The organism is Hyphomicrobium sp. (assembly GCF_019753045.1).
Lineage (GTDB): Bacteria > Pseudomonadota > Alphaproteobacteria > Rhizobiales > Hyphomicrobiaceae > Hyphomicrobium_B.
Window position 1 is genome coordinate 1 of sequence record NZ_JAIELN010000010.1, and the last position, 56,893, is coordinate 56,893.

Consider the following 56,893-nt stretch of genomic DNA (forward strand, 5'->3'; position numbering starts at 1 on the left):
CCCCGACCCACCTCATCGCTTTGCAGGACGCGGGCTAGCGGAGGTCAAGGCCGTCAGCCGCTGCAAGCGGTGGCCGAGCCGCAGGGACCCGTGCGCGTGCAACGCGCAAGGGTGGGCGCAGGTCAGCCTTGACCGAAGCGACCGCGACGGCACGCTCGATGAAAGTCGGGATTAGAAACTATGAGCGGCAGCAAATTTATTTTTGCGACAAATGTTTCTCGATGTGCGCCCGCGCTGCCTGATGTGCTTCCACGTTCTGTAAATGCTGGATTTGCGGGATATTATGAAAGCGGTTTATGAAAGTTGGGAATAACTAAACGCAGCCTATGTGGAGCGAGCGAGTGAAGCACTTAGCCTGAAGCGCGGAGGAGCGAGATGTGGATTTGATATCGATATTAGGGCTTACGCCGATATCGATATCAAATCCCACTCGCCGGGGAGCGTGCTCCGCACTCCCCTGGACCCCTCCGGTCAGGGCGCCTCCGCGCCCCGAACCCAACCTGATGAGGCAGCACGTGCCCAAGCGACGGACTCACCCGCAAGGTGCCCGCAACAAGATGGTCTGCATCCGCATGACCGATGACGACTACGCGTTGAAGGTAGCGCAGTCGCGCGAAATGGGCCTGACGCCGTCCGGCTTGTGCGAGCGGCTGGTTCTTGAGGGCAAGGTCGAGCTAGGCGCTCGCACCGCGTACAAGCTCATGGACCCCGCCCTGTTTCTGGAATTGCGCCGCATTGGCAACAACGTGAATCAGATCGCCCACGCCGTGAACGGCAACCTGCCCCCTGACCTTCATATGGCCTGGCGGAGCGTCGAAGACCTGCTGAAGAACCTGCTGGCTGCTGAGCTTGTGAAACAGAAAACCGAAGCCCTCAGAACGAGGACCGACGACGATGGTACCCCGCCTCCACAAGCGCGGGATGTCTTTCAAAGGAGCGTGCGGGTACATCCTGCACGACGCCCAGAAGACTTCCCGTGATCGCGTCCTATGGAGCGAAACGCAAAATCTTATCTCGAAGGCGGACGACGCCTGGTTCGAGATGTACGCGACCGCGCGCGATCAGGCGCAGCTTAAGCAGCATTCCGGCCAGTCAGCGAGCGGCCGCAAAAACACGAAGCCCGTCCTTCACCTCACCCTTTCATGGGCGATCGGCGAAGAACCCACGCCAGAACACATGCGCGAAACTGCGCGGTCCTGCCTGAACGTGCTGGGACTTGGCGAACACCAGGCCTTGCTCGCAGCTCACTGCGACAAAGAACATATGCACGTGCACATGGTGGTCAACACGGTTCACCCCGAGACCGGGCTTACGGCCCAGCTCAAATATTCCAAGGAGCGGTTATCGCGATGGGCAGAGGCCTACGAACGTGAGCATGGGATTCACTGCGAAGAGCGCATAAAGAACAACGAACGCCGGAAGGAGGTCGCCGCTGCCCGCGAGCAGGACGCCTCCATCCCATACGTTCCAGTCAAAAACGAACAGACGCCTCGCAAACAATGGTTCGAACGACGGGAGATTGATCAACGCGTCCAGGATCTGCGCGATGCCATCGCGAAGGAATACCAGACGAGAGGGGACGGCTTGTGGTGGCAGCAGCAGCAGGCCTGGAAGGCCGCCATGCAACAATCGAAGGAGAAGGACCGCACCATTCGCGCGGACATCAAAGCCAAGTACAAGCACAAGTGGCGCAACCTTCATCACCAGCAACGGAAAGAAGCCCGCTACGTCGAGCGCATATCCGGGAGCATTTTCGAGCGAGCGGTCTACGTCTTTTCCAACAGGCGCAACCTCGGTAGCTTCGACAAGCCGCTCACGCGACGCCAGATGCTCTCGTTGATCACCTCGGGCGACCGCCTCAAAAAGCGGATAGCAGCGATTCACCTGCGCGACCGCCAAGGTCTTGCCCGTCAATCCAAGCTTGAAGCGAAGTCCCTGACTGAGCCGCTATGGTCGGTCCACAAGCAGAACCTCGACACCATGAAGGCGCGGCAGACGGCCGAACGCCGATCCCTGCGTCGCGAAGGTTGGGCAGCCGCCAAAGAAGTGAGGTACGAAGCTGCCAAGCAATCCTTGACGGCGGAACAGAACAACGGCCCACGTGAATTTCAGATGCCCGGCAACGAGGCGCGGCCGGCGCATCAATTTCATCGATCGAGCGGAGCGCAGGAGATCCAACAATCCGACGAGGCGGAGGTCTCGCGTGCCGAGCAGATCAAGCGGGACATGCAAGCATGGCGACGCCAGCAGCGCGGGCATGATCAGGGCCGGGAACTTTAGCCTTGCGGCCTCAGCGTGCGTTGGGGCCGGACGCAGCGCGAACCCGATCAGCAGCGAACATGCGGCGATACCGCCGTTCATACTTCCTGCGTGAACCCTGCGTGAACAGCAAAAAGACTACTTTTAACTCGTGGCGTAACTATCTGAAGGAACTGGTGGAGCCGATCGGGATCGAACCGACGACCTCTGCAGTGCGATTGCAGCGCTCTCCCATCTGAGCTACGGCCCCAATGGTCGCGCATTTAAATTTTGGCCTCCTTCATTGTCAAGAAAGCGCGTCGGGCAGAGCCGTGCCCCACGCCGCAATTGCCCCTGTCCGCCGGGGAAGTCCCAAGCAAGCGGGATCAACTACTTGCGGCGCACTGGGCGTCAGGGCTACATGGCGCTACGGTCGACAACTGCGGGACGGCGAATGCTCGAGCTTTTGCAATTTATCAGTTATCTCATCACTCTTTACACTTACGTCGTCATCGCGGTGGTGATCGTCAGCTGGCTCATGGCCTTTGGGGTCATCAACGCCTACAACCCCATGGTGCGCTCGATCTGGCAGGGGTTGAATGCGGTGACGGAGCCGCTGCTGCGACCCATCCGGAACGCGCTCCCCAACATGGGCGGCCTCGATATTTCGCCCGTCATTCTGCTGCTACTCTGCTATTTCATCCAGACGGTCATTCTTCCGAATATCGCCAAGGCGGTCGTGTGATCAGCCGGCCAGCGTCCCAGCCGCCGGCTCGCAAGGCCTGGCGGCATGGGAGCGCGTGCGTCATTGCGCACTTTCGGCTGACGCCGAAATCTTCCAAAGAGGCGATTGACGGGATCGTCGAAACCCCCGACGGTCCGGCCTTTCAGGCGCGTGTCCGCGCACTTCCCGAGGATGGAGCCGCCAATAGGGCGCTCGAAGAGCTGGCCGCCCGGTGGCTCGGAGTGACCAAGAGCTCGGTTTCGCTCGCAAGGGGCGGGAAGTCGCGGCTCAAATCCTTGAAGATTTCCGGTGATCCGGAGACGCTTGAACGGCTACTGCAAGAACGAACAAACGAATTGCGAAAATAGACGAACCAGGAGGAAAGACGGGAATGTCCGTGGCGCAAATCATCGATGGTAAAGAGATTGCGGCGAAGGTCCGCGCTGAAGTGGCTGCGGAGGTCGCGCGTCTTCAGAAAGAACATGGCCTGAAGCCCGGACTTGCCGTCGTGCTTGTCGGCGAAGATCCGGCCAGCAAGGTCTACGTGGCGAACAAGGCCAAGCAGACCGTCGAAGTCGGCATGAACTCGTGGGAGCATCGCCTTCCGGCCGAAACGCCCGAGGCCGATGTGCTCGCCCTCGTCGAGAAGCTCAACAACGATCCCACCTGCCACGGCATTCTCGTGCAGCTGCCGCTGCCGAAGCACATCAACGCCGAGAAGGTTTTGAACCTCATCAGCCCCGACAAGGATGTCGACGGGTTCCATCCCGTGAACGTCGGCCGGCTTTGGGTCGGCGAACGCGCACTCGTCCCGTGCACGCCGACCGGCTCGGTCATCCTCGCGAAGAGCGTGCTGAAGAACCTCTCGGGCCTCAACGCCGTCGTCATTGGCCGTTCGAACATCGTCGGCAAGCCGGTCGCGGCGCTGCTGCTCAGGGAAAACTGCACGGTGACGATCGCGCACTCGCGCACGAAGAACATCGAAGACGTCGTTCGCGCCGCCGATCTCGTTATCGCCGCCGTCGGCATTCCGGAGATGGTCAAGGGAAGCTGGATCAAGCCCGGCGCGACTATCATCGATGTCGGCATCAATCGCGTTCCGTCGGACAACGGAAAGACGAAGATCGTCGGCGACGTTGCTTACGAAGAGTGTGCGAAAGTCGCAGGCGCGATCACGCCGGTTCCAGGCGGCGTTGGCCCCATGACGATCGCGTGCCTTTTGCGGAATTCCGCTCAGGCGGCCGCGATGCAGGCGGGCGTCAAGTCAGCATTCGGCTGAGCACGACAAACCCAGGTCAATGAATTGTGCGCCGGGACCTTCGTGTCTCGGCGTTTTTTGTCAGCCGCCAGCGGCGCGTTTCAACGCACTCTTCGCATTCGTAGTGACCGCGAATGCGGGTCTTGAAATATTCCGCGACGGAGGCTGCGTTGACGAGGCCCTCGTATTCCGGGCGCGGGACCCCGAAGTAGGTGATGCAGCTGCCGTTGGAAAAAAAGATATCCAGCGTCCGGCTTGCTGCATCGTATTCAGCGGCATGAATGACCGACGTTTTCTGAAACTCCATTTCCTTCACCATTCGCGACTTCACGATACTCTGACTTGCCGTAATGTCTCCCCTCGATAGCTCAGGGCTTCCGCGACATGAGCGCGAGCCACAGTCTCGCAGCTCTCCAGGTCCGCTATGGTTCGAGCGACCTTCAGCGTGCGGTGAAAGCCTCGCGCCGATAGTCCAAGAGTTCCCGCCGCGTGGCGGAGCAGCGCCACACCTGCTTCATCGGGCGTCGCCGTCTGTTCGAGGAGCGTTGCCGAGCAATCGGCGTTCGTGCGGACGCCGCGTGCACCCAGCGCCGCGAACCGCGCGCGCTGACGATCGCGAGCCGCGGCGACACGAGAGCGGACTTCGGCGCTGCCTTCGGACGGCGCCGGCAAGACGAGATCAGCCGCTGAAATGGCCGGAACCTCGATCTGCAGATCGATGCGATCGAGCAGCGGCCCCGATACGCGCGCCTGATAATCGTCAGCGCAGCGCGGACCGCGGCGGCACGGCTCGCCGGGATTGCTGCCTCCGCATTTGCACGGGTTCATCGCTGCGATCAGCTGAATGCGCGAGGGGTAGGCAATGCGGTGGTTCGCCCGGGCAATGACCGTCTCGCCCGACTCCAACGGCTGGCGCAAAGCGTCGAGCACGTTCGGCTGGAACTCGGGCAGCTCATCGAGGAAGAGGACGCCATGATGAGCAAGCGAGACTTCGCCGGGCCTTGGCCTAGAGCCGCCGCCGACGAGCGAGGCCATGCTCGCGGAGTGATGCGGCGCGCGGAACGGGCGCTCGACCGTGAGCTTGCCGCCGACGAGTTCGCCCGCGAGCGAATGCACCATCGAGACTTCCAGAATCTCTTCGGGTTGCAGATGCGGAAGGATCGAGGGCAGGCGCGACGCCAGCATCGATTTGCCGGACCCGGGCGGGCCGATCATCAGCAGGTTGTGGTTGCCCGCGGCGGCGATTTCCAGAACGCGCTTGGCTGTCTCCTGACCCTTTATATCGCGCAGATCTGCAGCGTAGCTCCGCGTCGGCAGAACGTTGGGCTCGGGCCGCGATAGCGTCTGCGTGCCTTTGAAGTGATTGACGAGCGATAGGAGATGCGGCGCGGCCAGGATCGCGAGGTCTTCGCTCGCCCACGCCGCTTCTGGGCCGGAGGCTGCAGGGCAGATGAGGCCCTTGCCGATGGCGTTGGCGCCCATCGCAGCAGGCAGCGTGCCCGGCACGGGCCGGATGGAGCCGTCCAGCGCCAATTCGCCGATGGCGGCGTAGCCTGCGATGGCGTCGGGCGCGATCGCCTCCATCGCGCACATCATCGCGAGCACGATGGGCAAATCGAAATGGCTGCCTTCTTTCGGCAGGTCGGCGGGCGCGAGGTTGACGGTGATGTGCTTGAAGGGGAGCCCGAGCCCGACGGCGTGGAGGGCATTGCGGACGCGCTCTCGGCTTTCTGCGACCGCCTTGTCGGGTAGGCCGACGATGGCAAAGGCGGCGGCGCCGGGCGTCACCCGGACCTGCACTTCGACGTGCCGTGCCTCGATGCCGATGAACGCGAGCGTTGAGATCTGACCGTACATTTTGCCCCCTGGCGGGAGCTAATCAGCACGGTGAGGCAAAGTCAAGAACGAATGGGGAACATAGATGCGGATTCTCCCCTGCACTCTTCGGTCCGGCACTAGACTTCAAAGAGCGGTTTCGCGTTTGCACTACCCCCTCGTCATCACCAGCGTCATGCCGATCAGGGATGATGAGTTCGTGAACTGAATTTCGACCGCCTGCTTATCGTTGTTCACGACGATGTCCATGTTGGCGGCGACGTCGCCGCCCTGGATGACGACGTGAAAGCCTTTCGGCGTGACGTCGCCGGTCAGGTCGCCTTCGAAGTTATGGATCGTTTCTTTCCAGTGGCCCGTCAGCTTGCCGGCGGTTTCCTTCACATTGCTGATGATCTCGACGGAGCCGCCCGCCGTGGCGCAGCGGATCGTCTGCTTCAGCTCGTCCTCGGTGTCCGTCAGAAGGTAGGTCGCGCGGCATTTGATTTTTTCGGCCGGGCTCTCCTTGTAGCCAATCATTCCGATCCCCGACCACCGCCCGAGAAGCGGCGCGAACGGTGAGGCGGTAACGGCCTGCGCTTCATTCCATGGCAACGCGGGGGCAACGAACAAAAGCGCCGCGAGCAGGCTTGCGATCGTGATCGATCTCATCGTGAATTGGCCTTTCATCGTCCTGATATCGACACGCGCGTTCATGCTTGCGATTTTCTCTTGTCTTCGATGACGTCCCAGATCATCGCGGCGATGTCGTTGCCGCCGAACGCCTTCACCTGGCGGATGCCGGTCGGCGACGTGACGTTGATCTCGGTGATGAAGGGGCCGATGACATCGATGCCCGTAAAGATCAGGCCCCGGCGCTTCAGCTCGGGCTTCAGGCGCGCGCAGATCTCGCGATCGCGATCGGTCAATTCGACGGGCTTCGCGGTGCCGCCGACGTGCAGGTTCGAACGGGTTTCTCCGGCTTGCGGAACGCGGTTGATCGCGCCTGCGATCTCGCCATCGACGAGGATAATGCGCTTGTCGCCTTCCTTCACCTCGGGACGGAACTCCTGCACCATGAAGGGTTCGCGGAAGACCGTTTGAAAGAGTTCGACGAGGGAGCCCAGATTGCCGTCCTCGGGTCTGATGCGGAACACGGCGGCGCCGCCGTTGCCGTAGAGCGGCTTGACGATGATGTCTTTGTATTCGGCGCGGAAGGCCTGCACGTCCGCGAGCGAACGCGTGACGAGCGTCGGCGGCATCAGATCGAGGAAGTCCAGCACGAACAACTTTTCCGGTGCGCTGCGCACGCTCGCGGGATCATTGACGACGAGCGTCTTCGGATGGATGCGTTCGAGCAGATGCGTGGTCGTGATGTAGGCCATGTCGAACGGCGGATCCTGCCGCAGCAGTACGACGTCGAGATCGCCCAGATTTTCGGTGCGCGGATTTGAGAGCGCATAGTGCGCGCCACGCTTATCTTCGACCTTGAGCGTTTGGCCGCGCGCCAGAAGCTTGTCTCCGCGCAAGGCGAGATCGAACGGCGTATAGTAGAAAATGTCATGTCCGCGCTTCTGCGCTTCGAGAAGAATAGCGAACGTCGAATCGCCGCTAATGTCGATGCGATCGATCGGGTCCATCTGGACGGCAATGCGAAGTGGCATGAATGACTTTCGAGGCGTGGTGCTGTGACCGGTGAAACGGCACGGGTTATTGATTGCTCATCGTCGTTTAGACGATTTGCGCACCGGGCGGAATGACAGGAAGCACGCTCATCAGTAAGCGCCGCGGCTTATGGCAAACTTGCCGCACACGCCTCGAAACGCCGCGCCAATTCATAGGAAATTATAGGGGTCGATATCGAGGGTGATCCGGACGTCGGACTTGAGTTTTGGAATCATTCCAGCCCAAGCACGCAGATAGCTTTGCAAATCGACATCGCGCGGGGCTTTCACGAGAAGCCGCCAGCGGTGACGGCCGCGGACGACGGCGATCGGGGCTTCGGAGGGGCCGAGCACCGAAATCATTTCACTCGGAGGCGCCCGGCGCGCAATTTCGCGGGCGACCGTTTCCGTCAGCACTTTGTCGCGTGCCGAGACAATGATTGCCGCCAAGCGGCCATAGGGGGGCAGAAGGCCCGCCTGGCGCGTCTTGACCTCGTAACTCAGGAAGGCGTTGCGGTCGCCGGCGACGATTGCGGTCATCACCGGGTGGTCGGGCGAATAGGTTTGCACGAAGCCGCGGCCGACGAAGCTCGTTCGCCCAGCGCGTCCCGTGACCTGATGCAGAAGCTGGAATGTGCGCTCGGCGGAACGCGGATCGGCGCCATGAGCCAGCCCCAAATCGCCGTCGACAACGCCGACGAGGGCGAGGCCCGGAAAGTTATGGCCCTTCGCGACGATCTGCGTGCCGATGATGATGTCGAACTCGCGGGCTTCGATGCCACGGATCACCTCGCGCATCTCGGGCAAGCCCGGGATGAGATCGGACGATAGCAGCGCAACGCGCGCATCTGGAAAGCGCTCGGCGACTTCTTCCTGGACGCGTTCGACACCCGGGCCGCAGGCGACGAGCGAACCCGGCGCGGCGCACTTGGGGCATTTCTCCGGCAGCGACAGCTGGAAGCCGCAGTGGTGGCATGACAGCTTCTTCTTGAAGCGGTGCTCAACCAGCCAAGCTGTGCATTGCGGACATTCGAGGCGGTGGCCGCAGGATCGGCATAGCGTCAGTGGCGCGTATCCGCGCCTGTTCAGAAACAACAGTGTCTGCTGGCCCTTTTCCATCGTCTCGGTCATCGACGCGACGAGACGCTCGGCCAGCCATTTGCCGGGCACCAGCTTTTCGGAGCGGAGATCGATCGCCGATACGTCCGGCATTTCGACGCCTGAGAAGCGGCCCGGAAGCACGGCGTGGCGATACCGGCCGATAAGAGCGTTGACGTGGCTCTCGATCGACGGCGTTGCGGAGGCGAGGATTACGGGAAACTTTCCGAGGTTGCCGCGCACGACGGCCATATCGCGCCCTTGATAATGGACGCGGTCATCCTGCTTGAAACCTTGATCGTGCTCTTCGTCGACGACGATAAGTCCGAGTTCGCAGAACGGCAGAAACAATGCCGAGCGCGCGCCGACGACACAGCGTACGTCTCCGCGCGCGACGCCTTTCCAGATGCGGCCGCGTTCGGCTGGGCTGAGTGCCGAATGCCACTCGACGGGGGGCGCGCCAAAGCGGCGGGCGAAGCGGTCGAGGAACTGGCTCGTCAGCGCAATTTCAGGGAGCAGAATGAGTGTTTGGGCGCCAGCCTCAAGCGCGCGCGCTACTGCTTCGAAGTAGACCTCGGTTTTGCCCGAACCCGTGACGCCATCGAGCAAGGTCACCGAAAAATTCTTGGCATCGACCGCGCTGCGCAGGCTTTCGACAGCACGCGTCTGATCGGCGGTGAAGCCTGTTTCTCCGTGCTGAGGCACAGGGCGCGGAAAGCTCCGCTCGGGGATCGCCACTTCGACGAGCATGCCCGCGGCGGCGAGGCCATCCACCACGCCCGTCGAGCAGCCTGCGAGATTTGCAAGATCCGATTTCGCACGGACAAGTCCATCGGCTGCGATTTCCATGACGCGGGTGCGCGCCTGGGTCATTTTCGGCGGCGGGGTCGCGCCTTCGACGATGCACACACCGAAACGATGTTTAGGGGGCTCGAACGCGGCGTCGGCGCTCATCATCATCCGCGCGACCATGCCGAGCGGCGCCAAGGTGTAACGTGCGACCCATTCGGCGAAGCGCATCGAAATCTCGGGCAGGCACGGTGCGTCAATGCCGCTCGTCAGGGCCTTGAGCTTCTTCGGATCGACGGGCTTACCCTCGCCGCGCGGCGCATCCCAAACGATCCCTATGCGTGTTTGCGGCCCAAACGGCACCAGCACGAAGGAGCCGGGTGCGGCATCCATGCCCTCCGGCACGAGATAGTCGTAGGTCTGGTCGAGCGCCACGGGCATGAGCACAGGCACGCTGCGGCCGGCTTCGACGGCGTTGTTATCCAGGATTTGAAGCAGGCTATCCAAAGGGGCGTTCAACGGACTAGAAGCTTCCTCCAAGAATCGGTCGTGCTAGGTTTGCCGGGAAGTTGCGGCGCACCAAAGGCAGGGCCAAGACTTAAGGACGAGGTGAGGAGAAAGAAATGAAATTCTTCGTCGATACCGCCGACGTGGCCGAGATCAAGGAGTTGGCGGCGACGGGCTTGCTGGACGGCGTTACGACGAACCCGTCACTTGTTGCGAAAGCCGGCCGCGACTTCAAGGAAATCGTCAAAGAGATCTGCGCGGTGGTGCCGGGTCCTGTATCTGCCGAGGTCGCAGCGACCGACTACGCCGGCATGATGCTCGAAGCCGAAGTGCTGCGGAAGATCGCGAAAAACGTGACCATCAAGGTCCCGCTGACGCTCGACGGTCTCAAAGCCTGCAAGGCTCTGACGGGCGATGGCACGATGGTGAACGTCACTCTGTGCTTTTCGGCAAATCAGGCGTTGCTCGCGGCGAAGGCCGGAGCAACGTTCGTTTCGCCGTTCATCGGGCGTCTCGACGACATCGGCCTCAACGGCATGGACGTCATTCGTGAAATCCGCACGATCTACGACAACTATCCGGATCTCTCGACCGACATTCTCGCAGCGTCGATCCGCACGGTGAACCACGTGAAGGAAGCGGCACTCATCGGCGCCGACGTCGCGACCATTCCTCCGGGCATTCTGAAGGCGCTGGTGAAACATCCGCTTACGGATGCCGGTCTCGTCACCTTCGTCAACGACTGGAAGAAGACCGGACAAACGATCGTGTGAGGCAGGCACGACAAAGTGCGAGCACGGACCTTATCCCACGATCTGATCGGACGCTTCGCACACATCGTCGGCGACGCGAATGCTTTGACACGTGCCGACGATCAAGCCGCCTATCTCACCGAATGGCGGGACCGCTACACCGGTAAGACGCCCGTCGTTTTGCGTCCGGGCTCAACGGATGAGGTTTCGCGCATTCTCGCGCTTGCCGACGCCGAGAACGTTGCGATCGTTCCGCAGGGCGGCAATACCGGGTTGGTCGGCGGACAAATCCCGTCTGCCGAGGGAAATGAGATTGTGCTGTCGCTCAGCCGTCTCAAGGCCGTTCGCGACGTCGATGCGGCCGGCGGGACGATGGTCGTCGAAGCCGGGGTCACACTGCACGCGGCGCAAATCGCGGCCAATGAAGCTGGGCGCATCTTCCCGTTGAGCCTGGCTTCAGAAGGCAGCGCGCAGATCGGCGGCGTGCTGGCGACGAATGCGGGCGGCACAGCCGTTCTCGCATATGGAAACGCACGCAGCCTGACGCTCGGCCTCGAAGCCGTTCTTGCAGACGGCCGCGTTTGGCATGGCTTGCGGCGGCTCAAGAAGGACAACACCGGTTACGATCTGCGCGATCTGCTGATCGGCTCGGAGGGGACGCTTGGCGTCATCACGGCGGCTTGCGTGAAGCTCTTCCCGACGCCCGCAGAACGCGAGACGGCAATCGTCGCGCTGCAATCGCCAAAGCACGCGCTCCGGCTCTTTCGGATGGCCGAAGCGGAGGCTGGAGGATCGCTGACCGCGTTCGAGTTCTGGGCACATCGCGCGCAAGAGTTCGCGCTGAGCTACGTTCCGGGTCTCCGCGACCCGTTCACGGATGCTTACCCTTGGTACGCGCTGATCGAGCTCTCGCATGGCGGGACCGGGGCGCGCGTTGCGAATACGATCGAGCGAATGCTGACGAATGCGCATTCGAAGGGTCTCATCCTCGACGCCGCCATTACGCGATCACTTCGGCAGGCTGAGGATTTCTGGCGCCTACGCGATGGCTTTTCCGAAGCGCAAAAGGGCGCGGGCGGCAGCATCAAACACGATATCTCGGTGCCGGTTGCGCGAATTCCGGAGTTTCTCGAACGCGCCGCCGCCGTCGTCGAGGACATTTGCCCCGGCGCGCGGCCGGTTCCGTTTGGACACTTTGGAGACGGCAACCTGCACTACAACGTCAGCCAACCTGTGGGGATGGACCGCGCCCAATACCTCGCCCTTTGGGATAGGATGTCGGACGCGATCTTTGAGCTCATTGCGGAACTCGACGGATCGATTTCGGCCGAACACGGGATCGGGCAAATGAAGCGTGAGGCTCTCGTCCGCCACAAGTCCGCGGTCGAGATGGATATGATGCGCGCCATCAAGCGCGCGCTCGATCCGAAGGGGATCCTCAATCCGGGTAAGTTGCTTTAGCGAAGTGTCGCGTTAACGTTTGATTAACCAACGCGGGTAACGTTCGGAAGCTTGTGCCGAACACCGGCATGGGGAACAGCCATTGGCGCAATCGCTCGACGACGTATTTTCCGGGGATGCCGAGCTGCCGCTCAGCGATGATCTCAAGAGCGTTATCGTGGCGTGGCTGGATCATCTCGTCGTGGAGCGCGGGCAAAGCGCGGCGACGCGCGAAGCCTATGAACGCGATGCGCGCCAGTTCCTCGCATTCCTCAAGACGCAGCTCGGCCATCCGCCGTGCCTCGCCGATCTCGAACGGCTGGACGCCAAGACCATACGGGCCTTCCTCGCCGGCCGTCGTAAGGCGGGCGTGACGTCCCGGTCGCTCGCACGGTCGCTGTCGGCGCTGCGCACGTTGTTCCGCTGGCTGGAACGCGAGGACACCTTAAAAAACCGCGCGATCTTGCAAGTCGCAGCGCCGAAGATCCCGCATTCGATTCCGAAGCCTTTGACTGTTCAGGGCGCGGCCTCGCTTATCGAGCGCGACGGGGGCGGGGCTGAGGATTGGATCACGGCCCGCGACGTCGCGGTCATGCTGTTGCTCTATGGATCGGGGCTGCGCATCAGCGAAGCTTTGAGCCTCATGCCACGCACGGCGCCGATCGATGGGCGCGATATCATGCACGTGACCGGCAAGGGCGGTAAGGAGCGGCTCGTCCCAGCGCTCGCTGTCGTCTCCGCGGCGATCTCCAAATATATGGGGCTTTGTCCTTATCCTCTCGAACCGGACAAGCCGCTCTTTCGCGGGACTCGGGGCGGACCGTTGTCGCCGCGCCTGATTCAGCTCGCTATGGAGAAGTTGCGTTACGAACTTCAGTTGCCAGATACGGCGACGCCGCATGCGCTGCGGCATTCCTTTGCGACGCACCTGCTTTCGGCAGGCGCTGATTTACGCCAAATTCAGGAGCTTTTGGGTCACGCATCGCTCTCGACGACGCAAGTCTATACGGAAGTGGACCGGGCGCGCTTGCTAACGGTGTATGATCAGGCCCATCCGAGAGCGTCGCGCACTTGAAGGCCGCTCCGACTTGTCCATGAGTATCGCCATGACGTTCTTCCGTCGGCTGAGGTTTAGCCGCCGTTCTTTTTATGCTCTGACGGTTTTCGCTCTCGCATTCGCTGCAGGTCCCGTTGCTGCGGACGACTTGCCGGCGCGATGTCAGGGCACCGACATGCTCGCCGAGATGCAGGTCAAGCAGCCCACGCTCTTCGATAAGATCATGGCGGAAAGCAAGGCGACGTCCAACACCGAGGCCATGCTTTGGAAAGTCGAAAAGGCCGGCATTCCGGCATCCTATTTGTTCGGGACGATGCACCTCAGCGATACGCGCATAACCGAACTGCCGGCAGCTGCAGTCGACGCCATTGCGCATTCGAAATCAGTGGCGCTTGAAGTTGCAGATCTCTCTCCGGAAGCCGTGGCGGCGGCAATGGCGAAAGCCGCCGGGCTCATCGTCTATACGGACGGGTCCTCGCTCAAAAGCGCGCTTTCGTCCGACGACTACAACAAGGTCGAACGGATCGTCGTCAAATCCGGCATGCCGGGAGAATTGGCGGCTATGATGAAGCCCTGGCTCGTCAGCATGCTGCTCGCGACGTCCGATTGCGAACGCAAGCAGATCGCTTCCGGCAAGGTCGTGCTGGATCTCCGCGTTGCGGCCGAGGCCAAGAAAGCCGGAATTACCGTTACGGGATTGGAGACGATCGAGGGCCAGCTTCGTGCGCTCGCATCCATCCCCGACGATCAGCAAGTGGCGATTCTGAAAGTCGAACTCGACTACCTCAGCCGCGCCGACGACATGATGGAAACGATGGTGCAGATGTACGTGAAGCGGCAGATCGGTGCGGCGATGCCATTCCAGCTGGCGCTTGCGGCCAAGAGCGGAACGTCTCCGGACGCTTTCGATGGGTTCAAGAAAGCACTGCTGATCGACCGTAATGCAGGGATGCGCGACGCGGCGTTGCCGCTGCTCGAGAAGGGCAATGCCTTCGTTGCGATCGGCGCGCTGCATCTTCCCGGCCCGACCGGCCTCGTCGCGTTGCTGCGGGAGTCGGGCTACACCGTTACGCCGATCGAGTAGCGCGTCAGAAGTGGATGGCGCGCTTGGCGACGGCGAGCGCCGCTTCCTTGACGGCTTCCGAGAACGTCGGGTGCGCGTGGCAGGTGCGGGCCAGATCTTCCGCCGAACCGCTGAATTCCATCAGGACGCAAGCTTCAGCAATCAGTTCGCCCGCATTGGCGCCGATGATGTGAACGCCGAGAACACGATCGGTCTTGGCGTCGGCAAGGATTTTCACGAAGCCGTCGGTCATGTGAATCGCTTTGGCGCGGCCGTTCGCGGTGAAGGGGAATTTGCCGACATTGTAGGCGATGCCCGCGGCCTTCAATTCCTCTTCGGTCTTGCCGACACTCGCGACCTCTGGGCTCGTATAGATGACGTTCGGGATCACATCGTAATTCACGTGCCCTGCCTGGCCGGCGATGATTTCCGCAACGGCCACGCCTTCATCTTCTGCTTTATGCGCCAGCATGGGACCGGCGATGACGTCGCCGATGGCGAAGACGCCCGTGACGTTCGTTTGATAATGGCCATCAACCAGAACGCGCTTTTTCGGATCGAGGGCGATTCCCGCTTCAGCCAAACCCAGCCCCTCGGTGAAGGGCACCCGGCCGACGGCGACGAGCACGGCATCGGCCTCGACGGATTCGGCAACGCCGCCTTCGGCAGGTTCGACTTTCGCGATCACACCAGTGTCCGTCGTTTCGACGGCGGAGACTTTGCTCGACAGGCGGAAGGCAATCCCTTGCTTTTCGAGGATGCGTTGGAACGACCGGCCGATCTCGGCATCCATGCCGGGCAGAATGCGGTTCAAATATTCGATGACGAGGACTTCCGAGCCGAGCCGCCGCCAAACGGAGCCCAGCTCAAGCCCGATGACGCCGGCGCCGACGACGAGCAGCTTTTTCGGGACCGTCGTGAAGTCGAGAGCGCCCGTCGATGAGACTACACGCTTTTCGTCGATCTCGATGCCGGGAAGCCGCGTCACGTCGGAGCCCGTCGCGATCACGATCCATTTCGTCGCGAGCGTCTGCGTCTCGCCGCTTGGCGACGTTACGGCGACCTGGCCCGATTTGACGATGCGGCCGGTGCCGAAGACGCTGTCGATCTTGTTCTTCTTCAGGAGGTAGGCGACGCCGTCGACGTTGCCTTTGACGCCTTCGCGTTTGAACGCCTGCATCTTCGCGAGGTCGAGCTGGGCGTCGGTGTTGATGCCCATCGACGCGAAGCCGTTCTTCGTCTCGTCATAGGAATGCGATGCGTGAAGGAGGGCCTTCGAGGGGATACAGCCGACGTTCAAGCATGTGCCGCCAAACGTCGACCGCTTTTCGACGACGGCGACCTTCATGCCGAGCTGCGCGGCGCGGATCGCGCAGACGTAGCCTCCGGGGCCTGTGCCGATGACGATGAGGTCGTAATTCATTCCCTGAGATTTCCGTTATCGAGATGTCTCTAATTCTTCGGCTTGATTACATTCCAGGTACAGAGAACGTCGGGATTGACGACCACTTCGCCCGTCGACCTTAGAGTATATTCGCCCGGGAACGCATCGCTAAATCCGCGAAGATCGGGTGGCAAAAATCTTTCTGCTCCCGTCAATATTCCCGAACAGTCAATCCGAAAACCACCCGTCGGGTGCGCGGAGGTGATGACGCCGTAATACTGTACGTGATCAACGAGCGTTTCTCCGTCGGCCTCCAAAGTCGTGATGCCGACCAAGACTCGCTTTCCAACGAGAATTTCCGCTCTCTCGTCATCCCATCGCGGCAGCTGATCGGCGTTTGCCATGGTATGAGGAAGCTAAAGTTCCAGAATGAAGCGCTGCGGGTCTTCGAGGCATTCCTTGACGCGAACGAGGAAGGTCACGGCCTCTTTGCCGTCGACGATGCGGTGATCGTAGGAGAGCGCAAGGTACATCATCGGCCGGACGACGACTTGGCCGGCGCGGACGACGGGCCGCTCTTCAATGCGATGCATGCCGAGAATGCCGGACTGCGGGGCGTTCAAAATCGGCGTCGACATCAGCGATCCGTAAACGCCGCCGTTCGAGATCGTGAACGTGCCGCCCTGCATGTCCTCGATAGACAGCTTGCCGTCTCTTGCGCGCTTGCCGAACTCGTTGATGCGCTGCTCGATCTCGGCGAGGCTCAGGCGATCGGCATCGCGCACGACGGGCACAACGAGGCCTTTCTCCGTCCCGACAGCGACACCGATATGATAGTAATTCTTGTAGATGAGATCGTCGCCATCAATCTCGGCGTTGACGGCCGGGACGTCGCGCAGCGCCTGGATGCAGGCTTTGACGAACAGGCCCATGAAGCCGAGCTTCACGCCGTGGCGCTTCTCGAAAATGTCCTTGTACTGAGAGCGCAGCGCCATCACGGCGCTCATGTCGACGTCGTTGAACGTCGTCAGCATTGCGGCCGTGTTCTGCGCGTCCTTGAGGCGGCGGGCGATGGTCTGGCGCAGCCTCGTCATCTTGACGCGTTCTTCGCGTGTCGCGTCGTTGCCCGGCGAGGGAAGCCGCGTATCCTGCGGCACGGCTTTCAGCGACGGCGCGGTTTGAATGGCGACGACGTTCGTTGCGGGCGCGGAGCTTAGAACCTCATGCACCGGCGGCGCAGCGGCCGGTCTCGGCGCCGATGCCGTGGCGTTGGCGACGTCTTCCTTCAGGATTTGTCCGCGCCGTCCCGAGCCACGTATTTCCGAGGCTTCGAGGCCCGCCTCGGTCAGCGCCTTCTGAGCTGCCGGGGGCGGCGGTGGAGGAGCACCCGCGGCTGCGGGCGCTGGCTTTTCCGCCTCGCGCTCGGGAGCAGGCTGCGCGGGCTGAGATTTTGCCTCGGGCTTTTGCGATTGAGGCTTGCCGGCGCCTTCGCTCAATGCGGCGAGCAGCGATCCAACGGCGACTGTCGATCCGGATCGAACGAGAATTTCGCCGAGCACTCCAGAGGAGGGTGCGGGGACTTCAACCGTCACCTTGTCGGTTTCAAGCTCGACCAGCGGCTCGTCCGCATTGACGGAATCGCCTTCCTTCTTGAACCATTTGCCCACAGTCGCTTCCGTTACGCTTTCTCCGAGCGCGGGGACGCGAATCTCGATCGACATCTGAGCCTCTCAAACCTTCCTAAGTTCCGAGCGCGTCGGCGACGAGCGCGGTCTGCTCCTTGATATGCTGCGAAAGTAAACCTGTTGCGGTCGACGCGGATGCGGGCCGTCCTGCATACCGCGGTCGGCGATGAATGTATCCGAGGTGGTTCAGAACCCACTCGATATTCGCATCCATGAAGTACCAGGCACCCATATTTTTGGGCTCTTCCTGGCACCAGACGATCTCGGCGAACTTGAAGCGGCCAAGTTCCTGGATAAACGCGCGTGCCGCAAACGGATAAAGCTGTTCGACGCGAAGGATATAGACGTCGTCACGGCCTTGCGCGTCGCGCGCGTCGAGAAGGTCATAGTAGACCTTACCGGTGCAGATGACGACGCGCTTGATCTCGTTGTCGGGCTTGAGCTTGATGGAGGAGGTGCCACGTTCGGCATCGTCCCACAGCAGGCGATGGAAACTCGCGCTCGGACCGAAATCCTCGATCTTGGAAACGACGCGCTTGTGGCGCAGCAGCGACTTCGGCGTCATCAGGATCAGGGGCTTGCGGAAATTGCGATGCAATTGCCGGCGCAAGATATGGAAGTAGTTTGCAGGCGTCGTGCAGTTGGCGACCTGCCAATTGTCTTCAGCCGAAAGCTGTAGATAGCGTTCGAGACGCGCAGAAGAATGCTCCGGTCCCTGCCCCTCATAGCCGTGAGGCAACAGGCATACCAATCCGGACATGCGCAGCCACTTGCGCTCACCCGACGACAGGAACTGGTCGAAGATAACCTGCGCACCGTTCGCGAAGTCGCCGAATTGCGCTTCCCAAAGCGTCAACGCGTTGGGTTCGGCGAGCGAATAGCCGTATTCGAAGCCGAGAACAGCTTCTTCCGACAACATCGAGTTGACGATTTCGAAGCTCGCCTGGTTGGTCGAGAGGTGCTTCAACGGAGAAAACCGGCGTTCGTTTTCCTGGTCGATGAAAACGGCGTGACGCTGCGAGAAGGTGCCGCGTTCGCAATCCTGGCCGGACAGGCGGACGCGGAAGCCCTCCATCAAAAGCGACGCGAACGCCATGTGCTCGGCCATCGCCCAGTCGATGCCCACGCCCGTATCGATCATTTCGCGACGGCGCTCGAGAAGCTTGGCGGCCGTCTTGTGCATGTGGAAATCGTTCGGGATCGTGGTGATGCGATGCCCGATATCTTTCAGCGTATCGATCGGAATGCCCGTGTTGCCGCGCCAATCATCGCTATCGGGGCGGGTGATGCCGGACCAGCGTCCGTCGAGCCAGTCGGCCTTGTTGGGCTTGTAGCCGTCGGAGAAACTGAACTCCTTGTCGAGGTTGGCGCGGACCGTCGCCTTCATCTCGGTGAACTCGGCCGGGGTCATCACACCCTCATCCATGAGCTCTTTCGAATAGATGTCGACGACCGTCGGGTGCGATTTGATCCGCTTGTACATCGCCGGCTGCGTGAACATCGGCTCGTCCGTCTCGTTGTGACCGTGACGGCGATAGCAGAACATGTCGATGACGACGGGCTTCTGGAAGCGCTGGCGGAACTCGGTCGCAATTTTCGCGACGTGGACGACGGCTTCAGGACTGTCGCCGTTCACGTGGAAGATCGGCGCTTCGATCATCAGCGCCACGTCGGAGCAATAGGGCGATGACCGCGAGTGATGCGGCGCGGTCGTAAAGCCGATCTGATTGTTGATGATGAAATGAATGGATCCGCCGGTCCGATGCCCCCGGAGACCCGAGAGACCGAAGCATTCGGCGACCACGCCTTGGCCTGCGAACGCCGCATCGCCGTGAATGAGAAGGGGCATCACCCGCGTGCGATCGCCGCTCGGGCAGCCTGCCTGGTCCTGCTTTGCGCGGACTTTGCCGAGCACGACCGGATCGACGATTTCGAGATGCGAGGGATTTGCGGTCAGCGACAAGTGAACGGTGTTGCCATCGAACATGCGGTCCGACGATGCGCCGAGATGGTATTTCACATCGCCGGAGCCTTCCACGTCGTCGGGCTTGAACGAACCGCCCTTGAACTCCTTGAAGATGGCGCGGAGCGGCTTCGACATTACGTTGGCGAGCACGTTGAGACGGCCGCGGTGGGCCATGCCCATGGCGATTTCCCGAACGCCCAAATGGCCGCCGCGCTTGATGATCTGCTCGAGCGCGGGAATGATCGATTCCGCGCCGTCGAGGCCGAAGCGCTTCGTGCCGGTATATTTGAGATCGCAGAATTTCTCGAAGGTTTCGGTCTCGATCAGTTTTCTGAGAATGGCCTTCCGGCCCTCGGGCGTGAACCGGATGTCTTTTTCCGCGCCTTCGATGCGCTCCTGGATCCAGCCTTTTTGCGTCGGGTCGGTGATGTGGGTGAACTGGACGCCGATTTTCCGGCAATAGGTTCGCCGCAGAATCGTAACGATCTGGCGCATCGTTGCCGTTTCGAGGCCCATCACGCGGTCGATGAAAATCGGGCGATCGAGATCGGCTTCGGTAAATCCATAGGTTTCCGGCATCAGCTCGCGATGCGCGCGGCGGTCTGCGAGACCAAGCGGATCGAGGTCTGCCGCCAAGTGGCCGATAACGCGATAGGCGCGGATCAGCATCAGAGCGCGAATGGAATCCTGCGTCGCGCGGAGGGAAGCCGCGGGCGTCAGCTCAAAACCGGCGATCTGCGCGCGGCGTTCGATCTTATCGCGAATGGTGCGTTCGCCTTCGCCGTAATCGCCGGTCAAAGCGCCGACGAGATCGCGGTCCGCGCCGTTCTCATTCAAAAGTGCCGACAGCGGCGGAGCCCACGCCGGGCCTCCGGAATTTGCGGGGACGGAAGAGGGCGCTTCTTTTATGCTTTCAAAGAACCTTCGCCATTCATCGCTGACGGCGCCGGGATTGCGCTCGTATTCAGCCTGCATGTCTTCGATGTAGGGCGCGTTGGCAGCGCTCAAAAAGGAAGTGCGTAGAAAAGCTTCGTTCTGGCCATTTCGTGCCATGAAATTCGTCCTTATTCATACTCCAAAAGCATCGCCTTCATGCTCTGGATGACGCGGACAAGACCGGATAATGCGTGCCGCCGGTCGTTCGGCCTATTCGTTCTGGCGGAGGCTACTCTCGCAAGACTTCAACAAGAGTACGACCCAGAGCGGCGGGGCTCGGCGCGATGGCGATGCCTGCGGCTTTCATCGCCTCAAGCTTGTCCTCTGCTTTACCCTTGCCGCCCGAGATGATTGCACCGGCATGACCCATGCGCCGCCCAGGGGGCGCAGTCACGCCAGCGATGAAACCTGCCATCGGCTTTTTGCGTCCCTTCTTCGCTTCGCGAATCAGGAACTCAGCGGCGTCTTCCTCAGCGGAACCGCCGATCTCGCCGATCATGATGATCGACTGCGTGTCGTTGTCGGAAAGGAACAGGTCGAGGACGTCGATAAATTCCGTGCCCTTGACGGGGTCGCCGCCGATGCCGACGGCGGTGGTCTGCCCGAGCCCAACATCAGTTGTTTGTTTCACGGCCTCATATGTGAGCGTTCCGGAGCGCGATACAATGCCGACGGAGCCCTTCTGGAAAATGTTGCCGGGCATAATGCCGATCTTGCATTGGCCGGGCGTCAGCAGGCCCGGGCAGTTCGGGCCGACGAGCCGTGACTTCGAGCCATCGAGGGCCCTTTTGACGCGGACCATATCCATCACCGGGATACCTTCGGTGATGCACACGATGAGCGGCAATTCCGCGTCGATGGCTTCGAGGATGGCGTCAGCCGCGAAGGGCGGGGGAACGTAAATCGAGGTTGCTGTTGCGCCTGTCTTGGCGACGGCCTCGCCGACGCTATCGAAAAGCGGAACGTCCGCGAGTTCGGCGTCGGGGTGCTTGGAGCCGCCTTTACCGGGCGTGACGCCGCCGACGATCTTGGTGCCGTAGGCGCGGGCCTGCTTCGTGTGAAAGGTGCCTTGGCTTCCCGTTATTCCTTGGCAAATGACCTTGGTGTTCTGGTCGATAAGAATGGACATTCCAACCCCGCGTGAAGGCGCGTCACAGCGCCTACATTTTGCGCATTTTTTGCACCGCAGCAAGTAGAACTGGGTGTTTAACTCATAAGCTTACGAAGTTTCAACCGCGAACACTGCTAAGCTGCGTTCTTCAACTGATCAGTGATTTTCTTGGCGGCGTCGGCGAGATCGTCGGCGGGAATGATTTTCAGACCCGATTCCTTCAGGATTTTCTTGCCAAGATCCACGTTCGTCCCTTCCAGCCGGACGACGAGCGGAACTTTGATATCCATCTCGCGCGCAGCGGCGACGACGCCCTCCGCGATGATGTCACAACGCATGATGCCCCCGAAAATATTGACCAAGATCCCTTTGACGGACTCGTCTGCCAGAATGATCTTGAACGCCGCCTGAACCTTTTCCTTCGAGGCACCACCGCCGACATCGAGGAAGTTTGCGGGCTCGGCACCGTAAAGCTTGATGATGTCCATCGTCGCCATGGCCAGGCCGGCGCCGTTCACGAGGCAGCCGATGTTACCGTCCAGCTTGACGAAGGCGAGATCGTATTTCGAAGCTTCGATTTCGGTCGGATCTTCCTCGCCGAGGTCGCGCAGGGCGACGATCTCCGGATGGCGGTAGAGGGCATTTGAATCAAAGTTCATCTTGCCGTCGAGGCAGATGAGCTTGCCGTCCTTCGTGACGACGAGCGGATTGATCTCGAGGAGGCTCATGTCCTTCTCGACGACCATGCGATAGAGGTTTTCAACAAGGTTTCCACAAGCTTTCAACTGGTCGCCCTTGAGGCCCAGCGCGAAGCCGACCTTGCGGCCATGGAACGGTTGATAGCCAGTTGCCGGGTCGATGGTGAGGGTGTGGATTTTTTCGGGCGTGTCGTGGGCCACGTCCTCGATGTTCATGCCGCCGGCTTCGCTGACGATGAATGCAACGCGCGACGTTGCGCGGTCGACGAGCGCCGAGAGATAAAGCTCGCGCGCAATCGCGGAACCGTCTTCGATATAAAGCCTGTTGACGACGCGGCCTGCAGGGCCGGTCTGGACGGTCACCAGCGTCTTGCCAAGCATTTCGCTCGCGAACTGCTCGACCTCTTCCAGAGACTTGGCGAGGCGGACGCCGCCCTTGTCCCCGGCCGATGGCTGCTTGAACTTGCCTTTGCCGCGGCCGCCGGCGTGGATCTGGGCCTTGACGACCCAGACGGGGCCGGGAAGTTTTTTCGCAGCTTCGACGGCCTCTTCCACGGAAAATGCGGCAAACCCGTTCGGGGTCGGCACGCCGTATTCGCGGTAGAGTTCTTTGGCTTGATATTCGTGGATGTTCATAACCGAGCCCTCACAGAACAAATCTCCGTCATCATGCGCATCGCGGCAGCGCGTGCCGCTTTTTGTCCAAATTGCCAACGCTAAGGTCACGATGCACCGGCATTTTCGCGGTGCGCCCGGGCCGCCCATTGAGTCGGCCTTGCAAGAACCGTAAATCCGGTTTCGATACTCGCTTAGTCAATAACGGGGAACGTCTATGACATTTGCCTGCATCAACATCGATGGCTTGAAGGCGGCGCGGACTGGCCGCGATCCCTTCAATTTCCTGGTCGGCGAGAATTTCATCCAGCCGTCGACCGTGGAGCCGCTGAAGAAAGATTTTCCTGATCTGAAGGAGCCCGGGTTTCTGACAGAGACCGACATTGGAGAGGGCATCCATGGCGCCTTCCAGAAGCTGCTCGCAGATCTGAAGAGCCCCGAAGTTTCGAAGATCGTCTCCGAGAAGCTCGATATCGATCTCGTCGGCAAGCCGAAGATGATCACCATTCGCAAGCTGTCGGCTGCGAAGGACGGCCGCATCCACACGGACGGCGAAGCCAAGATCGCGACGATGCTCACTTATCTCAACGACAAGTGGGACGGCACCGGAGCCGGCTGCCTCCGCGTTCTGCGCAACGATCACGACTTCGAGGATTACGTCGAGCAGATCAGCCCGCTCACCGGCACGGTTTTCGCCTTCCGGCGCTCCGATTTTTCGTGGCACGGGCACACGCCGTTCGTCGGCGAGCGCCGAGTCGTGCAAATGACGTGGCTTAGAAGCGAAGCCGACGTCGCCCGCAAGGAGAAGCGCGGCGCGCTCTCGCACAACCTGAAGAAAATGTTCAAGTTCGGCTGAGGCCGAAACCCTTATCTCATCTTCCTGAGGGTGGCGTGCCGGCAAGGTTGCGCCACCCTTTTAGTTTGCGAGGACCGGATTGATTTTCTTGCAGGCGTCGATGAGGCCCTGCACGGAGGCGACAGACTTCTCGAACATCGCCTTTTCGCCTTCATCCAGCGAAACCTCGACGATCTTTTCGATGCCGCCCGCACCGATGATGGCGGGAACGCCGACATAGGTGTCTTTCTGGCCGTATTCGCCGCTCAAATAGGCGGCGCAGGGCAGCATGCGCTTCTTGTCCTTCAGATAGCTCTCGGCCATGGCGATGGCGGAAGCCGCCGGGGCGTAGAAGGCCGAGCCCGTTCCCAGAAGGGCGACGATTTCGCCGCCGCCGCCGCGCGTGCGCTTGATCATAGCGTCGAGGCTTTCCTGGCTGAAGAAGCCGAGCTTCACGCAGTCGGGAAGCGGAACGCCGCCAATCGTCGAGTAGCGGACCATCGGCACCATGTCGTCGCCGTGGCCGCCCAGCGTCAGGGCGCGAACATCCTCGATCGAGACGCCGGCTGCTTCGGCGAGGAAGTGGGAGAAGCGAGCGCTGTCCAGCACACCGGCCATGCCGACGACCTTGTTCGTGGGGAGTCCGGTGAATTTCTGGAGAGCCCAAACCATGGCATCGAGCGGGTTTGTGATGCAGATGACGAAAGCATTGGGGGCGTGGGTTTTGATCGCGGTGCCGACCTGCTCCATCACTTTCAGATTGATGCCGAGGAGATCGTCGCGGCTCATGCCGGGTTTGCGAGGAACGCCGGCGGTGACGATGCAAACGTCCGCTCCAGCGATTGCCGCGTAGCCATCGGGGCCCGTTCCCGAAATTCGGGCATTATATCCTTCGACGGCTGCAGTCTGCGAGAGATCCAGGGCTTTGCCCTTCGCGACACCTTCAATGATGTCGGTCATGACGATATCGCCGAGTTCCTTGAGGCCTGCCAAAAGGGCGAGCGTGCCACCAATCTGTCCCGATCCGATCAGTGCAATTTTGGTGCGCGCCATGGCTGCTCCCCCGGAGATCACTAAAATGACGGCCGCGATTGCGAACCGCGATGTTGCAGCTGCGTAATCAAATTCAGCGGCCCGTCAAGCACAAGACGCAAATTTCTTCTCAAAGTCTGGCTGCGCGCCGTGATTTGGTACGATCGGAACGACAGAACATGGGCCCGCCATTTTCGGCTTCAGTGGCGCGTACGGCCCCCAGAATGGCCCGCCAAATAGGCTTCCGAGCGCATTTCGGTCAGCCGAGACGCGGTTCGCTGGAAGAGATCGGCGCCATCGCCCTTCGGGTACAGCGCGGCCGGCTCGGCGGCGGCCGAGGCGATGAGGCAGATGCGGCCGTCGTAGAGAGCGTCGACAAGATTGATGAAGCGACGCGCGACGTCCCGCCGGTCGGGCGTGAGCAGAGGGATCCCATCAATAATGACGGTGTGGAAGGCGTGGGCGATATGAATGTAATCGTTCGCACCCAATGGCTGATCGCAAAGATCGGCGAACTGAAAGCGGGCGACGCCCATGGATGCGACCGGCACCTGGACCTTGCGGCCTTTGACATCCAGCGTTTGCGGTTTTCCGGGATGGTTGCCGGTCAGCCGTTTCCAATGCGCATCGAGAGCGGCTTTGGCGGCTGTATCGATCGGATGAAAGTAAAGCGTCTCGCCTGAAAGCTTATCGAGCCGGAAATCCTTCTTCGCGCCGAGCTCGACCACGTCGAGCTGCTTTTCGAGCGACGATATAAAGGGAAGGAAAAGCTGGCGGTTGAGGCCGTTCTTATAGAGCTCCGACGGGCGCGCATTGGACGTCGCAACGACGACGGTACCTGCCGCGAAGAGCGCTTCGAACAACCGGCCAAGGATCATGGCATCGGCAATATCGGTGACGTGCAGCTCGTCAAAGCATAGAAGCCGCGCTTCTTTTGCGATCGTCTCCGCGACGTGTGGAATTGGATCGCCGTCGACCGTCTTTCGGGCTTCGCCGATGCGGTCATGCACGTCGGCCATGAATTCGTGAAAATGCGCACGCCGTTTCGGCTCGAAGGATGTCTCCTCAAAAAAGAGGTCCATCAGCATTGTCTTGCCGCGGCCGACCGAGCCCCAAATGTAAAGACCCTTCGGCGGTACCGGCGGTTTGCCGAACACTTTCGCGAGCATCCCGTTTTTCGGCCGATACGCCGCGAGTTCACGTTCCAGCTCGTCGAGACGTATCGCGAGTGCGGCCTGCGCGGCGTCGGGCTCGATCTCTTGCTCGGCGAGCCGCCGATTATATCCTTCGATGATCGTCGCCATCCGGCCCCCAATCGTGATCCGCTTTCGGTAATCGGCGGAAGCCGAGAGATGCAACAGCGGATCGCCGCGACGAATTGGGGTGCGCCGAATGTCGCTCTCCAATTGCGTCGCATCGCTCAGCGCCCAGCAATCAAAGGTTCGGCACCGTCCGTCGCCTAAAAATGCATTGCTGCTTTGCAGCATTTTCTATCGCTCCGCACAGAATAAGTCCCATTTTAGGGGAAGTTACAAGCGCTTAGCGCGCGGCGGCGCGGCGTGAAGCGAGGAGATTGAATAATGTTGAAAGAGGCTCCGGAGGCAAGCGCGGACCGGCTTGGTTCAATCAGGCGGCTGCTGACAAGCGAGAGCTACTTGCTCGCCGAACATTTGCAACGGCTCGACCCCGAGGCGCGTCATCGCCGTTTCGGTCACGATGTTTCTGATGAATTCATCACTCGCTACGCGTCGCACGCGGGCGATTTCGGCAACGTGACTTTCGGCTATTTTGTTGACGGCGAATTGCGGGCGGTCGCGGAATTGCGTCCGGATGATCTCATGCATCGCCCCGGAGCCGAGGTTGCATTCTCAGTGGAGAAGCCGTTCGTAAATCGCGGGATTGCTACACAGTTGATGGGCCGCGTGATACGCACGGCACGCAATCGTGGACTGCGCCACCTCATTCTCGTGTGCTTGCCCGATAATGCGAAGATGCAAGCGATCGCGCGTCACTACGGAGCGGAGATCAAGGTCGAGGACGGTTCCGTCATCGCGGACATCATTCCCAAAGATCCGGATTATCAATCGTGGGTCGGCGAATTGTTGGACGAGCGAATGACGTACCTTCACTCTGCGCTTGATTTCCAAAAGCGTCTCAGAGGCGCGGCCGAATTGTAATTGCGATTGGCTGTCCGAACGCGAATTGAGTAATTCGATATCGCTCAATTCAGATACAACGAGATGTTTGCAGCGCGGTAATTCGAGCCCGCGAGTCGTTCTAAAGGCCAATAGACGTCGAAAAATAAGAAAAATTGAGTCATTATCGCAACAGTTTGCGTTAATAAACGCCTTTTTGCCCGCGATTTCAAACTTCTCCGTCTACAAAGCTCTCGAATTTGCTCATGTTTGTGAAGTTCGAGCTGATTCGAACATCCTAGAGGGAGATTAATACTATGGCTAAGGCAGCTAAGGCAGTTAAGACGGTCGCGAAGCGCAAGAAACCCGTTGCCAAGAAGGCAGCACCTGCGAAGAAGACCGTCAAGAAGGCAGTCAAGAAAGTCGCCAAGCGGAAAGCCGCTTAATTCCATTTCGCGTCCCGGAGCTCTGGACTGGGCACTCAGGCTTCGGACGCAAATGCAAATGGCGAATGGGCGCTCTCGAAGCGCCCCTTTCTCTCCAAACGGTACTATCCAATGGCCGGGCGATTGCGATAAGCATCACCGGCCATATCTTTTTTCCGATATAAGCCGCCGATTCCTCCGGATCGGCCGCGGAATTCGCCGACGATATCGAACGGCAATCCTCATGCTTTCATTCAAAACGGCGAAATATGAGCAGGCCGATTGCTCGACCTGCCCATATTGCATTTAGCCTACGCGGAACACGGCGCCGGCGACCGATCTCGCCCGCTCGCGCACTGCGTTTCCGTCGTTGCCGGATTTTACGATCCACTGGCCGTTGGCCGCGCGGCCGGTGATCATGCCGACGTGATGCGGCCAGACGACCACGGCACCGATCTGTGGTCCGCTCGCGCGTCCGTAACGCTTCCAGTTGGCAGCGAGGTTGAATTCTGGACCTCCGCCCAACTGCGTGCGCATCCACCAACCGCACCATGCCCGGGGGCGGCCGCCAACGTTGCCAGCCGACGCATATTTGCGGCCGCTATAGGAGCGGCGCTGTGCGTAGTGACGTCCACCACTGCCGCTGTTGGCATAGTGACGGCGTGTTCCGGAACGAGACGCATAACCGGAACCAGATTTGCGGTTTGAATATTGACGGTGGGCAGAGCTACGCGATGCGTAGCGGGCCGAGTACTGCCGCTTGCCAGCGGAATGCTTATAGGAGCGCTCGTAACGGTCACCCTTGTGACCCTGATAGTTGCGCGCCTCGGCCGATGTCATACCGGCCAACCAAGCCAAGCACATCGCCACTGCGATTAAACTCAATCGCATCTTAACTCTCCTTACACTTGTCTTCACAAACGCGGCGCACTCACCGTCGTAATGGGGCGAAAACAAGAGAGGATTCGACGCGCGACATATCGTCTTGCCGATCCACAACTGGCGCGGGTTTGGGAATTTCGGCCTATTTATTAAAAAGTTAACTCAAATAAACCGGTGCATTCAAAGGTTCGTTCACTACCTTTGGGCGAGTAAATTGTGAAGTTTGCGTAATGAACGACGCGATATGTGATCGATTTTAACCGTCACATCGGGCATTTTTTGCGAACCGGGGTGCGGCGACAATCCGCACACAAACGCCTAAATCACCGCAAAAAGAGGCTGTGCCGATGGAATACCGAAGACTTGGCGCATCTGGACTATCGGTTCCACTCTTGAGTTTCGGCGCAGCCACGTTCGGCGGTTCGGGCGAATTCTTTAGCGCGTGGGGCTCTACCGATGTCGCCGAAGCGCGCCGCATGGTGGATCTCTGCCTCGATGCCGGCGTCACGCTTTTCGATACGGCTGATATCTACTCGAATGGAAATTCCGAGACTGTGCTCGGCGAAGCTCTGAAGGGCCGCCGAGACAAAGTTCTCATTTCGACGAAAGCGACATTCCGTTTCGGTGATGATCCCAACGCCGTCGGATCATCGCGTTTTCACCTTTTGAAAACCTGCGAACAGGCACTGAAACGTCTGCAGACGGATCACATCGATATTTTCCAGCTTCACGGCTTTGATGCGTTGACGCCTCCGGAAGAAGTGCTTTCGACACTTGATCAACTCGTTCGCGACGGCAAAATTCGCTACGTGGGAATATCGAATTTCTCCGGCTGGCATTTGATGAAGTCGCTCGCTGTCGCCGATCGCTACGGCTATCCGCGCTACGTCGCGAACCAGACTTATTATTCCCTTGTCGGTCGCGATTACGAATGGGAGCTCATGCCGCTCGGACTCGATCAGGGTCTCGGCGCGCTCGTCTGGAGTCCCCTCGGGTGGGGACGACTTACCGGCAAGATCAGACGTGGACAGCCATTGCCGGAGACGAGCCGTCTTCACAAGACGGCGGAGCAGGGACCGCCTGTCTCGGACGAGCATGTATATAATGTCGTCGATGCTCTCGATGAGATCGCGAAAGAAACCGGCAAGAGCATTCCGCAAATCGCGCTCAACTGGCTATTCCATCGCCCGACGGTTTCGAGCGTCATCGTCGGCGCGCGCAACGAGCAGCAGCTACGGGACAACCTCGGTGCAACCGGCTGGAGCCTGACGCCTGAGCAAATGAAGAAGCTCGATGCCGCGAGCGAGACGGCGAAAGCCTACCCATATTGGCATCAGAGGAACTTTACGGAACGCAATCCGCCGCCGGTTTGAGGGGCTGGGGTCGCGTTGTCACAGGGTTGTCATCTGGCTCGCGAAAGGATCGCAAGCAATTGGGCGAACATAGACGGGCGATCATGGACGAGCAGGAAAAAGCCGAGCGGACACTATCAGCATCAGCGCGCATCGAGGCCGAAATCGCCGACAGCTTCGACGAGGAGCTGGAAATGGAAATGGATGATGGCCGGCTCGAACGGCTTCTTGACGGGCGCGATCGCGACGGCGACGCGGGCCTTCTCGATCGCCAAGTCTACTTCCAAGAGCTGTTCCGGTTACAGCGCGAGCTGATCAAGCTGCAGGACTGGGTCGTCAACACCAAGGCCAAGGTCGTCGTCATTTTCGAAGGGCGCGATGCGGCCGGCAAAGGCGGCGTCATCAAAAGGATCACACAGCGTCTCAATCCGCGTGTCGTACGCGTCGTCGCGTTGCCGGCGCCGAGCGAGAGAGAGCGTTCGCAATGGTATTTCCAGCGTTACGTTCCGCATCTCCCGGCTGGCGGCGAAATCGTTCTCTTCGATCGCTCTTGGTACAATCGCGCGGGCGTCGAGCGCGTCATGGGCTTTTGCACGGAGTCCGACCTCGAAGAATTCTTCCGCACCGTTCCCGAATTCGAAAAAATGCTGGTCCGTTCGGGGATCACGCTCATCAAATATTGGTTCTCGATTTCCGACGATGAGCAGCATTTACGGTTCGAGATGCGCATCCACGATCCGATCAAGCAGTGGAAGCTATCTCCGATGGATCTCGAGTCGCGACGGCGGTGGGAAGACTACACAAAAGCCAAGGAATCGATGCTCGAGCATACGCATATTCCGGAGGCGCGCTGGTGGGTGGTTCACGCCGACGACAAGAAGCGTGCACGGCTCAATTGCATTCATCATCTGCTGAGCCAAATGCCGTACGAGGAGATTCCGCGGGCACCGGTGGCGCTGCCGGAGCGTGTGTATCATCCGGATTATAGCCGGATGCCGGTTCCGGATGATCTCTACGTGCCGGAGATCTACTGACCGGCGCCGACGCGTATTGCCGTTGGAGCGGACAGCTCGGCTGACCGCCCAACGTGTCCACTAAAGGCTTCCGCTAGCGCATGCGGCGCGGGTTCAAGTAAAGGTCAGCTTCCTGGCGCTGGATGTCCGGCTTAATGCGTCCGTCATGAATATCGCGCGCTAGTTTCTTGACGTGCCGACGGGCACCGCCATTGAAGACGATCATGCCGGTGAAAAGCTTCATCACCATCAGCAGTCGCGGATCGGCATGATCGCCGCGTACCTTGCAACGCCATTTGCCGCCGATCGTGAACACGGCACCATCAATATGGCCGACGTGCTCGCCGTGCTGATCGATCAACGTGTAGTCGCCGCCGAGGTTGATGAAATCGCGACGGAACCTGTAGAATTTCGGCTCTCCACCTTCCATCAGGAAGAACGAGAAATTCTCTGGCATCAGCGGCCATTTGTGGGCTGAGCGTTCGAGATAGACGATATAGTCGTCGGGACTCGTATTGATGGAGTAGCAGGGAACGGGAAGCCCGTGCGCCGCGAGCGTCTGCTGCACAGACCGGCCCAGCATCATGTCCATGCTGGCCTTCCAATTCAAAGTCTCGGAAAACAGCTTGAAGACGAGCCGCTTGTTCATGCCGGTCGCGTCTTTCCAAAGCTCTCTGCGATAACCGAGGACTCCGGTGCGCGTGCCGTTCTCGATGACTTCGGCGAAGATATCCATATCGGTCGTAAACTGACGCGACTTGCCGCGATTGCGGTCTTTCTTCCAGAAGCCGAATTCGTACGAATTGAAATTCGTGATCCAGACATCGACCTGGAAGTCGTGCCAGGTTTTTCGCGCCGCGCTGGTCGCGTCATTCTTGCTCTTCTCGAGCTTTGAAGCGGTTGTCGCGGCTTTGGCCGTTTCTTCTTTTTTCGCCTGCTCCAGCACTTCCGCGCGCGCGACGGTCGCAGCTTCGGCAGCAGCGGCATTGGCTTCAACTTCGGCGATATCTTTTTTCTGAGCAGATGCAGTCATCGGGGAAAGTTACCTCGCGTGCGCCAACGCCCACACTCAAGCGAATCACTTGGGCAAGGTAGCACCGCGAGTGCTTGTCACTGTGTTCGTGAGCAAAATTGCCGTGGGAAAAACCGGATCAGCGGACGCCGAAAATAGCTGAACCCACACGGACATGCGTCGCGCCAAAGGCGATCGCGGTTTCGAAATCGCCGCTCATGCCCATACTCAGGCCGGCGAGGCCCATTTCGCGCGCAAGTTTCGCGAGAAATGCGAAATGCACAGCGGGCTCTTCCTCTACCGGCGGGATGCACATGAGGCCTTTGATCGCGAGCTTCAGGTCGTCGCGACAAAACGCGACGAAGGCTCGCGCATCGCCCGGCATGATTCCCGCCTTTTGCGGCTCTTCGCCGGTATTCACTTGAACGAAGAGTTCGAGGCTTCGGCCCTGCGCCGCCAATTCACCGGCGATGGCGCGAGCAATTTTTTCGCGATCGATCGTGTGGATCGCGTCGAAGAAGGCGACGGCTTCCTTCGCCTTGTTGGATTGCAGCGGGCCGATGAGATGCAATTTTACGTCCGGGAACTCGACGCGGAGCGGGGGCCATTTGCGCTCGGCCTCCTGGACGCGGTTTTCACCGAATATGCGCTGGCCAGCCTCAATGACGGGGCGGATCGCGCCAGCATCGAAAGTTTTGGAAACCACAACCAGTTCAACGCTTTCGGCGTTGCGGCCTGCGGCTTTCGCGGCGGCGGCTATTTCGTCGTTTACGCGCTTTAACCTATCGACTGCGCTTTCCTGATAGTCGTTCTGTTGCACGCGTGTTCCTCGTTGGTCTCAAGCCTTTCCATAGACATTCCGACCCATGTGGAACAAGTGTCGCAATTTCGCGCGGGCAACCTATGTAGAAGGCCGTGGCGCGACCGAAACGTCCGGCTTCGCTAACCGTCATCCCCCGAACCTTTAGACCGAACCTGAGGAGCATTCCCTATGCTGAAACTTGCCGACGCTCGCCGCATCATCGACGCCGCAGAAAAGAAGGCGAAGGAGATCGGTCAGCCCATGAACATCGCTGTCGTGGATGAGGGCGCGAACTTGATCTCGCACATCCGCATGGACGGGGCGTGGCTCGGGTCGATCAACATTGCGATCAACAAGGCCTTCACGTCGCGCGCCTTCAACATTTCGACGAAGGAATTGGCCGAGAACAGCCAACCTGGCGACCAGTTCTTCGGCATCCATGTTTCCAACCACGACCGCGTGATGATCTTCGCCGGCGGCATTCCGCTGAAGGATTCGAAGGGAGACGTCATCGGCGCCATCGGCGTTTCAGGCGGCAGCGGCGTGCAGGATCAGACCGTGGCAGAAGCGGGCGCTGGTGCGCATACCTGCTAATAGTGACGTTCTCGCCGGATCATGTGCTCGACATTCGGGTACAAGATCCGGCGGGTGCACTCTCCGGCGCTTAGCTGCTCGCATCCCGCACGATCTGACCGCTTTTATGTTTTTTAAGATGAATTGCTTTCCGTCGAGCTCCACCGGCACCCAGGCGCTCGTCACCACCCCCAACTGTTTCCTCGCTGATTTGACGCCCCCCTGGTTCACCTCATTGTTGTTCCTGCAACCTTGACGTAACAGCAGCCTCGTGTAGGCGATTACGCGGGCCCACTCTAATCCTGCTGGCCGATCCCGCTGACCCCGGCCGGCCGATTGTTGTCCCAACGACTTGACCGGCTTTACCATTCGGGCTCTTTACGGCCTTCCGACGAATTCTTGAACGAGATCCAAGGCCCCCATGGCCAATGAACGTTACAACGCGGCTGAGCGCGAAAAATACTGGCAGTCCGTCTGGGACAAGGGCGAGATCTTTCGCGCCTCCGAAGATCCCTCGCGTCCGAAATCCTACGTGCTCGAGATGTTCCCGTATCCTTCGGGACGCATCCACATGGGCCATGTCCGCAACTACGCGATGGGCGACGTCGTCGCGCGTTACAAACGGGCTCGCGGTTTCAACGTGCTGCACCCCATGGGCTGGGATGCTTTCGGCATGCCGGCGGAAAACGCTGCGATGGAGCGCAAAGTCCATCCCGGCGCTTGGACTTATGCCAATATCGACACGATGCGCGGACAGCTCAAATCGATGGGCTTGTCGCTCGACTGGTCGCGCGAGATCGCGACGTGCTCGCCGAGCTATTATAAGCATCAGCAAAAGCTGTTTCTCGATTTCCTGAAGAAGGGGATCGCGTACCGAAAGTCTTCGAAGGTCAATTGGGACCCGGTCGATCAGACGGTGCTCGCGAACGAGCAAGTTATCGACGGCCGCGGCTGGCGGTCCGGTGCGCTCGTCGAACAGCGCGAGCTGACGCAATGGTTCTTCAAGATCACCGACTATGCCGATGAGCTGCTGAGCGATCTCGATACGCTCGTGAACTGGCCCGAGAAAGTGCGCCTGATGCAGGCGAATTGGATCGGCCGCTCGGAAGGCATGCTGGTCCGGTGGTCACTCAATAAGAAGACTGCGCCGAAAGATTTCAGCGAGCTCGAAGTTTATACGACGCGGCCCGACACGCTGTTCGGCGCGTCGTTTCTTGCCGTCGCGGCCGATCATCCGCTGGCAAAAGCCGCCGCCGAACGCGATCCGAAGCTTGCCGCGTTTTGCGACGAATGCCGCCGCATGGGCACGTCGGTCGCCGATATCGAAGCCGCTGAAAAGCGCGGCTACGACACGGGAATTCGTGCCGTTCATCCGTTCGACGACGGATGGGAGCTGCCGGTCTACGTCGCGAATTTCGTTTTGATGGACTACGGCACGGGCGCGATCTTCGGCTGCCCATCGGGCGATCAGCGCGACATGGATTTCGCGCGCCGCTATCAACTTCCCGTCGTGCCCGTCATCTTGCCGCCCGGCGAAAACGCCGAGACGTTTCAGCTGACCGACAAGGCCTACGTCGACGACGGCACGATGATCCATTCGAGGTTTCTCGACGGCCTTTCGACGTCGGCCGCCTTCGAGGAGGCGGCGAAGCGCCTCGAGAAGCAGTCGCTCGGTTCGCGGCCGCAGGGCGCGAGAAAAGTCAATTACCGGCTGAGAGATTGGGGCATTTCCCGGCAGCGCTATTGGGGCTGTCCGATCCCGATCATTCACTGCAAAACGCACGGGCCTGTTCCAGTCCCCGAGAAGGATCTGCCGATCGAGCTGCCCGAGGATGCGACGTTCGATAAGCCCGGCAATCCGCTGGACCGGCATCCGACGTGGAAGCACGTCAACTGCCCGATTTGCGGCGAGCCTGCGGTTCGCGAAACCGACACCATGGATACGTTCGTCGACTCGTCCTGGTATTTCGTGCGCTTCACCGCGCCTGAAGCTCAGACGCCGGTCGATCTCAATGCGGCCCACTATTGGCTGCCGGTCGATCAATATATCGGCGGCATCGAGCACGCGATTTTGCACCTTCTCTATTCGCGCTTCTTCGTGCGGGCGATGTGCGACACAGGTCATTTGTCGTTCGCGACGAACACGCGGGAGCCGTTTGCTGCGCTCTTCACGCAAGGCATGGTGACCCACGAAACCTACAAGTCCGAGGACGGTCTTTGGCTCCTGCCGAACGAAGTCCGGATCGAAGGCGAGGGCGCAAATCGCAAGGCCGTCGAGGTTTCGTCCGGGCGTCCAGCCGCGATCGGCAGCATCGAAAAGATGTCGAAGTCCAAGAAGAACCTCGTGGACCCCGACGACATCATCTCCCATTACGGCGCCGATTGCGCCCGCTGGTTCATGCTTTCGGACAGCCCGCCGGAGCGCGACGTCATTTGGACGGAAGCCGGTGTTGCCGGTGCAGGCCGGTTCATTCAGCGCGTCTGGCGAATTGTCGAGGAGATTGCCGAAGCGTATCCCGGCGAAAAAGGCCCGAAACCCGATTCATTCGGCCCGGAGGCCCTTGAGGTCCGAAAGGCTGCTCACCGGGCTCTCGACGCCGTTGGCCGGGCCATCGAAGCGCTGCGATTCAACGTGGCGGTGGCCAATATCCACGAGTTTTCCAATGTGCTCCAATCGGCTTTATCCAAGCGCGGACCGGACGTTGCCTGGGCCGTTCGGGAGGCCGGAGAACTGCTGATTGTCATGATCGGCCCGATGATGCCGCATTTGGCTGAAGAATGCTGGGCGCGGCTCGGATACAACACGCTGGTCGCGAATGAACCGTGGCCAGCCCCAGAACCCGAGCTGCTCGTTGACGATCAAGTCACCATTGCCGTACAGGTTAATGGTAAGCGACGGGACGAACTTGTGATTTCGCGCAGTGCGAAGTCCGAGGAAGTTGAAGCGGCGGCGTTGCAGCTTGGATCGGTGGTGCGTGCGTTGGACGGGCGGCCGCCGAAAAAAGTTATCGTCGTTCCGCAGAGGATCGTGAATGTCGTTGGTTGAGGGGCGGGTTGGGAGACGTGGCATGTGCGGCAGCCGATGGGTTGCGCGCGGCCTTTTCGCGTCTTCGGTCTTTATTGCCGTTTCAGCTTTGGGCGGTTGCGGCGACGGCGGTTTCCGTCCCCTTTACGGCTCGGCGTTGATCAACGGTTCTGCCGTCACCGAAAGAATGGCTTCAGTCGACATTGCGCCCATTCCGGGCCGCGTCGGCCAGCGGATTCGCAACGAACTGATTTTCCAGGCGACCGGCGGGGGCGCTCCGAAACCGCCGCAGTACCGTCTCGACATCGCCATCCGCGAGTCCGTCACGTCGATGCTCGTTGCCGTCGATGGCAACGCGGGCAGCCAGATTTACAGCATCGACGCTTCGTTCAACCTCATCAGGCTTTCCGACAAGAAGGTCGTGGCGAGCGGCACAAGCTACGGCCGCGCTTCGTTCGATCGCGTGTCGTCGATTTTTGCCAACGTCGAGGCGCGTCAGAACGCAGAAAACCGGGCGGCCGAGACTGTCGGCCAAGAAATCCAGACCCGGCTGCTCGCAGCTCTATCGACCGGCAATGTCTAGCTCTGATATCTAGGGCACCGCCCTAGAAGAGCATCACGATGACCGCCGTCAAACCACAACAAGCTCCAGCGTTCATGAAGGCGCCGCCTGCCGATTTGGCGGCTGTGCTCTTCCACGGGTCGGACCCAGGACTCGTCAGCGAACGTGCGGCGGCGCTGGCCAAAAGCCTGGCGGCTCGAGAAAACCCGCCGGGCGAAGTTCTAAAGCTCGACGAAACGGAACTCGACGAAGACCCCGCGCGGCTCGAGACCGAGTTGCAGACACGCCCAATGTTTTCGGGACGAAGAATCGTCCGCGCCATCGCCAGCCGGCGCGTTTCAACGGCGCTTCTGAAACCGCTTCTCACTTCAGGGCCGCTCGAAGGCTTGCTGGTCGTCGAAGCGGGCAATCTCAAAGCGGACGACAGCCTGCGGGCGTTGTTCGAGACCCAGTCCCATTGTTATGCCGTCGCCTGCTATCCCGATAGCGCCGCGGACATCGACACTCTCATTTCGGAAGTCCTCTCTTCCTTCTCATTGACGATCGAAGGCGACGCCCGCGCGTTACTGCAAAGCCGGCTCGGCGCCGATCGCGCTTTGTCGCGAGCGGAGATCGAGAAACTCGCGCTTTTTTGCCTCGGCCGTCCATCGATCACGCACGATGACGTCGATGGGTTGGTTGGCGATGCGGCGGGGCTGGCGCTCGAACGGATTGCAGAAGCCGTCGCCGAGGGCCGAACGAAAAGTGCAATCAGCGATTTCGGCCGCGCGCTGGCGTCGGGCGAGAACGCGCAAGTGATCATCTCGATCGTGCAGAGATACTTCCTCAAACTGCATCGCGTCAGAAGCGACGTCGATGCCGGCCTGCGTCTCGACGATGCGCTAAAGTCCATTCGGCCGCCGCTGTTCTTCAAGCAAAAGGACAGTTTTTCGCGGCAAGTGCGAAGCTGGTCACGCGGACAGCTCGATCAGGCGCTCAAGCGGATTTCGGAAGCTGCGAAAGCGGCACGTCTTACGTCGAGCCTTGAAGACGTTATCGCCGAGCGCTTGATCCTGGCTCTCGCATCGATGGCCGCAGTGTCGGCGGCTGCGGCGGGCGGCCGCTAGCGGGCGTCTTGCGACCGTCTCTCGCGTCCCTATAGTGCCTGCGCAAATGGCAAGGGGGACGACATGACTGACGCGCGTTACGACGTGATCGGGATCGGTAACGCGATCGTCGATATCATTGGGCGCTGTAACGACGCCTTTCTCTCGGAGATCGGCGTTACAAAAGGCAGCATGCGCCTCGTCGACGCGAACGAGATCAAAAAGATCTATTCATCGATGGGGCCGGCCGTAGAGATCTCCGGCGGGTCGGCCGCCAACACGATCGCGGGTGTTGCCTCGTTCGGCGGACGCGCGGCATTCGTCGGTACTATTGCTGACGACGATTTCGGCAAAGTCTTCGCACACGACATTCGCTCGGTCGGCGTGGCGTTTACCTCGCCCGCGGTTTCCAATGGCGCGCCGACATCGCGTTCTCTCATTCTCGTTACGCCCGATGGCGAACGCACGATGAATACGTTCCTCGGCATTTCGACGAGCCTTGGAGAAACGCAGCTCGATTTGGAAATGATCCGCGCGGCGTCAATTCTTTATCTCGAAGGATATCTCTTCGACGAACCGCAAGCGAAACAGGCATTCCGAAAAGCGCATGAAGCAGCGAAAAGAGCGGGCCGAAAAACGGCGCTGACACTTTCCGATGGTTTTTGCGTCGATCGCCATCGCGGGGAATTTCTCGATCTCATTCGTTCCGGCGTCGATATTCTTTTCGCCAATGAAAATGAGATCAAATCTCTTTATCAAACGGACTCGTTCGAGGTTGCGGCAGAAAACGCGAGAAATGACACGAAACTCGCCGTTCTCACGCGCAGCGGCAAAGGCTCGGAGATTCACAGCGAAGGCCAATCGATACGGATATCGCCATTCCCGGTTGATAAAGTCGTCGATACGACTGGCGCGGGCGATTTATATGCGGCCGGATTCCTATTCGGATATGCGAAGGGATTAAATCTCGAAATTTGCGGCCGCCTCGCCAGTCTCGCCGCTTCGGAAATAATCAGCCACATCGGCGCACGGCCATCCATTTCGCTGGCCGAATTCGCGAAGCAACACGGCATTATTTCGTAACTCGGGGACGGGCGGCCGCCTTATCGTCGAATGGTTTTGAAATGCCTATTTCCTGTGAACGGCGTTCATATGGAGAATGTTTAGGGGGTGAAACGTGTCCAATTCGGACTCAAATTTATTCTCCCTGGAATTGGGGAATGTATTCGCGCAGTCTCGGAATTAACGAATCGCTTCGTTTCGAGGTTCGCTCAAAATGCTTCACACTCCCATTCGCCGTGGACGTCCGATAGGTACCGGTATCGATGATAGCGACCGTATTGCACGGCTGGACGAGTTGCTGAGGATACACCCCGAATTGAGACCGACGACCGCAATACGGTTGATGGGATATTCAAACCCATCGGCGATCCGCCGCCTTCGCGACAAATACAAAGTCTTTGCCTTGAAGACCCGTATCGAGTTTTCAAAAGACCTTCGGGAAGCCGCGCCGGTCTCTTCCGGACACGCCTCCGAGCAGGCGGCTCAGGCGATGCAGCCAAGTCGCTGAGCCTTTGCCGCAACCGACCTAATCGACAATTCGATTTCTGAACTCATCCTGTGAATCACTCACGGGCCGCTTCCCCAAGCGGCCCCTTTTTTTCGCCGTTTAAAGCTTGCGAAGCGACGCCGCTTCTACGCGATGGCTCTCGCCTTTTTGCAAAATGAGCTGGGCGCGGCGGCGCGTCGGAAGAATGTTTTCTTCTAAGTTCTTCAGGTTGATTTCGCGCCATAGCTTCAGCGCGATGCGGCGCACCTCATCAGGCGCGAGGGCCGCGTATTTATGGAAGTAGGCGCCGGGGTCGCGAAACGCGGTGCTTCTGAGCCGCATGAAGCGCGTCAGATACCATTTCTCGATCACTGCCGGATGAGCGTCGATATAGATCGAGAAATCGATGAAATCGGAGACGAATGGAATTGTGCTGCCGTCTTTCGGCATTTCGCCCGGCTGGAGGATATTCAGCCCTTCGATAATGAGGATATCGGGCTGATGAACCTCCACTTCTGCGCCGGGAAGAATATCGTATTGGAAGTGCGAATAGACTGGCGCCGCGACGCTCGATACTCCGGATTTCACGTCACCTAGAAAGCGCAAAAGGCGCTCGGTATCGAAGCTCTCAGGAAAGCCCTTGCGATCCATCAGGCCACGGCGCTGAAGCTCAACGTTCGGATATAGAAAGCCGTCGGTCGTCATCAGGTCGACGCGCGGATGGTCGGGCCAACGCGCAAGCAAGGCTCGCAACACACGTGCGGTGGTGCTCTTGCCGACCGCGACTGAGCCGGCAACACCGATGATGAAAGGGACTTTCGTATCTTTGCGCCCGAGGAATTCCGAGCTGACGGAATGTAGTTTTTGCGCGGCCGCGACGTAGAGATTGAGAAGACGCGACAGGGGCAAATAGATCTGCTCGACCTCGTCGACCGAAAGCTCCTCGATGATGCCCGAGAGCTGCTCGAGCTCATTCGGCTTCAGCGTCATCGGCGTATCGGCACGAAGTCTCGCCCACTCCTCACGCGTAAAGACGCGGTAAGGGGAAAAGGGGACACCCTCCGGACGGCGCGCCTCGCCGGGCGCCTCCGCCAGTGGTTGCGCTTTCGCCTTCTTGCGGGCCGCGGCGCGCGTTTTCACGATGCGCCTCGGGTCCGGGAGGCTTTCTCTTCAAGTCCCGAAGTGCCCATGCGCCCCTCCAGAACCTTCAGGACCTCCTGAAGAGTGACGTTGCGGGATTCAAGCAGGACGAGGAGGTGATAAAGCACGTCTGCGGCTTCGGCCTTGAGGGCCGCCGTATCAGTTCCCAAGGCGGCAATGACGGCTTCCACCGCCTCTTCGCCGAACTTCTTGGCGCAGCGCTCGGTGCCAGCAGTCAATAGCTGAGATGTATAGGACTTTCCACTCGTGTCGGACCGCCGCGAGTGGACGAGCGCGGCAAGGCGATCCAACGTATTTACATCACTCATGTTTGTGTCTCGTGCGATTGGGCTCGAGCGCACGAGCCCCTTGGCGCGCACAGCATCAAGCCGCCGCGAGAGCGTCAAGCGGCGGCTCTAAAATTGCGACAGAAAGCTTAAAAACTCAACCTCCGCCAAGGCGTTGGCGGATGTAGTCGAGCTGGTCGAAGTTGCCGTACCTGATCGTGAGGGTGCCGGTTTCGCCGGATCCGCGGCGGACTTCGACCTTCAGGCCGAGGAGATCGGTCAGTTCCTTCTCGAAGGCCTTCGTATCGGCATCCTTGTCGCGCGCGCGACGGTTACCGGTCGGGCCTTGTTCTCCGAAGGTTTGGACAAGCGCCTCGACGTCCCGGACGTTCAAGCTATCGTCGATGATCTTCTTGGCCAGCGTCTCGGCATCGGTGCGGCCGATCAAGGCGCGGGCGTGACCTGCCGTGAGCTGTCCCTGCTGGACGAGCGATTGCACGCCCGTCGGCAGCTTCAGCAGCCGGAGCGTGTTCGCGACGTGGCTGCGGCTCTTGCCGATGATTTCGGAGAGCTGCTCCTGGCTGTAATCGAAGCGCTCGACCAGTTCGCGATAACCAGACGCCTCTTCGATCGCGTTGAGGTCCTGGCGCTGGACGTTCTCGATGATCGCCAGCTCAAGGACTTCGCGGTCGGTGAGCTCGCGGATGATCACCGGGATGTTGTGCATCCCGGCCTTTTGCGCCGCGCGCCACCGTCGTTCGCCGGCGACGATCTCGTAACCGCCCGACATGCCGTTCGGACGAACGACGATCGGCTGGACGAGGCCTTTGGTACGGATCGATTCCGAGAGTTCCGCGAGTTCATCTTCGCGGAAGTCCTTGCGGGGATTGAGCGGGCTCGATTTGACCTCAGCGATCGAGACCATGCGCTGCTCGCCTTCCGGCGGAAGGCGGTGTCCGAGGGGTGCCGGGTCTCCGATCAGAGAGGCAAGGCCACGTCCCAGGCGGCTCTTCGGCACTACGGAATTCATCTGCTTCTTCGTCCCCTGCTTGTCAGTTTATAGCTGCAAAACCCCAGTGAATTCGCCCGTTCGCGCTCAGGCTGCCTTGTAGCGCCGTTCGCGTTCCATGATTTCGGTCGCCAGCCGGATGTAGGCCTGGCTGCCGGCGCAATCGTAATCGTAGAGGAGGATCGGTTTGCCGTGCGACGGCGCCTCGGCGATGCGCGTGTTGCGCGGAATGACGGTGTCGTAGACCTTGTTGCCGAAGAAGGCGCGGACGTTGTCGGCGACTTCGCGTGACAGCGACGTGCGCCCATCATGCATCGTCAGCACGACGCCTTGGATCTCGAGGCGCGGGTTGAGCGTCGCGCGGATTTGCTCGATGGAATCCTTCAACTGCGAAATACCTTCGAGCGCGAAGAACTCGCACTGCACGGGAACCAGCACGGCATGCGCCCCGGACATCGCATTGAGCGTCAGCAGGTTCAACGACGGCGGACAGTCGATCAGGACATAGGTGAAATGGGTGTCGGCATCGCGCGCGCGCTGATGCCCGATCATGGCCGTGATCGCGTCGCGGAGCTTGAATGCTTTGTTTTGATCGGTTGCGAGCGCTGCGTCGATGCCGACGAGATCGCTGTTCGCCGGCACGACGAAGAGGTTCGGGACCGCGGTTTTCAGGACCGTGTCGAGGATCGCGGCATTGCCGGTCAATACGTCGAACGTCGTCTTGAAGCGCTGCTCGATATCGATGCCGAGGCCGGTCGATGCGTTGCCCTGGGAGTCGAGATCGAGAATGAGAACCCGCTCGCCCACGGCCGCCAAGGCGGTGCCGAGATTGATTGCGGTCGTCGTTTTGCCGACGCCGCCCTTCTGATTGGAGACAGCCACGACACGCGGTCCCGCGTTCGCACCGCCCGTGCCTGATACGTAGCCGGCCACGGGTTTATCCCTCCATCCTTGGCTTCAACGCTTTGAGCAACACAACGCGGCCAGCCTCTTCCGTAACGCTTGGAATCAGCTCAAAGGCAAATTGCCAGTCTCGAGCTGCGTTCTCGAGTTCGGCCGAGACGTCACGGCCCTTCAAGAACATGCCAAGCGTAGAAGACGCAAAATAAGGTGCCGCGATCTCGACCAGTCGCGAGAGTGGTGCAAGAGCGCGCGCGGTAACGCAGTCGGCCTTGCCTACCTTAGCCTGAGTCTCGGGATTTTCGATCCTCATGCCCAGAATGTCCACAGCAACGCGGGTTTCGCGGGCGACTTCGCGCATGAATGCGGCCTTTCGGCTGTCGCTCTCGACCAATATGTGGCGCGTGCCGCCGGTTTCGGAAGCCATGATCGCCAGGACGAGACCGGGGAAACCGGCGCCGGAGCCGAGATCGAGCCAGGTTCGGGCATTTTCTGGGCGGTAGCGCCAGAGCTGGGCGCTGTCAGCCAAATGGCGGTGCCAGATCTCGTCGAGCGTGCTCGGTGCGACGAGGTTGATCGTTTTCTGCCAGCGTTTGAGAAGAGCTGCGTAAGTCTCTAGTTTTTCACGGACTTCGCGTGAAATTCCGAAACGCCGCTGGAATTCTTCCGGGGTATCGATCCGCACCAGGCTCATCAGGCGCTCTTGAACTCGCCCTGGGGGACGGTCCTGCCTTCGCCCTTGTTATCCCTCGTCCCGTCCTTGGCTGCCTTGAGCCGGGCGAGCAGGGTGAGAAGCGCGGCGGGCGTCATACCCTCGAGCCGTCCGGCCTGGGAAATCGTTGCCGGGCGGTGGCGAGCCAGCTTCTGCCGGATCTCGGCGGACAGGCCCGGAATAGCGGCGTAATCGAAGTCGGCCGGGATGCGGACGGCTTCGTCCCGCTTCAGCTGGGCCACATCTTCGTCCTGGCGCCGCAGATAGGCGGCATACCGGCCATCGACCTCGAGCTGGGCCGCCACGGCCGAATCGATCTTGCCGATCTCAGGCCAGACGGCCTTCAGGCGGTCGAGGGAGATTTCCGGAAAAGCCAACAACTCGAAGGCCGTACGACGGCGGCCGTCGCGGTTGACCGCGAAGCCATGGCGAGCGGCTTCGGTCGGGGTCATGGCGAGCTGGTTCAAGAGGTTCAGGCCGTCGGCGAGGGCCTTGGCCTTGGCTTCGAACTTGCGGCGACGCTCAGGGCCGATGCAGCCGAGTGCTATACCTTCCGGCGTCAGGCGCTGGTCGGCGTTGTCGGCGCGCAGTTTCAACCGGAATTCGGCCCGTGACGTGAACATGCGATAGGGCTCGGAAACGCCGCGGGTAATGAGGTCATCGACCATCACACCAAGGTAGCCGGCGGTGCGCGAAACGGCGTACGTTTCACGTGAATCCTCCATATCCGCTTGATTTGTTTCACGTGAATCCGTTTCACGTGAATCACTGGAGGTTGAATCGCGCGTGGTTTGGCTTGCCGTCAGGGCGGCGTTGATGCCGGCGAGCAGACCTTGGGCGGCGGCTTCCTCGTATCCGGTCGTTCCATTGATCTGACCGGCGAGGAAGAGGCCCGGCAGGCGCTTGACCTCTAATCCCGGAGTCAGCTCGCGCGGATCGACGTAGTCGTATTCGATGGCATAGCCAGGGCGCTTGATCACGACATTCGCGAGACCCGGCATCGTTTTAAGGAAGGCGTCCTGGACTTCCACGGGAAGCGATGTCGAGACGCCGTTCGGGTAGATCGTGTCGTCGTCGAGGCCTTCGGGCTCGAGGAAGATCTGGTGGGCCGCGCGGTCGGCGAATCGCACGACCTTGTCCTCGATTGACGGGCAATAGCGCGGGCCAACGCTTTCGATTTGGCCGGAATACATGGGAGAACGCGCGAGATTGGCGCGAATGATCTCGTGCGTTGCCGCGGTCGTGTACGTGATCCCGCAGGCGATCTGCGGGGTCTTGATGGCCTCTGTCAAAAACGAGAAGGGCACCGGGTCGTCGTCAGCCTTTTGCATTTCGAGGCTCGCCCAATCGATCGACTTGCCGTCGAGACGCGCTGGGGTGCCTGTCTTCAGGCGGCCGAGCTTCAGCCCAAGCCCGTAGAGCCGCTCGGAGAGCTTGAGGGCAGGGGCTTCGCCAGCCCGGCCGGCCGGGATCTTCTGCTCGCCCATATGAATGAGGCCGTTGAGGAAGGTGCCGGTCGTCAGAATGACCGCGCCTGCCTTGAGGTGCCGGCCATTCGCCGTGATCACGCCCTGGACCCGGCCTTCGTTAACGATGAGGTCTTCGACCCCGCCTTCTATGACGTCGAGGTTCGGGATAGCGGCGATTTCGGCCTGCACGGCCTGGCGGTAAAGCTTGCGGTCCGCTTGGGTCCGGGGGCCGTGGACTGCCGGGCCTTTCGAGCGGTTGAGCAGCCGGAACTGGATGCCCGCTACGTCCGCGACGCGGCCCATCAGGCCGTCGAGGGCGTCGATTTCGCGGACCAGATGGCCCTTTCCAAGGCCGCCGATGGCCGGATTGCACGACATTTCGCCGATCGTCGCGAAGGCGTGGGTGACGAGCGCCGTCCGCGCGCCCATCCGGGCCGCAGCTGCTGCCGCTTCGGTTCCGGCGTGGCCGCCGCCCACTACAATGACGTCGTACGTGCTGTTCATGGCGTGGATCATGACCTGGGACCTAGCGCATCCGGGGATCGCGCAAAAGGCGGTATGTCGCCGGAGGTTGCCCACAGGAGTCTGAAAAATGGGGGCTTGCGAATCCGAGAATCATTTCACGTGAAACCTTTTGGACTCACTTGCCGATGCAGAATCGACTGAAAATTTGGTCAAGGACGTCCTCGACGTCGACCCGGCCAGTGATCCGGCCCAGCGCATGGGCAGCGCGGCGCACGTCTTCCGCCCGGAGTTCAATGGCGTCGGCCGGGCCGCTAAGGAAGGCGCCGATATCCTTCAGGGCATTTTCCAGGGCTTCGCGGTGCCGGGCTCGCGTCAGCGCCGGTTCGGTTCCGGTGCCGACGGCCGCATGAGCGCGGCGGGCGATCTCGGCGATGAGCTGGTCGATGCCGGCGCCGGTTTTGGCCGAAATCGCTAAGCCACTGATTTCCGACTCAAATCCAAGATCTTGTTTGGAACGGATTTCAAGACTTGTTTCACGTGAAAAACTAAGTGGCGGAATCGATTCAGAATTTTCCGTTAACCACAGCACCAGGTCGGCGTCGCGAGCGGCGGCGAGGCTGCGCCGGATGCCCTCGCGTTCGATATCGCTCGCGGCTTCACGGATGCCGGCGGTGTCGGAAACGATGACCGGGAGGCCGGCGAGATCCAGCCTGACCTCGATGACGTCGCGGGTCGTCCCAGCTTCAGCGGAAACGATTGCAGCTTCGCGGCGGGCGAGGACGTTCAACAGACTCGACTTTCCCGCGTTCGGCGGTCCCAACAGGGCGACACGAAAGCCGTCGCGAAGAATCTCGCCGCGATGGCGGTCGTCGAGATGCGCGGCGACTTCTTTTTGAAGCGATGCTGCGCGTTTTCTTGCTTCGGCAAACGACGATGCCGAGACATCACCTTCATCGGAGAAGTCGATTGCCGCTTCAGTCAGCGCGGCAATCTCAATCAATCGCGTCCGCCAGCTTTCGTAGATCTTCGAGAGAGAGCCTGCGGTTTGCGCCAATGCCTGGCGGCGCTGGGCGTCGGTTTCTGCGTCGATCAGATCGGCAAGGCCTTCAATCTCCGCGAGATCGAGCTTGCCGTTTTCGAAGGCGCGACGGGCGAATTCGCCGGGCTCCGCCAAGCGGCATCCGGCTATTTTACCGAGCGCCGATAGGATCGCGGCGATGACTGCGCGACTTCCGTGGATCTGGAACTCGGCGATGTCTTCGCCTGTTTCGGTCGAAGGCGCCTTGAACCAAATGACAACGGCTCTATCGAGCGCTTCTCCGGTCGTTGGATGTTTGATGGTCCGGTAAGCAGCGAAGCGCGGCTTCGGCAATGGCCCAGTCATCATTTCGAGAGCCTGCTGCGCAGCAGGCCCCGATACGCGGATCACGGCGACGCCCGCGCGTCCCGGTGCGCTCGATAGCGCGAAGATAGTTGAAGCCTCATTCATTTGGTTCGCGTACTCGTAGACGCCGTCGGGTGCAACCCGATCACGAAATTCCTCCTAACGCCACAGAGTGCAATGAGCGAAAACCGGCTGAAATACGAGACGAGCCCCTATCTCCTGCAGCACAAGGACAATCCCGTGCATTGGTGGGCGTGGGGTCCGGAAGCGCTTGCCGAAGCGAAGCGGACGGGAAAACCCATTCTGCTCTCCGTCGGGTACGCTGCATGCCACTGGTGCCATGTGATGGCGCACGAAAGTTTCGAGGACGCGGCGACGGCCGAGGTGATGAACAGCCTCTTCATCAACATCAAGGTCGATCGCGAGGAGCGTCCCGACATCGACGCGATCTACATGGGCGCGCTGCATCGGCTCGGCGAGCAGGGCGGATGGCCGTTGACGATGTTCCTCGACAGCGAGGCAAAGCCCTTCTGGGGCGGCACGTACTTTCCACGTGAATCACGCTACGGGCGTCCTGCGTTCGTAACCGTTCTTCTCCGCATCGCGGAGGCCTATCAGAACCAGCCCGACAATGTGCGCAAGAACACCGAAGCACTTCTCGCATCGTTGAAGGATGATGCCGTCACGCAGTCTCGCGGGAACGTGCCAGGTCCCGACGTCCGCGATCTCGTTCAGCGTATCGCGCGTGCGGTCGATCGCGAACATGGCGGTCTCTCGGGTGCACCGAAGTTTCCGCAATGGAGCATCTTCTGGCTGCTATGGCGGGGAGCCATTCGCTTCGACGAGCAGCCTGCGAAAGATGCTGTCGTCACGACGCTTCGTCATATCTGCCAGGGCGGCATCTACGATCATCTCGGCGGAGGCTTCGCGCGCTATTCCGTCGATGAGTTATGGCTCGTGCCGCACTTTGAGAAAATGCTCTACGACAACGCGCTGCTGATCGATCTCATGACAGAGGTTTGGCGCGAGACGCAGGAGCCTCTCTTCAAGATCCGCATCGCGGAGACCATCGCGTGGTTGACGCGAGAGATGATTGGAGAAGCCGGCGGGTTCGCGGCGTCGCTCGATGCCGACAGCGAAGGCGAAGAAGGTAAGTTCTACGTCTGGAGCCCAGCGGAAATCGTGGAGGTTCTCGGCGCAGAGGATGCGGAATTCTTCGGACGCATTTACGGCGTGACTCCCAACGGCAATTTCGAAGGGCACACGATTGTCAATCGTCTCGACTCGCTCGCTTTGCTTTCGGATGCGGAAGAAGAGCGACTGGCTGCAATGCGTGGGAGGCTTCTGTCGCGTCGCGCGCTGCGCATCCGTCCGGGATGGGACGACAAGATCCTCGCCGACTGGAACGGTCTGATGATTGCCGCGCTGTCGCGCGCTGCGGTCGTGTTCGAAAATCCGGAATGGCTTGCTCTCGCCGAGCGCGCATTCGCGTGTGTCACGACGAAGCTCTCTGCAGGCGAAGATCGTCTGTTCCATTCGTATCGCGATGGTCTCGCAAAGGCTCCGGCGACGGCGTCGGATTATGCGAACATGACCTGGGCCGCGCTTCGCTTGTTCGGCGCGACGCAATCGGAAACCTATCTCGCTCAGGCGCAGCGTTGGGCTGAGGTTCTCGATCGGCATTATTGGGATGGCGAGGGCGGCGGCTATTTCACGGCGGCCGACGATACGACCGATGTGGTGGTGCGCCTCAAAGCGGCAACGGACGATGCTGTTCCGAGCGCCAACGCGATCCAGCTTTCCAATTTGATTTTGCTCAACGCTCTGACTGGCGAGAGCCGGTACGATGACCGGGCGCGGGAACTCACGCGTGCTTTTGCGGGCGCGGTGGCGCGAGCGCCAACCGGACACTGCGGTCTTATCGCTGCGGAACTGGATTTGGATCGTCTGGTTCAGGTTGCAGTCATCGGCGGCGGCGATGATCGCCTTGCGACGGTTTTGCGCAATATATCGTTACCCGGTGACGTGGAGTTCATTTCCGCAACGGCGACGTCGTTAAGCAGTCAATCGGCTCTCGGCGGTAAGTCCAGCATCGGAGGAAGATCAACGGCTTATGTGTGCACGGGTCCGGCCTGCAGCGTGCCTTTGCATGAGCCTGACGAATTTCTCGAACGGCTCAGAGCTGCGCGGGGCGAAAAGAGAGAAGCAACTTTTCGATGACTCTTTACCGCGTTGAAACGTCTCAGAGTTCAAACGCTTGGCTGAAACAGCCTCGGAGCGATATAGAGGCTGTGTGGAAAGGCCACGTTGTATGAAACTTTTGCGTGAAATCGTTCGCTACGGATATGCCCCCTTCATGATGTTCGGGCTGACCGCGGCCGCCTATTGGGTGGTTAGCGAGCTCGTCGTCGCGCGGGGCAACCATTGGGCATATCTCTGGCTCGTGCCGCTGCTCGCAATAGCCTATGCAACTTCATTCGCGGCTGAGAAGATCGCTCCGTTTTTTGATGAGTGGAACGACCACTCCGAACACGGCGACATGGCTGCCAACACAGCGCACATCGCGGCTTATGAATTGTCGGCGATGAATGGCGTCTTCCTGATCCCGGTCATCTGCTGGCTTTTCCCGTTCCAGGGTATCTGGCCGACGCATTGGCCGATGTGGACGCAAGTGCTGATGGCATTCCTCGTCGCCGACTTCGCGTTCATGATGATGCACTATCTGAGCCATCGTTATGCGCCGCTCTGGAGGCTGCATGCGGTCCATCACGGTGTCGGCCGGCTCTATGGCTACAATGGCGTTATTCGCCACCCCATCCATCAAGTCATCGATATGGTCGTCGGCAACATGCCGCTCGTGATCATCGGCATGCCGGTCCCGGTCGCGGTGGTGCTTGGCTTCCTGATCTCGGTGACGCTGATCGTGCAGCACTCGAATGTCGATGCGCGGCTTGGACCGCTGCAGGGACATCTGTCGATCGGCCGTCTCCATCACATGCATCATGTCAATTGGGGCACGGAAGGCGACTGCAATTTCGGCCTGCTTTTGACGATCTGGGACAAGATGCTCGGCACGTTCAACGACAAGCCGAAGCGCGAGATCACGTCCAAGGATATGGGCATCGACGAGCTGCCGAATTTCCCGAAGGGTTATGTCGAACAACTGCTGCTGCCGTTCTACTACGAGCCAGGCAAGGGCGAGCCCGAGCGCTATAAGAAGCTTGCCAAGACGCCGGCGCAGGAAGCGCGCGAGCAGATCATTCACGCGGCGGAGTAGTCTAGCGGGCCGCCGGTCAGATGTATCTGACGGCTTCCGCTCTCTGACGTCTTTCTTCTATCGACCAACAAAAAAGGCCGCTCGATTGGGCGGCCTTTTCACGTGAATCACTTGTAGATACTTTACGTGTTCATCGACTGGAAGAACTCGCCGTTGGTCTTGGTGGACCGGAGCTTGTCGATCAGGAACTCGATGCCGTCCATCGTACCCATCGGATTGAGGATGCGGCGGAGGACGTAGACCTTCTTGAGCTGATCCTTCGGCACGAGCAGGTCTTCTTTGCGCGTACCCGAGCGCGATACGTCGATCGCGGGGAAGACGCGCTTGTCGGAGACCTTGCGGTCGAGGATGATTTCCGAGTTGCCGGTACCTTTGAACTCTTCGAAGATGACCTCGTCCATGCGCGAGCCGGTATCAATCAGCGCGGTCGCGATGATGGTCAGCGAACCGCCCTCTTCGATATTGCGGGCTGCACCGAAGAAGCGCTTCGGCCGTTGCAGGGCGTTCGAGTCGACGCCGCCGGTCAGAACCTTGCCGGAAGACGGCACGACCGTGTTGTAGGCACGACCTAGACGCGTGATCGAGTCGAGCAGGATGACGACATCCCTCTTATGCTCAACAAGACGCTTAGCCTTCTCGATGACCATTTCCGACACTTGGACGTGGCGCGACGGCGGTTCGTCGAACGTCGAGGAGATGACCTCGCCTTTGACGTTGCGCTGCATGTCGGTGACTTCTTCCGGCCGCTCATCGATGAGCAGAACGATCAGGTAGCATTCCGGATGGTTGGCCGTGATCGAATGGGCGATGTTCTGAAGAAGAACGGTCTTGCCGGTGCGCGGCGGGGCCACGATCAGGGCGCGCTGGCCTTTGCCGAGCGGCGAGACGATGTCGATCACGCGGGACGACAGGTCTTTGATGGTCGGGTCTTCGATCTCGAGCTTGAGCCACTTCGTCGGATAAAGCGGCGTCAGGTTGTCAAAGTGGCTCTTGTGCTTGGTCTTCTCGGGGTCTTCGAAGTTGATGTTCGAGACCTTGAGGAGGGCGAAGTAGCGTTCGCCGTCTTTGGGCGATCGGATCTGGCCTTCGACCGTATCGCCCGTGCGGAGGGCAAAACGGCGGATCTGCGAGGGGGAGACATAGATGTCGTCGGGACCGGGCAGATAATTCGCGTCGGGCGACCTTAAAAAGCCGAAGCCGTCCTGCAGGACTTCAACGACACCGGTCGCGGTAATTTCGGTTTCCTGGGTCGCGAGCTGCTTCAGCGTCGCGAACATTAATTCCTGCTTACGCAGGGTCGAGGCGTTTTCGACACCGGCCTCTTCGGCGAAGGTGACGAGCTCGGCGGGGGATTTCCGCTTCAAATCCTCGAGCTTCATTTGCTTCATTGAAAAAGAACTCCACGGAGCGCCGCGTTTACGCGGAATCGGGTGGTGAGGTGGGATGAATGAGCCTGGCATGACGGCGACGAGGCGGGCGCCTCGTCATGGACCGGCGGGCGTTGACGCATCAAAACGTCGAAACGTGCCGTCTGCCAAAATCCTATGAGGACTGTATTTCCATAGCAGATAGGCGCGGTTCTGGAAAGTCTCAAAATGGCTTTACAATTACAAGGATGACAATGCCGATCATCAGCACCGCCGGTACCTCATTGATAATCCGCCAGTGACGCGCGGGTTTCGTGTTGCGATCTTCACGAAAGGCGCGAGCCGAAGCAGAAAGATAGCCATGCAACCCGGAAAGGATGAGGACCAGCGTAATTTTGGCGTGGAACCAAGGTGCTGACCAGAAGTGACCCGTGGTCACGAGCCATAAGCCGAGCACCCAGGCGATGATCATTGCCGGCGTCGCGATGATGTTGAGAAGCCGGCCTTCCATCACCTTGAAGTTTTCGGACTGCGCGGAGCCGATGGGCGCCTCGGCGTGATAGACGAAAAGCCGCGGCAGATAGAGCATAGCCGCCATCCAGGCGATGATGGCGATGACGTGGAAGGATTTGATCCAGAGATAGGCGTCTGCCGGGAAGATGGCGACGAAAGCCGCGGCCATTAGAATGGTCACGACCAGCGCAATCGCGGCGCGGCGCGCTGGGGAGCCTGCCGAAGGCGAGACGGTGGAGGGAGCGTCTGACATTCTTCAGTTTCCCTTTTCGCGGACCCTTTGAACAAGCCGAGCGACGTTCTCGGGCGGCGTTTCCGGTACGATGCCGTGTCCGAGGTTGAATACAAATGGCAGGCCAGCCATCGCCTCGCAAATTGCGCCGGCGCGGGCGTCGAGCGCGTCGCCGCCGGCGACGAGAAGCAGGGGATCGAGATTACCCTGGACGACTTTGCCTGTTTTCGCGATCGTTTGCATGACGCTCAGCGGGCAGGACGTATCGCAACTCACGCCATCGACATTCGTGCCGTCGATGTATTTTTGAAGGAGTGCTGCGGCTCCGCGCGGGAACCCTATGATCGGGACTTTCGGGTGACGCCGCCGGATCTCGGTGACGATACGCGCCGTCGGAGCAATGACCCAGCGCTGGAATTCGTCGTCGGCGAGACTACCAGCCCAGCTGTCGAAAATCTGCAGAGCGTTGGCGCCGGCATCCACCTGGTTGGAAAGGTACACAATCGAGGCTTCGGTCAGCAGATCGATGAGCTCGGAGAAGCCCTGCCGGTCGCGATAAGCCCAGCTTCGCGCTGCGGCCTGGTCGGTCGATCCGCGGCCTTCGGCCATGTAGGTCGCAACGGTCCAAGGTGCCCCACAAAATCCAATCAAAGCCGTTTCGCGCGGCAGCTTTCGGGCGAGCAGCGCGACCGTCTCGCAAACTTTTGCGAACTTGTAGTGGGTGTTCGATAGGGTGAGTCGGCGCAGATCATCAACCGACTTTATCGGCTCGAGGCGGGGACCCTCGCCTTCGGCAAAACGGACGCTTTGGCCAAGGGCGTCGGGAACGACGAGAATGTCGGAAAACAGGATTGCGGCGTCGAAGCCGTAGCGCCGGATCGGCTGCAGCGTCACTTCGGCAGCGAGCTTCGGCGAATAGCACAGGTCGAGGAAGGTTCCGGCTTCGGACCTGATCTTGCGGTATTCCGGCAGATAGCGGCCGGCTTGGCGCATCAGCCAGACGGGTGGTGGTTGAACGGCTTTGCCCGAAAACGGGGTCAGGAAGTGCTTCAGAGGCCGGTTGGCGTTCGGATCGTGCAACGTCGTTCTTCCCTTCCCTTCACTTCAAATCAGATAAGTTTTCTTGAAGCTTATTTTTTTGACTCTTAGGGCAGCGAGGATTGGGGATGACGAAATCGTCCACATGCTGTCCACAAGGTTTCAGTCAGTCAGGTCGTGTAGCACGAGCGATAGGGCTTGTGGGGCTCTGAGCGCAATAGGGTGATAAGACGTCCATTAATCAATGACTTGCGAGCGACCTGCACCGACAACCCAAAAGGGTTGTTTGTTGAAAACCGCAGGACTGAGGCTGGAGAGGCCCTTTGTCCCTTGGGATGGCCATTTGTCGAACAACATCTTTCCCTTTTGCCCGGATGTGGGTATCGCCGTGGGTGAGCCGATGGTTGTTCTCTCAACCCGAAACGAGCCCACCGGGTCCGGGGATAACGTCGGGGTTTTGAACAGGCTGCCGCCGTCAGTCGCAAGAGATCAATGTCATGACGTTGCCGAGCCTGTTTCATATGCACCTCGTCTCGGATTCCACGGGTGAGACGTTGGTGGCGATCGCGAAAGCCGCGACGGTGCAATATCAGAATATCCGCGCGATCGAACATATGCATCCGCTTGTGCGCACGCAGCGGCAGTTGAAGCGTGTGCTTGCCGACATCGAGGCCGAGCCCGGCATCGTTCTTTATACGGTCGTAAACAACGCGCTTGCTGTCGAGCTCGAGCAGCATTGCCAGCGATTGAAAATTCCGTGTCTCGCAGTGTTGCGTCCGATCATGCAGGTTTTCGAGAGCTATCTCGGCGCGCCGCAAACGCCGACGGTCGCGGGACAGCACGTTCTCGATGCCGATTACTTCCGGCGCATCGATGCGATGAATTTCACGATGGCGCACGATGACGGCCGGCTGCCGGACAATCTCAGCGATGCGGACATCATATTGCTCGGCATTTCGCGGACGTCGAAAACGCCGACCAGTCTCTATCTCGCCCAGCGCGGCTACAAGACGACGAACCTGCCGCTCGTTCCGCAGGTGTCGCTGCCCGAGCAGCTGTTCCGGCAGCACTCGGCATTTGTGGTGTGTTTGATTGCAAATGTGGATCGAATTGCGGACGTGCGTCGCAATCGCGCGATCCTCATGGCTGACCGGGATCTCGAAACGTATGTCGATCGTGATACGATATCGGCCGAAATCGCCTATACGCGAAAGATCGCCGCTCAATACGGTTGGCCGATCATCGACGTGACGCGACGGTCCATCGAAGAATCTGCAACGATGATCCTGAAGCTCTTGAACGACCGGAAGGCCGGATCAAAACCGGAGACGGACCCGGTCAATGTCTGACGTGACCCAGTTGATCCTCGCTTCGGCCAGCGTTGCGCGCCGGGCATTGCTCGAAGCGGCGGGACTCGAATTCGAGGTCATTCCCGCGGACATCGACGAGACGGCCATTCGAGACGCCATTTTGGAAAAGACATCGGGCGCGGAAGCGGCGGATGTCGCGAGCGTGCTTGCGGCGGAAAAAGCCCGCGTCGTTTCGATCGAACATGCGGATGCTCTCGTCATCGGCGCCGATCAGGTGCTGGCGCTGGGGGCTAAGATTTTCTCAAAAGCCGGGAGCGTCAGTGAGGCCCGCGAACATCTGGTCATGCTGCGCGGGCGCACGCACGATCTTGTTTCCGCGGTCGCGCTGGCTCGAAATGGCGTCGTTCATTGGCAAACGACATCGACAGCCGCAATGACCATGCGGAATTATTCCGATGAATTTCTCGGCGCATATCTCAAGCGCGCCGGAGATCGCGTCCTCGGCAGCGTCGGCTGCTATGAATTGGAAGGTTTGGGCGTGCAACTCTTCGAACAGATCGACGGCGACTATTTCACGATCCTCGGCATTCCGCTGCTGGCGCTTCTCGAGCGTCTTCGCGAAGAACAGATGATCACAGCATGAAGCGGGCTTGTGTTATTGGCTGGCCGATTGCGCATTCGCGCTCGCCGCTCATTCATCAGTATTGGCTGCGTAAGTACGGAATCGAGGGCACTTATACGAAAGAGCCGGTTCGAGCCGAGGAGCTCCAGCAGTTTCTCGCGTCCTTGAAGGATCGCGGATTGGCGGGCTGCAATGTGACCGTGCCGCATAAGGAAGCCGCGTTTGCGGCTGCCAAGATTCAATCTTCTTCGGCGATTGCCGTAGGTGCTGCGAACACGCTCTGGTTCGAGGGGGATGCACTCGCCTGCACCAATACCGATACCTATGGCTTCATGGCCAATCTTGATCAGTCTGCGCCTCATTGGAAGCAGTCGCCCGGTTCCATCATGATCCTTGGCGCGGGAGGATCGGCGCGGGCCGTGATCCATGGCTTTCTCGAAGCCGGCCGCGACGACATTCGCGTTTACAACCGGACAGTCGAGCGGGCGCAGGAGATAGCGCGTCACTTCGGCGCGCGTGTTTCCGCTTGGCCTTGGGACGCTCGAAATGATCATATCACGGACGTTTCCGTCATCGTTAACACGACGACGCTTGGCATGAACGGCGTGGGGGATACGGGCATCGATGTTTCTCGGGCACCCAACACTGCAGTTGTTGCGGATCTCGTTTACGTCCCGTTGGAGACCGGGTTGTTAAGCTCCGCTCGTAAATATGGGCTCGTTGGTGTGGACGGCCTCGGGATGTTGCTACATCAGGCTGTCCCCGGGTTCGAGAAGTGGTTCGGCGTTCGCCCGGAGGTGACGCCCGAGCTTTACCGGCTTGTTGCAGAGAATATTCGTGAGGCGTGATGCTTGTCGTTGGATTGACGGGTTCGATTGGCATGGGCAAATCGACCGCGGCGGCACGGTTCCGTGCGCGCGGAATTAGCGTTTTCGATGCGGACGCCGAGGTGCACCGGCTCTACGAAGGTCCGCTGAACGACGAGATCGAGCGGGCTTTTCCAGGGTCAGTCGCCGGTGGCGTTGTCGATCGCGGCAAGCTCGCAGCGCAGCTCGTTGCTGATCCCCATCGCTTCAAAGATCTCGAAGCGATCGTGCATCCTCGCGTTCACGAGGCGGAGCGGCACTTCCTGCAAGACGAAAAGACTCACGGCGCAGCGATGGCAGTTCTTGAAATTCCGCTCTTCTTCGAGGGTGGGCGCGACGAGCATGTCGATGCCATCGTCGTCGTGACAGCGTCGCCCAAGCTGCAGCGCGAGCGTGTGCTGGCGCGTGCGGGGATGACGGACGCCAGGTTCGAGGCCGTCGTTGCGCGGCAGCTTTCGGAAGAAGAAAAACAATCGCGCGCCGATTTCGTTGTGGACACCAACGGATCGGTCGAAAACTGCAACAGCCAAATCGACCGTGTCATCACTAAGCTACTTCCCCTTAGCGCCACGGCTTACGACAAGTATTGGCGATAGCTCTAGGCGCCCCGATGGCGCCAAGTATTGACGATAGCTTTCGGTGCCTGATGGCGCCTCCGGGGGGAAACGGACTGAATGCGCGAAATCGTACTCGATACCGAAACGACCGGCCTCGATCCGAAGAAGGGTCATCGTCTCATCGAAGTCGGCGGCATCGAAATGATCAATCGCATTCCGACGGGCCGAGAGTTCCATCGCTTCATCAATCCGCAACGCGATGTGCCGCGGGAAGCGCAAGAGATCCATGGGATCGCGACGGAGTTCCTATACGACAAGCCATTGTTCCGGGATGTCGTGCGCGAGTTCCTGACGTTCGTTGGCGACGATGTTCTCGTCATTCACAACGCCCAGTTCGACATCATGTTCTTGAATTACGAGCTGGGTCTCGTCGGCGAGAAGGCTCTGAGCTTCGATCGCGTGGTCGATACGCTCGCGATTGCGCGGCGACGGCATCCTGCAGGTCCGAATACGCTCGACGCGCTTTGCAAAAGGTATTCGATCGACAATTCCCAGCGCACGAAGCACGGCGCGCTCGTCGACAGTTTGCTTTTGGCTGAGGTCTACGTCGAGCTGCTTGGCGAGCGGCAAGCGACGTTCGGTTTGCAGTCGTCGAGCGCTAACGCG

General features: G+C 60.0%; 53 protein-coding genes and 1 tRNA gene (1 of these 54 cut by a window edge). 27 read left to right on the top strand and 27 right to left on the bottom strand.

What is annotated here, in order from left to right:
• Nucleotides 1-572 precede the first annotated feature (572 nt).
• Both K2Q04_RS12225 and K2Q04_RS12230 read left to right on the top strand, forming a co-directional pair.
• Complete coding sequence (locus tag K2Q04_RS12225) at nt 573-980, top strand: MobC family plasmid mobilization relaxosome protein (RefSeq protein ID WP_291163965.1); 408 nt, start codon at nt 573-575, stop codon at nt 978-980.
• Nucleotides 922-2,280, top strand: a complete 1,359-nt coding sequence (locus K2Q04_RS12230; RefSeq protein WP_291163968.1) for a relaxase/mobilization nuclease domain-containing protein — start codon at nt 922-924, stop codon at nt 2,278-2,280. The genes K2Q04_RS12225 and K2Q04_RS12230 overlap by 59 nt, the downstream gene beginning before the upstream one ends.
• Before the next feature lie 153 nt (nt 2,281-2,433).
• On the opposite strand, the gene K2Q04_RS12235 is transcribed toward K2Q04_RS12230, so the two are convergent.
• A tRNA-Ala gene (locus K2Q04_RS12235) sits at nt 2,434-2,509 on the bottom strand.
• Between the two features lie 183 nt (nt 2,510-2,692).
• Here K2Q04_RS12235 and K2Q04_RS12240 point away from each other — a divergent pair.
• From K2Q04_RS12240 to folD, 3 genes are read left to right on the top strand one after another with little or no spacing between them, the layout of a single operon-like run.
• Nucleotides 2,693-2,983: a YggT family protein gene (locus K2Q04_RS12240; protein WP_092869141.1), complete on the top strand. Its 291-nt coding sequence runs from the start codon at nt 2,693-2,695 to the stop codon at nt 2,981-2,983.
• A complete protein-coding gene (locus K2Q04_RS12245) occupies nt 2,980-3,330 on the top strand; it encodes a DUF167 family protein (protein ID WP_291163970.1) in 351 nt (116 codons plus the stop codon). Before K2Q04_RS12240 ends, K2Q04_RS12245 begins: the two co-directional genes overlap by 4 nt.
• A gap of 23 nt (nt 3,331-3,353) precedes the next feature.
• Nucleotides 3,354-4,241 carry a bifunctional methylenetetrahydrofolate dehydrogenase/methenyltetrahydrofolate cyclohydrolase FolD gene (gene folD / locus K2Q04_RS12250; RefSeq protein ID WP_291163973.1) on the top strand — a complete coding sequence of 296 codons (888 nt, stop codon included), beginning with the start codon at nt 3,354-3,356 and terminating at the stop codon, nt 4,239-4,241.
• 16 nt (nt 4,242-4,257) lie between these two features.
• Here the strand turns inward: folD and K2Q04_RS12255 are convergent, their stop codons facing one another.
• The 5 genes from K2Q04_RS12255 to K2Q04_RS12275 all read right to left on the bottom strand — a co-directional run bounded on the left by K2Q04_RS12255 (nt 4,258) and on the right by K2Q04_RS12275 (nt 10,102).
• Nucleotides 4,258-4,539 carry a KTSC domain-containing protein gene (locus K2Q04_RS12255; protein WP_291163975.1) on the bottom strand — a complete coding sequence of 94 codons (282 nt, stop codon included), beginning with the start codon at nt 4,537-4,539 and terminating at the stop codon, nt 4,258-4,260.
• Between the two features lie 8 nt (nt 4,540-4,547).
• The gene (locus K2Q04_RS12260) at nt 4,548-6,077 is read right to left on the bottom strand and encodes a YifB family Mg chelatase-like AAA ATPase (RefSeq protein WP_291163977.1); all 1,530 of its coding nucleotides are present in this window, start codon (nt 6,075-6,077) and stop codon (nt 4,548-4,550) included.
• 129 nt (nt 6,078-6,206) lie between these two features.
• Complete coding sequence (locus tag K2Q04_RS12265) at nt 6,207-6,749, bottom strand: hypothetical protein (RefSeq protein WP_291163980.1); 543 nt, start codon at nt 6,747-6,749, stop codon at nt 6,207-6,209.
• A complete protein-coding gene (gene gshB / locus K2Q04_RS12270; protein ID WP_291163983.1) occupies nt 6,746-7,696 on the bottom strand; it encodes a glutathione synthase in 951 nt (316 codons plus the stop codon). The genes K2Q04_RS12265 and gshB overlap by 4 nt, the downstream gene beginning before the upstream one ends.
• Nucleotides 7,697-7,867: 171 nt before the next feature.
• Entirely contained in the window at nt 7,868-10,102 is a 2,235-nt protein-coding gene (locus tag K2Q04_RS12275; protein ID WP_291163986.1) for a primosomal protein N', read from the bottom strand.
• Between the two features lie 104 nt (nt 10,103-10,206).
• Between K2Q04_RS12275 and fsa the strand changes: the two genes are divergently transcribed.
• From fsa to K2Q04_RS12295, 4 genes are all read left to right on the top strand, one after another.
• Complete coding sequence (gene fsa / locus K2Q04_RS12280; protein ID WP_291163989.1) at nt 10,207-10,863, top strand: fructose-6-phosphate aldolase; 657 nt, start codon at nt 10,207-10,209, stop codon at nt 10,861-10,863.
• A gap of 15 nt (nt 10,864-10,878) precedes the next feature.
• Entirely contained in the window at nt 10,879-12,303 is a 1,425-nt protein-coding gene (locus K2Q04_RS12285) for an FAD-binding oxidoreductase (protein WP_291163992.1), read from the top strand.
• Nucleotides 12,304-12,385: 82 nt separating this feature from the next.
• Nucleotides 12,386-13,357 (top strand): tyrosine recombinase XerC, encoded by a 972-nt coding sequence (locus K2Q04_RS12290; RefSeq protein ID WP_291163995.1) that lies wholly within the window; start codon nt 12,386-12,388, stop codon nt 13,355-13,357.
• A gap of 19 nt (nt 13,358-13,376) precedes the next feature.
• A complete protein-coding gene (locus K2Q04_RS12295) occupies nt 13,377-14,423 on the top strand; it encodes a TraB/GumN family protein (protein ID WP_291164515.1) in 1,047 nt (348 codons plus the stop codon).
• 4 nt (nt 14,424-14,427) lie between these two features.
• Here the strand turns inward: K2Q04_RS12295 and lpdA are convergent, their stop codons facing one another.
• The 6 genes from lpdA to sucC all read right to left on the bottom strand — a co-directional run bounded on the left by lpdA (nt 14,428) and on the right by sucC (nt 22,818).
• Nucleotides 14,428-15,825 carry a dihydrolipoyl dehydrogenase gene (gene lpdA, locus K2Q04_RS12300; RefSeq protein ID WP_291163998.1) on the bottom strand — a complete coding sequence of 466 codons (1,398 nt, stop codon included), beginning with the start codon at nt 15,823-15,825 and terminating at the stop codon, nt 14,428-14,430.
• Nucleotides 15,826-15,854: 29 nt separating this feature from the next.
• Entirely contained in the window at nt 15,855-16,190 is a 336-nt protein-coding gene (locus K2Q04_RS12305) for a hypothetical protein (protein WP_291164002.1), read from the bottom strand.
• 12 nt (nt 16,191-16,202) lie between these two features.
• Nucleotides 16,203-17,507 (bottom strand): 2-oxoglutarate dehydrogenase complex dihydrolipoyllysine-residue succinyltransferase, encoded by a 1,305-nt coding sequence (gene odhB, locus K2Q04_RS12310; protein ID WP_291164005.1) that lies wholly within the window; start codon nt 17,505-17,507, stop codon nt 16,203-16,205.
• Between the two features lie 19 nt (nt 17,508-17,526).
• Nucleotides 17,527-20,490, bottom strand: a complete 2,964-nt coding sequence (locus tag K2Q04_RS12315) for a 2-oxoglutarate dehydrogenase E1 component (RefSeq protein WP_291164008.1) — start codon at nt 20,488-20,490, stop codon at nt 17,527-17,529.
• Between the two features lie 112 nt (nt 20,491-20,602).
• Nucleotides 20,603-21,502: a succinate--CoA ligase subunit alpha gene (gene sucD, locus K2Q04_RS12320; protein ID WP_291164011.1), complete on the bottom strand. Its 900-nt coding sequence runs from the start codon at nt 21,500-21,502 to the stop codon at nt 20,603-20,605.
• Between the two features lie 116 nt (nt 21,503-21,618).
• Complete coding sequence (gene sucC, locus K2Q04_RS12325) at nt 21,619-22,818, bottom strand: ADP-forming succinate--CoA ligase subunit beta (RefSeq protein ID WP_291164014.1); 1,200 nt, start codon at nt 22,816-22,818, stop codon at nt 21,619-21,621.
• A 196-nt stretch (nt 22,819-23,014) separates the two neighbouring features.
• On the opposite strand from sucC, the gene K2Q04_RS12330 reads away from it, so the two are divergent.
• Nucleotides 23,015-23,653: a 2OG-Fe(II) oxygenase gene (locus tag K2Q04_RS12330; RefSeq protein WP_291164017.1), complete on the top strand. Its 639-nt coding sequence runs from the start codon at nt 23,015-23,017 to the stop codon at nt 23,651-23,653.
• Between the two features lie 60 nt (nt 23,654-23,713).
• Here K2Q04_RS12330 and mdh read toward each other — a convergent pair whose 3' ends face one another.
• Both mdh and zapE read right to left on the bottom strand, forming a co-directional pair.
• Entirely contained in the window at nt 23,714-24,685 is a 972-nt protein-coding gene (gene mdh / locus K2Q04_RS12335; RefSeq protein WP_291164020.1) for a malate dehydrogenase, read from the bottom strand.
• 179 nt (nt 24,686-24,864) lie between these two features.
• Nucleotides 24,865-26,151, bottom strand: a complete 1,287-nt coding sequence (gene zapE, locus K2Q04_RS12340) for a cell division protein ZapE (RefSeq protein ID WP_291164023.1) — start codon at nt 26,149-26,151, stop codon at nt 24,865-24,867.
• Nucleotides 26,152-26,244: 93 nt separating this feature from the next.
• On the opposite strand from zapE, the gene K2Q04_RS12345 reads away from it, so the two are divergent.
• Both K2Q04_RS12345 and K2Q04_RS12350 read left to right on the top strand, forming a co-directional pair.
• Complete coding sequence (locus tag K2Q04_RS12345; protein WP_291164024.1) at nt 26,245-26,841, top strand: GNAT family N-acetyltransferase; 597 nt, start codon at nt 26,245-26,247, stop codon at nt 26,839-26,841.
• Between the two features lie 275 nt (nt 26,842-27,116).
• Nucleotides 27,117-27,245 (top strand): hypothetical protein, encoded by a 129-nt coding sequence (locus K2Q04_RS12350; protein ID WP_280140573.1) that lies wholly within the window; start codon nt 27,117-27,119, stop codon nt 27,243-27,245.
• A 285-nt stretch (nt 27,246-27,530) separates the two neighbouring features.
• On the opposite strand, the gene K2Q04_RS12355 is transcribed toward K2Q04_RS12350, so the two are convergent.
• Complete coding sequence (locus K2Q04_RS12355) at nt 27,531-28,115, bottom strand: hypothetical protein (protein WP_291164027.1); 585 nt, start codon at nt 28,113-28,115, stop codon at nt 27,531-27,533.
• Nucleotides 28,116-28,453: 338 nt separating this feature from the next.
• On the opposite strand from K2Q04_RS12355, the gene K2Q04_RS12360 reads away from it, so the two are divergent.
• Together K2Q04_RS12360 and ppk2 are read left to right on the top strand one after the other, a co-directional pair.
• A complete protein-coding gene (locus K2Q04_RS12360; protein WP_291164029.1) occupies nt 28,454-29,479 on the top strand; it encodes an aldo/keto reductase in 1,026 nt (341 codons plus the stop codon).
• 83 nt (nt 29,480-29,562) lie between these two features.
• The gene (ppk2, locus tag K2Q04_RS12365; RefSeq protein ID WP_291164032.1) at nt 29,563-30,492 is read left to right on the top strand and encodes a polyphosphate kinase 2; all 930 of its coding nucleotides are present in this window, start codon (nt 29,563-29,565) and stop codon (nt 30,490-30,492) included.
• Between the two features lie 73 nt (nt 30,493-30,565).
• Here the strand turns inward: ppk2 and K2Q04_RS12370 are convergent, their stop codons facing one another.
• Nucleotides 30,566-31,504, bottom strand: a complete 939-nt coding sequence (locus tag K2Q04_RS12370; RefSeq protein ID WP_291164035.1) for a hypothetical protein — start codon at nt 31,502-31,504, stop codon at nt 30,566-30,568.
• Between the two features lie 118 nt (nt 31,505-31,622).
• The gene (locus K2Q04_RS12375) at nt 31,623-32,303 is read right to left on the bottom strand and encodes a YggS family pyridoxal phosphate-dependent enzyme (protein ID WP_291164038.1); all 681 of its coding nucleotides are present in this window, start codon (nt 32,301-32,303) and stop codon (nt 31,623-31,625) included.
• Nucleotides 32,304-32,474: 171 nt separating this feature from the next.
• Here K2Q04_RS12375 and K2Q04_RS12380 point away from each other — a divergent pair, with 171 nt between their 5' ends.
• The 6 genes from K2Q04_RS12380 (at nt 32,475) to K2Q04_RS12405 (ending at nt 39,100) form a co-directional block, all read left to right on the top strand.
• Entirely contained in the window at nt 32,475-32,879 is a 405-nt protein-coding gene (locus K2Q04_RS12380) for a heme-binding protein (RefSeq protein ID WP_291164040.1), read from the top strand.
• Nucleotides 32,880-33,279: 400 nt separating this feature from the next.
• Nucleotides 33,280-35,904 (top strand): leucine--tRNA ligase, encoded by a 2,625-nt coding sequence (gene leuS, locus K2Q04_RS12385; RefSeq protein WP_291164042.1) that lies wholly within the window; start codon nt 33,280-33,282, stop codon nt 35,902-35,904.
• 22 nt (nt 35,905-35,926) lie between these two features.
• A complete protein-coding gene (locus K2Q04_RS12390) occupies nt 35,927-36,466 on the top strand; it encodes an LPS assembly lipoprotein LptE (protein WP_291164045.1) in 540 nt (179 codons plus the stop codon).
• Between the two features lie 38 nt (nt 36,467-36,504).
• The gene (holA, locus tag K2Q04_RS12395) at nt 36,505-37,551 is read left to right on the top strand and encodes a DNA polymerase III subunit delta (RefSeq protein WP_291164048.1); all 1,047 of its coding nucleotides are present in this window, start codon (nt 36,505-36,507) and stop codon (nt 37,549-37,551) included.
• Between the two features lie 63 nt (nt 37,552-37,614).
• Nucleotides 37,615-38,613 carry an adenosine kinase gene (locus tag K2Q04_RS12400; RefSeq protein WP_291164051.1) on the top strand — a complete coding sequence of 333 codons (999 nt, stop codon included), beginning with the start codon at nt 37,615-37,617 and terminating at the stop codon, nt 38,611-38,613.
• 193 nt (nt 38,614-38,806) lie between these two features.
• Nucleotides 38,807-39,100, top strand: a complete 294-nt coding sequence (locus tag K2Q04_RS12405) for a hypothetical protein (RefSeq protein ID WP_291164054.1) — start codon at nt 38,807-38,809, stop codon at nt 39,098-39,100.
• Nucleotides 39,101-39,199: 99 nt separating this feature from the next.
• Here K2Q04_RS12405 and coaA read toward each other — a convergent pair whose 3' ends face one another.
• From coaA to mnmE, 7 genes are all read right to left on the bottom strand, one after another.
• Nucleotides 39,200-40,174, bottom strand: coding sequence for a type I pantothenate kinase (gene coaA / locus K2Q04_RS12410; protein ID WP_291164518.1), 975 nt, complete (start codon nt 40,172-40,174; stop codon nt 39,200-39,202).
• A gap of 41 nt (nt 40,175-40,215) precedes the next feature.
• Entirely contained in the window at nt 40,216-40,548 is a 333-nt protein-coding gene (locus K2Q04_RS12415) for a phosphoribosyl-ATP diphosphatase (protein ID WP_291164061.1), read from the bottom strand.
• Between the two features lie 115 nt (nt 40,549-40,663).
• Nucleotides 40,664-41,536 (bottom strand): ParB/RepB/Spo0J family partition protein, encoded by an 873-nt coding sequence (locus K2Q04_RS12420; RefSeq protein ID WP_291164064.1) that lies wholly within the window; start codon nt 41,534-41,536, stop codon nt 40,664-40,666.
• 66 nt (nt 41,537-41,602) lie between these two features.
• Complete coding sequence (locus tag K2Q04_RS12425; RefSeq protein ID WP_291164067.1) at nt 41,603-42,448, bottom strand: ParA family protein; 846 nt, start codon at nt 42,446-42,448, stop codon at nt 41,603-41,605.
• A 4-nt stretch (nt 42,449-42,452) separates the two neighbouring features.
• Nucleotides 42,453-43,109 carry a 16S rRNA (guanine(527)-N(7))-methyltransferase RsmG gene (gene rsmG / locus K2Q04_RS12430; protein WP_291164070.1) on the bottom strand — a complete coding sequence of 219 codons (657 nt, stop codon included), beginning with the start codon at nt 43,107-43,109 and terminating at the stop codon, nt 42,453-42,455.
• The gene (gene mnmG / locus K2Q04_RS12435; protein WP_291164072.1) at nt 43,109-45,100 is read right to left on the bottom strand and encodes a tRNA uridine-5-carboxymethylaminomethyl(34) synthesis enzyme MnmG; all 1,992 of its coding nucleotides are present in this window, start codon (nt 45,098-45,100) and stop codon (nt 43,109-43,111) included. The genes rsmG and mnmG overlap by 1 nt, the downstream gene beginning before the upstream one ends.
• Nucleotides 45,101-45,236: 136 nt before the next feature.
• Entirely contained in the window at nt 45,237-46,550 is a 1,314-nt protein-coding gene (gene mnmE, locus K2Q04_RS12440) for a tRNA uridine-5-carboxymethylaminomethyl(34) synthesis GTPase MnmE (RefSeq protein WP_291164074.1), read from the bottom strand.
• A gap of 72 nt (nt 46,551-46,622) precedes the next feature.
• Between mnmE and K2Q04_RS12445 the strand changes: the two genes are divergently transcribed.
• Entirely contained in the window at nt 46,623-48,665 is a 2,043-nt protein-coding gene (locus K2Q04_RS12445; RefSeq protein ID WP_291164077.1) for a thioredoxin domain-containing protein, read from the top strand.
• Between the two features lie 91 nt (nt 48,666-48,756).
• Nucleotides 48,757-49,722, top strand: coding sequence for a sterol desaturase family protein (locus K2Q04_RS12450; RefSeq protein ID WP_291164080.1), 966 nt, complete (start codon nt 48,757-48,759; stop codon nt 49,720-49,722).
• 122 nt (nt 49,723-49,844) lie between these two features.
• Here the strand turns inward: K2Q04_RS12450 and rho are convergent, their stop codons facing one another.
• The 3 genes from rho to hemE form a co-directional block, all read right to left on the bottom strand.
• Nucleotides 49,845-51,110, bottom strand: coding sequence for a transcription termination factor Rho (gene rho, locus K2Q04_RS12455; RefSeq protein ID WP_291164083.1), 1,266 nt, complete (start codon nt 51,108-51,110; stop codon nt 49,845-49,847).
• 202 nt (nt 51,111-51,312) lie between these two features.
• A complete protein-coding gene (gene hemJ, locus K2Q04_RS12460) occupies nt 51,313-51,855 on the bottom strand; it encodes a protoporphyrinogen oxidase HemJ (protein ID WP_291164086.1) in 543 nt (180 codons plus the stop codon).
• A gap of 3 nt (nt 51,856-51,858) precedes the next feature.
• Nucleotides 51,859-52,914, bottom strand: a complete 1,056-nt coding sequence (hemE, locus tag K2Q04_RS12465) for a uroporphyrinogen decarboxylase (RefSeq protein WP_291164089.1) — start codon at nt 52,912-52,914, stop codon at nt 51,859-51,861.
• Nucleotides 52,915-53,369: 455 nt separating this feature from the next.
• On the opposite strand from hemE, the gene K2Q04_RS12470 reads away from it, so the two are divergent.
• The 5 genes from K2Q04_RS12470 to dnaQ all read left to right on the top strand — a co-directional run.
• Nucleotides 53,370-54,221, top strand: a complete 852-nt coding sequence (locus K2Q04_RS12470; protein WP_291164092.1) for a pyruvate, water dikinase regulatory protein — start codon at nt 53,370-53,372, stop codon at nt 54,219-54,221.
• Nucleotides 54,214-54,825, top strand: a complete 612-nt coding sequence (locus K2Q04_RS12475) for a Maf family protein (protein WP_291164095.1) — start codon at nt 54,214-54,216, stop codon at nt 54,823-54,825. Before K2Q04_RS12470 ends, K2Q04_RS12475 begins: the two co-directional genes overlap by 8 nt.
• On the top strand, nt 54,822-55,652 hold the full coding sequence (locus tag K2Q04_RS12480; protein WP_291164098.1) for a shikimate dehydrogenase: 831 nt from the start codon (nt 54,822-54,824) through the stop codon (nt 55,650-55,652). The genes K2Q04_RS12475 and K2Q04_RS12480 overlap by 4 nt, the downstream gene beginning before the upstream one ends.
• Complete coding sequence (coaE, locus tag K2Q04_RS12485) at nt 55,652-56,266, top strand: dephospho-CoA kinase (protein ID WP_291164101.1); 615 nt, start codon at nt 55,652-55,654, stop codon at nt 56,264-56,266. The genes K2Q04_RS12480 and coaE overlap by 1 nt, the downstream gene beginning before the upstream one ends.
• 78 nt (nt 56,267-56,344) lie before the next feature.
• Nucleotides 56,345-56,893, top strand: the 5' portion of a protein-coding gene (gene dnaQ / locus K2Q04_RS12490) for a DNA polymerase III subunit epsilon (RefSeq protein ID WP_291164104.1). Its footprint extends 168 nt past the window's final position; 549 of the gene's 717 nt are visible here — the first part of the coding sequence; its start codon is at nt 56,345-56,347; the stop codon falls past the right edge of the window.

Excerpts from the sequence above, each read along its gene's own strand:
- sucC (WP_291164014.1), bottom strand. The coding sequence starts at position 22,818 with ATGAACATCCACGAATATCAAGCCAAAGAACTCTACCGCGAATACGGC.
- K2Q04_RS12450 (WP_291164080.1), top strand. The coding sequence starts at position 48,757 with ATGAAACTTTTGCGTGAAATCGTTCGCTACGGATATGCCCCCTTCATG.
- odhB (WP_291164005.1), bottom strand. The coding sequence starts at position 17,507 with ATGTCGATCGAGATTCGCGTCCCCGCGCTCGGAGAAAGCGTAACGGAA.
- K2Q04_RS12405 (WP_291164054.1), top strand. The coding sequence starts at position 38,807 with ATGCTTCACACTCCCATTCGCCGTGGACGTCCGATAGGTACCGGTATC.
- holA (WP_291164048.1), top strand. The coding sequence starts at position 36,505 with ATGACCGCCGTCAAACCACAACAAGCTCCAGCGTTCATGAAGGCGCCG.
- hemJ (WP_291164086.1), bottom strand. The coding sequence starts at position 51,855 with ATGTCAGACGCTCCCTCCACCGTCTCGCCTTCGGCAGGCTCCCCAGCG.
- K2Q04_RS12355 (WP_291164027.1), bottom strand. The coding sequence starts at position 28,115 with ATGCGATTGAGTTTAATCGCAGTGGCGATGTGCTTGGCTTGGTTGGCC.
- lpdA (WP_291163998.1), bottom strand. The coding sequence starts at position 15,825 with ATGAATTACGACCTCATCGTCATCGGCACAGGCCCCGGAGGCTACGTC.
- K2Q04_RS12380 (WP_291164040.1), top strand. The coding sequence starts at position 32,475 with ATGCTGAAACTTGCCGACGCTCGCCGCATCATCGACGCCGCAGAAAAG.
- mnmG (WP_291164072.1), bottom strand. The coding sequence starts at position 45,100 with ATGAACAGCACGTACGACGTCATTGTAGTGGGCGGCGGCCACGCCGGA.
- gshB (WP_291163983.1), bottom strand. The coding sequence starts at position 7,696 with ATGCCACTTCGCATTGCCGTCCAGATGGACCCGATCGATCGCATCGAC.
- K2Q04_RS12260 (WP_291163977.1), bottom strand. The coding sequence starts at position 6,077 with ATGTACGGTCAGATCTCAACGCTCGCGTTCATCGGCATCGAGGCACGG.
- K2Q04_RS12345 (WP_291164024.1), top strand. The coding sequence starts at position 26,245 with ATGTTGAAAGAGGCTCCGGAGGCAAGCGCGGACCGGCTTGGTTCAATC.
- K2Q04_RS12400 (WP_291164051.1), top strand. The coding sequence starts at position 37,615 with ATGACTGACGCGCGTTACGACGTGATCGGGATCGGTAACGCGATCGTC.
- coaE (WP_291164101.1), top strand. The coding sequence starts at position 55,652 with ATGCTTGTCGTTGGATTGACGGGTTCGATTGGCATGGGCAAATCGACC.
- K2Q04_RS12420 (WP_291164064.1), bottom strand. The coding sequence starts at position 41,536 with ATGAATTCCGTAGTGCCGAAGAGCCGCCTGGGACGTGGCCTTGCCTCT.
- K2Q04_RS12230 (WP_291163968.1), top strand. The coding sequence starts at position 922 with ATGTCTTTCAAAGGAGCGTGCGGGTACATCCTGCACGACGCCCAGAAG.
- sucD (WP_291164011.1), bottom strand. The coding sequence starts at position 21,502 with ATGTCCATTCTTATCGACCAGAACACCAAGGTCATTTGCCAAGGAATA.
- K2Q04_RS12370 (WP_291164035.1), bottom strand. The coding sequence starts at position 31,504 with ATGACTGCATCTGCTCAGAAAAAAGATATCGCCGAAGTTGAAGCCAAT.
- folD (WP_291163973.1), top strand. The coding sequence starts at position 3,354 with ATGTCCGTGGCGCAAATCATCGATGGTAAAGAGATTGCGGCGAAGGTC.
- mdh (WP_291164020.1), bottom strand. The coding sequence starts at position 24,685 with ATGGCGCGCACCAAAATTGCACTGATCGGATCGGGACAGATTGGTGGC.
- K2Q04_RS12295 (WP_291164515.1), top strand. The coding sequence starts at position 13,377 with ATGAGTATCGCCATGACGTTCTTCCGTCGGCTGAGGTTTAGCCGCCGT.
- K2Q04_RS12255 (WP_291163975.1), bottom strand. The coding sequence starts at position 4,539 with ATGGTGAAGGAAATGGAGTTTCAGAAAACGTCGGTCATTCATGCCGCT.
- K2Q04_RS12390 (WP_291164045.1), top strand. The coding sequence starts at position 35,927 with ATGTGCGGCAGCCGATGGGTTGCGCGCGGCCTTTTCGCGTCTTCGGTC.
- leuS (WP_291164042.1), top strand. The coding sequence starts at position 33,280 with ATGGCCAATGAACGTTACAACGCGGCTGAGCGCGAAAAATACTGGCAG.
- K2Q04_RS12265 (WP_291163980.1), bottom strand. The coding sequence starts at position 6,749 with ATGAACGCGCGTGTCGATATCAGGACGATGAAAGGCCAATTCACGATG.
- K2Q04_RS12445 (WP_291164077.1), top strand. The coding sequence starts at position 46,623 with ATGAGCGAAAACCGGCTGAAATACGAGACGAGCCCCTATCTCCTGCAG.
- K2Q04_RS12475 (WP_291164095.1), top strand. The coding sequence starts at position 54,214 with ATGTCTGACGTGACCCAGTTGATCCTCGCTTCGGCCAGCGTTGCGCGC.
- rho (WP_291164083.1), bottom strand. The coding sequence starts at position 51,110 with ATGAAGCAAATGAAGCTCGAGGATTTGAAGCGGAAATCCCCCGCCGAG.
- K2Q04_RS12225 (WP_291163965.1), top strand. The coding sequence starts at position 573 with ATGACCGATGACGACTACGCGTTGAAGGTAGCGCAGTCGCGCGAAATG.
- K2Q04_RS12480 (WP_291164098.1), top strand. The coding sequence starts at position 54,822 with ATGAAGCGGGCTTGTGTTATTGGCTGGCCGATTGCGCATTCGCGCTCG.
- K2Q04_RS12360 (WP_291164029.1), top strand. The coding sequence starts at position 28,454 with ATGGAATACCGAAGACTTGGCGCATCTGGACTATCGGTTCCACTCTTG.
- K2Q04_RS12350 (WP_280140573.1), top strand. The coding sequence starts at position 27,117 with ATGGCTAAGGCAGCTAAGGCAGTTAAGACGGTCGCGAAGCGCAAGAAA.
- rsmG (WP_291164070.1), bottom strand. The coding sequence starts at position 43,109 with ATGAGCCTGGTGCGGATCGATACCCCGGAAGAATTCCAGCGGCGTTTC.
- zapE (WP_291164023.1), bottom strand. The coding sequence starts at position 26,151 with ATGCTGCAAAGCAGCAATGCATTTTTAGGCGACGGACGGTGCCGAACC.
- K2Q04_RS12330 (WP_291164017.1), top strand. The coding sequence starts at position 23,015 with ATGACATTTGCCTGCATCAACATCGATGGCTTGAAGGCGGCGCGGACT.
- K2Q04_RS12415 (WP_291164061.1), bottom strand. The coding sequence starts at position 40,548 with ATGAGTGATGTAAATACGTTGGATCGCCTTGCCGCGCTCGTCCACTCG.
- fsa (WP_291163989.1), top strand. The coding sequence starts at position 10,207 with ATGAAATTCTTCGTCGATACCGCCGACGTGGCCGAGATCAAGGAGTTG.
- K2Q04_RS12240 (WP_092869141.1), top strand. The coding sequence starts at position 2,693 with ATGCTCGAGCTTTTGCAATTTATCAGTTATCTCATCACTCTTTACACT.
- mnmE (WP_291164074.1), bottom strand. The coding sequence starts at position 46,550 with ATGAATGAGGCTTCAACTATCTTCGCGCTATCGAGCGCACCGGGACGC.
- K2Q04_RS12470 (WP_291164092.1), top strand. The coding sequence starts at position 53,370 with ATGACGTTGCCGAGCCTGTTTCATATGCACCTCGTCTCGGATTCCACG.
- ppk2 (WP_291164032.1), top strand. The coding sequence starts at position 29,563 with ATGGACGAGCAGGAAAAAGCCGAGCGGACACTATCAGCATCAGCGCGC.
- K2Q04_RS12315 (WP_291164008.1), bottom strand. The coding sequence starts at position 20,490 with ATGGCACGAAATGGCCAGAACGAAGCTTTTCTACGCACTTCCTTTTTG.
- K2Q04_RS12305 (WP_291164002.1), bottom strand. The coding sequence starts at position 16,190 with ATGGCAAACGCCGATCAGCTGCCGCGATGGGATGACGAGAGAGCGGAA.